This window comes from Pseudomonas luteola NBRC 103146, assembly GCF_002091675.1.
In the GTDB taxonomy this organism is placed as follows: Bacteria; Pseudomonadota; Gammaproteobacteria; order Pseudomonadales; family Pseudomonadaceae; genus Chryseomonas; species Chryseomonas luteola.
This window is the reverse complement of the sequence record NZ_BDAE01000021.1, coordinates 1-57,026: the sequence shown is the minus strand read 5'-3', so window position 1 is coordinate 57,026 and position 57,026 is coordinate 1. Positions and strand designations below refer to the sequence as shown.

The window sequence follows — 57,026 nt, the reverse complement described above, 5'->3', positions numbered from 1 at the left end:
CCATCGACCCCTTTCTTGGTTTAGCCGGTGCATCATGTTCAATGCTCGCTTGAAAAAGGACTTGCAAGTCCAGGCCGAAGAGCTGACAGCGTTACGTCAGATTGTCAATGGAATGAATGACTCCATGGTTGCCTTGACCCTTGATCCTGAGTTCCGTATTCAGAGTGCCAACAGCAAATTTCTTCAGACGCTGGGCTACTCGGCTGACCAGGTGATAGGACGTCCGATGGCAGATATTGTGCCTCCCTATGTGAAGACGTTGCCATGCTTCCACAACTTTCGTGCAGCCGTTGCCAAAGGGCTCCCGGTCAGTGACGAATATCGCTATATCCGCAAGGATGGCGCGCTCGCTTGGCTAAACATCCATTGGCAACCTGTCCGCGACCAAGAGAATAAGCTTTCCTATATCCAGGGCTTTGGCAAGGAAGTGACCAAAACCATCGAGCTTGCCAAAGAGAATGAACATTTCATCAACGCATTGCTGCGCTCTACGGCAGTCATTGAGTTCAACCTTGACGGTACGGTGATCAAGGCTAACGACTTGTTCCTCAGGACGATGGGGTATTCAGAGCCGCAGATAGCAGGTAAGCACCACCGTATTTTCTGCACACAGCAAGAAGCATCCTCTGCAGAGTATGAGGCGTTCTGGGCCAAGCTGAACCGGGGCGAATTTGTTGCCGGCCGCTTCAGGCGCGTCGATAGCCATGGTGTCGAAGTCTGGCTCGAGGCTACGTACAACCCGGTCTATGACTCACATAACCGGCTTTACAAGGTCGTGAAATTCGCAACGGTCGTTACGGATCAGGTACTTCGGGAGGCCGAGGTGCGCGAAGCGGCCGGAATAGCCTTTGATATCTCCAGGCAAACAGACATCATCGCTCAGCGGGGCGCTGCGGTCGTGAATAATGCCGTCGAAACCATGCAGCAGATTTCGGTTGAAATGCAAGCTGCTGCCGAGGGGATCGAAGCGCTGGACCGTCAGTCACTGCTGATCAACTCCATCGTCCAGACGATTGGTGGCATTGCTGCACAAACCAATCTGCTGGCGCTCAATGCCGCAATCGAAGCCGCTCGTGCCGGCGAGCAGGGGCGAGGCTTTGCCGTGGTCGCTGACGAAGTACGGCAACTGGCAGGGCGTACTAGCTCGGCGACTGAAGAAATTGTAGGCGTCGTGCAGCAGAATCAGAAGATGACCGAAACCGCCGTACGTAGCATGGCCAGTAGCCGTGAACAGGCCGCGCGGGGACTGGATCTGGCTGCACAGGCCGGTACGGCGATCGTCGAGATTCAGGATGGGGCAAAACAGGTCGTGGGAGCAGTCAAACGGTTTGCCAGCGAGCTCTAGTCGGTATAAGTCTGGTGTAGGGCCAAGCTGCTTTATCTATAGCAAAAGGCTTACACAAGCGTGGGAAAAGCAGCGCTATTACTCAGTTAAGTCATGTCCTAATCTACACATATTGGATGGAGCGCAGGACGCGCTCAGTCAGGTCAAGGATGATGACCAAGCCAGGATGGCAGCTTGATACGGATATCGAGCACGGTCAGCAAAAACCCGCTTCGGCGGGTTTTTTGTTGCCTACAAAATAGCCTCGCTTTAGCAGAAAAAGTCTGCCGTAAAGAAGAGTATTCCGTCATGCCGTTACGGTGGTTGATGCTGAGCCTCTGTAAGGTACCGCACCTGTATTGCCTGAGCGTTATAAGCAGCATCATGGATTTGATCGCCTGGTTATCCTGTCCTTTGTCTCCCGGTTGGTCATGCCGGCCGGCTCTCCTCGGCTAGAAGGAGGAGAGCCTTTCAGCCTCTAGACGGAAGAGCGGTGTGTTAAAGAAACGTAAGCTGAGCCGACCGGTTGAGTATCGATCAAGGACAGAGAAGAAGGATTGAATTCAAGGATCAGTGAGGGCTCGGCGTCATCGTCATCTATTCCCTATATCCCATTCATTACGCTCCGGACAAACGTGTTTAGGGTAGGTCTTTGAGCAGTGATACATCCCAAGCACATTCAATAAGAAGATAATCGCTCGGCTCGGGATAAGACATGAAAATAACAAACCTGCGTAGTTGTTTTTCGCTTGCAATAGTGGGTGCTGCTTTATTTAACGTTGATCAGGGCTGGGCTGCCCACTCAACTGACCATAAAGATTCAGCAGACAGTCGTGCCGAAGCTGCTGTCAAGGCGATGACCATCGACGAAAAGATATCGCTCTTGCACACCCAGGTGGGCTTTCCGTTTCCAATCGGCAATACGCCCAAGCCAGACGGAGCTGTCGGTTCGGCAGGCTATGCTCCCGGGGTTCCTCGCCTTGGCATCCCTGCGTTACAGGAAAGTGACGCCAGCATGGGTGTGGCCAATCCTTCAAACATTCGCCCAAACGACAATGCCACGGCCTTGCCTTCCAGCATGATGCTGGCTGCTACGTTTGACCCTGATTTGGCTTACCGAGGTGGCAAGGTTATCGGCACCGAGGCACACGCCAAGGGTATCAATGTCATGTTGGCTGGCGGCGTCAATCTGGTTCGGGAACCCCGCAGTGGTCGTAACTTCGAGAACCTGGGAGAGGATCCTCTACTGGCAGGCATCATGGGAGGCTACTCCATCAAAGGGATACAGAGTAAGCACGTTGTCTCGACGATCAAGCACTATGCCTTGAACGCTCAGGAGACGGGCCGCGTGGCGGTGAGCTCCGATATCAAGGAAGGGGCCGCACGTGAGTCCGATCTCCTGGCCTTCGAGCTGGCTATCGAAAAAGGTCAGCCGGGCTCGGTGATGACTTCCTATAACCAATACAACGGCACCTATACCTCGGAAAATGCCTTTCTCATCAATCAGGTCTTGAAGAGTGACTGGAAGTACAAGGGCTGGGTCATGTCCGACTGGGGCGCTACTGCCAGTACTGAGAAAGCAGCGCTTGCAGGACTGGATCAGGAGTCCGGTGAAAATTTGGACCCAGTCACCTACTTTGGCGAGCCTTTGAAGCAGGCCGTGCAGGAAGGACGTGTATCCCAGGAGCGGCTGGATGACATGGCCATGCGCGTGGTGCGCAGCCTGTTTGCTGTGGGCGCGGTTGATCATCCGCCCAAGCTCGCCGACATAAACTTCAAGGCTCATGCCAAGGTGGCCAAGGCGACGGCAGAGCAGGGTATCGTGCTTCTGAAAAATGACCGTAATCAGTTACCGCTCTCACGTACGTTAAGACGTATCGTTGTGATAGGTAGTCATGCGGATGCCGGTGTTTTATCAGGTGGCGGCTCTGCCCAGGTGACACCCATCGGAAGCCTGGTTCTGCCGGCGGGTTCTGATTATGTCAGCCAGGTTTATCATCCCTCATCACCGTTGAAGGCCATCCAGGCCGAAGCGCCACGCGCCCAGGTGGTCTATGACAGCGGAGAGGATATTCAGCGGGCGGCCAGACTGGCCAAAGGTGCAGATGCCGTTATCGTCTTCGCTCAGCAATGGACAACCGAGGGCGTCGATGTTCCTGATTTAAGCCTGCCAGATAATCAGGATGCTTTGATTGAGGCGGTTGCTAAGGCCAACCCAAGAACAACCGTTGTGCTTGAGACAGGCGGACCCGTAAAGATGCCTTGGCTCAACCGAGTGCCAGCAGTACTGGAGGCCTGGTATTCCGGAGCCAAAGGCGGTGAGGCCATTGCGGGTGTCCTGTTTGGTAGTGTCAACCCATCTGGTCGTTTGCCGGTTACCTTTCTCCAGGATGAAAGCCAACTGCCACGGCCTACCATGCGCGACCCTTCAACTACAACCTCCAGTCCCTTTGTAGTACCTGAGGAGTTTTTCTCAGAGAACTACAACATTGAAGGTGCTGACGTGGGCTACAAATGGTATGAGCGAGAGGGCAAGAAGCCGCTATTTCCGTTCGGCTATGGACTGTCCTATACCCAGTTCAAATACAGTAACCTCAATGCCGAAACACGTGGCAGCAAGCTGGTGCTGAGCATGGACATCACCAACCGTGGGCGGGTTAAGGGTATCGATACGCCGCAGTTCTATATCGAAAACCCATCCAGGAAAAACGGATTCACGAGTCGCCTGGTAGGCTGGGATCGCGTTGAGCTCAAGCCAGGGCATACCAAGCGGGTAAAAGTGACGGTTGATCCGCGTCTGGTTGCCCGGTTCGATGAGCGGCTCAACAGCTGGCATATCCATGCAGGGAGTTACAACGTAAGTGCAGGCGCCAATGCAATGGATCGTCCGCACAAGGTGCGAGTACGGCTCGACGAGCGTTATCTGGCACCCTAAGAGGTAAGCGCCGTAGCCTGTGCTGCGGCGCGCCTGCCAGTTACGGGTAGGCCTGACAATGACATCTGGAGGCCTGCCCTGTTATCTCAATTGCTCGCCGTAACCAGCCGGAACCGGCCTTCCGCCTCATGCTCGATACGCACGTCCGCGTAGTGCGCAAGGCCAGGATGGGCGACATCCAGTGGTGTTTTGTGAGTAGCCGTAATGACCACTACATCGGCGCCAGCAGCCTGCGCCGCCGTAATGCCTGCATGAGTATCTTCAAATATCAGACACTCACTGATATCGACCCCAAGGGCTTTGGCGCCTGCCAGGAAGCAATCAGGGGCGGGCTTGCCATGCTCCACGTCCTCAGACGAAATGATGACGGCAGGCAGCGCCATACCCGCCGCGGCAAGGCGTGCCTCAGCCAGACGACGTGAGGCTGAGGTCACTAGTGCCCAGCGGCCTTCCGGCAGGCTGGCAAGAAAGGCTGCCGCTCCCGCAATTTCCCTTACATCCGAGGTGTCGGCTATCTCGGCCTCGGTAATGGCCCGCGTCTCTGCCTCAATGTCCGCGCCGGGTGGCGCAAAACGGCGAACGGTTTCCACGGCGCGTACGCCATGCATGACGGCAATAAGGTTAGCCGGGTCAAGGCCATGACCCAATGCCCACTGTGTCCAGGCACGCTCAGCGGAGGCGATGCTGGTCAGCAGTGTGCCATCCATATCAAAAAGAAAGGCAGAATAGGGTCGCGTGGGCAATGTCATCCGTAGCTCTCGGGATAAGTGAATGAGTGGCGTACCGCATAGTACCGAACCCGTCCCCGGTGCGTCAGTAGATGTGTTCCGCTCTGCATCGCCGGAGCTGGCCTCTGCTGGTGCTACGTTGCATAGTCCGGTTCATGACGATCCAGCATCTGTTTGATACTGGCAAGGTGCAGACGAGCGCTTTCCAGGTCGCCTTCGCGCATCTGCTCGGCGGTCTTACGTATGATCGCAGGGCCACGCGAGCAAAGAGCTTACCTGCCTGTGCTCATTGCGCGTATCTGTACCTTCGCTAACCGCTCCAGGTAATACAGGCCACCCCAGGCTTCGGTGATGGCGCCCGCTATGCAGTCTTCCTCATGACAACCAGAGCAAGGCCATTGAGCGTCTGCCTCTTCGGTGCGATATGGCCCGCCGGTGCTCCAGAGCAGGGTTTGAAAGTGTCATGCTATGAGCCATGCGTTCTTTCCAGATAACGTTTGGCTATTGGAGCAGGGCATAAATATCGGCAATGCTTACTGGCTTGGTAAAGTGGTAGTCGAAGCCGGCCTGCAGGGCCTTTTCCTTATCCTGATCCTGTCCCCATCCCGTGATCGCGATAAGCAGCGTGTGTCTGCCCTCCGGCAATGCCCGAATAGCCTGAGCGACCTGATGCCCCGTCATGCCGGGCATACCTACATCCAGCAGCATCACGTCGGGCTTGAGCGTTTTGAACAGCTCCAGCGCCTGAAAGCCGTTGTAGGCTAATGAGACCTCATGGTCTTCCAGGCGCAGTAGCTCGGCCATGGTTTCCGCTATGTCAGGGTTGTCATCGGCAACTACGATGCGGCGATGGGCCGCTGTCGAGATGGCAGGCGCTGAGAAGACGTCGTGCGGTGCCTCCAGGGTCTCATCATAAGGCAGGCTGAGGGTGAAGCAGGCGCCCTTGCCTGAGCCCTCACTAGCAACAGTAAGCGTGCCGTCATGCAGTTGAGCCAGGGATTGAGCCAGTGCCAATCCAATACCCAATCCGCTATTGGTTTCTTCGCTGGATCTGGGAACCTGTACAAACATCACGAACAGGGAGGCCAGGGCGTCAGGCTCAATGCCAATCCCATTATCCGAAACAGTGATGTGTGCCTTGTTGCCATTAAGGGCTGTGGTAACCGTAATCCGACCTTTCTGGGGCGTATATTTGGCTGCGTTGCTCAACAGGTTGATCAGAATCTGTTCCAGTCGTAACGGGTCCACATTCAGAGCGACAGAGTCTGAAGGGAGCTCGACAGTCAGAGTGTGCCCCTTCGTCTCGAACAAAGGCTTAGTCGTTTCGACGGCGGCACGTATCACAGAGGCTAGCTGCGTGGGCTGCTTACGCAGCTCGATCTTGCCGCGGGTTATCCGGGAAACATCAAGCAGATCGTCCAGTAGCATCCCCATATGGGTCACCTGACGCTTGATGACGTCCTGGCTCCAGCGGCGCTGCTCTTCGCTGATTTGACCTGTTTCCAGCAGGCTGACTGCCTGACGAATAGGCGCCAGCGGGTTTCTCAATTCATGGGCCAATGTCGCCAGGAACTCGTCTTTTTGACGGTCAGCCTCGCGAAGCTGCTGCTCCTGAAGTTTGCGCTCACTGATATCGGCAAACCAGACGGCAATATTGTTCTGGAACGGCGTGGCTACAATATGGAACCAGCCCTCGCAGGTGCTCGTTTGTACCAGCGACTCGAGCGATCTAGGCTCGCCGCTGATCATTGTTTCACGCAGCGCATGATAGATGTCGCCCTGCGCCCAACCAGACAGCACTCCGCTAACGGGCTTGTCTGTAAGCGCCGCTGCACGGGAGCGTAGGGCCGTCGCCCCAGCGTCATTGATATAGACCAGGGTGAAGTCTTCAGCCGATGTTTGTACCTCTGTAGCAGGAGAAAGAATGGCGAAGGGAATAGCTGAAGAGTTAAGCGCTACGTGAAGTTGCTGTTCGGAGCGCCGGGCTTTTTCCTGCTGGCTGGCGCGATCTATAAAGAGGGCAGCCGTCGCTGCGCAGATCTCGACCAGCCGAATCTCCCGTGGTGAAAGCTCATGGGTCTCTCTGAACAGCACCGTTAGCCAGCCCAGTGTGTCCTGACCATCACGCCGTATCGTTACATCGTGATGCGTTCTGAAACCCTCAGCGCGCAGCCGGCTTGAGTGCTCTACCAGGTTGCCCTGCACCTGATCATGGAGACATGACACCGGTAGGGCAGCATTTGATATTCCTTTGCTGACCAGCCGATCGGGCGCTGGTGCTGTACCTTCCAAACCGATGAACCCTCCAGGTGCGTTCAGCAGCTCGCAGACCAAGTTCAGAATCGCACTTAACTGGTCGTACAGCGACGATAACTGCAGCAGGCTTTGACTGAGTGCATAGAGTCCTTCCAAATCTTCGACTTGCTGTGAGAGAGCCGTCTGGGCTTTTTGCAGGCGTGATACTAAAAGGTCACGTTGGTGCTCGCTCTCCTGGCGTGCCGTCGCCGATGTGATCAGCGCCTGGGCCACGTCATCGATCTCCCGAATCTCGGTTTCCGGTAGATGAGGTGCCTGGCCCTGACCCATGGCCAATGCAGCATGCCGCAAGGCGCGCATCGGGTCATTGATGCGGCGCGAGGCGTATCGTGTGGCCAACAGCGCGACAATCAGGGACAACAGAAGGCCTCCACCATAAATGGCAAACGCCTTGAGGGCCCCCTTGGCAATATCGTGTGCGGGAATGCCCGTCGCGACAAACCATCCGCTCTGCTTCAAATGCACATAGGCGGAATATACCCTTATACCTTCTACCGTCTGTGTCAGCCCGCTGCCTTCGTTTGTGTTCTGCTTGACCATTGCCATCAGTGAAGGGGCAGCAGGTTTGCCCAAGGTTTTCTCATGGTCGCGCGTACGCGCAATGCGGCGTCCATTGGCATCGACTACGGTGGCGACCCAATCGCTGGGCAGACGTCGAAGGTTGATAACGTTAAAGATCACCTCAGGCTTGAGCACCGCCGTTAAGACATAAACCAGCTTGCCATTGCGCATGACCGGCATACGCAGCGGGATGGCCAATGTGCCTGAGGGGCCTGCCGCCAACTGGCCGATCGCAGGTTTGAGAGTGCTTACGACCTGCATAAAACTTTCCGGTTCTGCCAACGGGCCGTCTGCGCTCACATGATGGGCGGCAATCCTCCTCAGTACCTGACCATCCGGTGTAGCAATAATGACAGTTTTCCAACCGGGCACCAGCGGGACGACACGGCGGACCAATTCCTGATAGCTGTCGAGGTTGCCATCATCGAGAAAAGGGGACTGCGAAAGGGTTTGTAGCAGGTCCAGCGAGCGGTTAATTTCAACGTCTACTGCCGTTGCTGTCAGGCGCGTGGCCTCGAGGCTCCGCTGCTCGGCTATCGACTTCTGCTCATGAATGATGGCCACCAGACCAAGCCCGGCAATCAGTGCAATTGGCACAATGCCTGCCAATGAAAGCGTCAGAAGACGTCTGCGTAGACGAACCTTGGGGGTGGGCTTGCCGGGTAAAGCCAAGGGTAGATCCTCAACAAAGGTAAAGCCTGCTGCGCACGAGCATTCCAGCCAAGGCTGACTAGAAGAAGCCCTTTTATGATACGACATCTAGCGCAGCGGCCGGTGCTTTTGATCATCCGGCCATATACAAGCTATTCGAAGAGGTAGAAACACACGACTCCTTTTTCTGAAGCACAGGCGGCCATTCTCCACGAAGGGGGGGCGATGGAAACAGGCAGCGGAGCATGCGATAGAAGGGAAAGCTAGTCGAGCAGGAATCTATTACCTAGATGAAAACCATTTGCGGGATGGATGGCCACTGGTAGCTTGCACAGCGTTTCAATCTTCGCAGCCTTGGGCCCCGCCTTATACCTTCTTTAATACCTCTTGGTAATGGACGGCTTGGCTTGATAAGCGCAGTATCAAGGTGGCAAACGGCTATTCCCTTTTACGCGTTTTACCTTTTTACTAGTGTCGGCTGGCTTGATTGGCTCTAGAAAAGCCTTCAGGACATGAGGCCGTCCTGAATTCCATGCTGCCTGCCTCTAGTAACAACCGACTCATATTAAATGGATGTTCTTATGTCTGGCATGCCTGATGATGACGATGACCAACTGAACCGTCGTGTCGAGTGCGAAGAGTGCGGTGAGCTCCGGGCTTGTATTTATTCGCTTCATCCTGAGAGCGACTCGCTTGCCTGGCTCTGTCCTTTTTGCAAGGCCGAGCTCCAAACTCAATAGTTTATGGACAACAAGGCGTATCGCTTGAGCGGGTAGCGTTATGTTATGCCTCTGATTCTGCGTGTTTGAAAGTGTGAAAACCTGAGGCCGCCTGGTTTTTACAGGCGGCGTACCCGCGGATCAGGTGTACGTTTTTCCAGCTGCGGGCAAGCCCAGTCCACGAAGGCGCGCACACGGGGCGAAAGCTGCAGGGCGTGCGGATAGACCAGATGAATGGGCAGGTCCGCAGGTTCGAACGATTCGAGGACTCTGATCAAACGACCCTCAGCAAGCTCATCGGCAACCTGATAATGCATCAGCCGTGTGATGCCCAAACCTTGCAGGCAGGCGAGGGTGGCTGCTCTAACCTGGTTGCAGACCAGCCGAGGTGTGATGGATTCGGCCAGCTCCTTTCCGTTGTGCCGGTAGTACCAGTGCCGGCCTTGTGATGACAACAGGATGCAAGCATGTTCACGCAATGAGCCAGGGTTATCAATGACAGGTGAGGCGTGAAGGTAATCAGGGCTGGCACAGGTAACGAGGCGGGTACCTCCTATTCTTCGTGCGATCATGGTCGAGTCACGAAGATGGCCGATCCGCAGGGCAAGATCGAGGCGCTCATCCAGCAGCGGGAGGATCTCGTCGCTTAACGTTAGTTCGGCGCTTGCTTCTTCATGCTCCTTAAGAAAGTCGTTTAGGACAGGTGCAACGTAGCGTTGTCCGAATTCGACAGGCGCCGTTAGCCGGAGCACACCTCTAACTACGCCATCGCGAGCTTCCAGGCGCTGCTCCATGTCGTCGACATCAGCCAGCATCCGCTGACTCCAGGCAAGATACTCCTCACCCTCGACGGTAAGGGCCATACGGCGCGTACTGCGGTTCAATAGCCGAACCCCCAGATGACGCTCCAGGGCCGCCAGTGAGCGTACAAGCGACGCCACCGATTGGCCGGTTGCCTCTGCCGCTGAACTCAAGCTGCCGTTTTCCACTATCCGAATGAAATTGGCCATCGCCTTGAGCTTGTCCATTGCTGCGCCTTTATCTGTGCAATTACTGCATAAGTCTTCTCAGGTTCACGGCATAGGTGAAACGGATGGATCAGCAGAAACTAGAACGCCTGATGTCAACCGGAGTGCAACCTATGAACCAGCAACCAAGTCCTGCTCGCATTCTCTCATACGACCACATCGGGGTTCGTGTCAGTGATAAAAACCGAGCGATATCGTTTTATCAGGCCCTCGGATTTATGGAGAGCGCACATTTTCCTCGGTATGAGGCCAATGAGATGCTCAGCCCTGATGGGGTTCGTATAAACCTGATCTTTAACGGGACCCGTATACCCCATGCTCACAATGTTTTACTGGATGAACCGATAAAGCTGCCGGGTATGACTCATCCTGCCTTTATTGTAGATGACCTTGAGGCACTCCAGAGGTGGTTGAACGAGCAGGGGATCATGATTACGGAAGGGCCACATCCTATTGGTCCTAGACGCGTCGCGCTGTTTATCCGCGATCCCGATGGCAACGTTCTCGAGTTCAATCAGCTTGTTGAAGGGGATGCATGATGAAACTGTATGATCTGGAGGCTTCCGGAAACTGCTACAAGGTGAGGCTTTTTGCGTCATTGGCCAATATCGAGCTTGAACGTGTGCCAGTGGATTTTCTGAGCGGAGCACACAAGCAGCCGCCGCTGTCGGAGCTGAATCCGTTGGGCCAGTTACCTATCCTGGAAGACGGCAAGCAGGTCGTCAGAGACTCGCAGGCCATTCTGGTCTATCTGGCGGGTGTATATGGTGGTTTGGCATGGTGGCCAGCGCATCCGCAAGGCCAAGCCGAGATCGTTCAGTGGCTCTCGTTTGCTGCCAATGAAGTGCAGCACAGCGTATGTGCTGCACGGCTGGTGCAGAAATTTGGCTACGACCTGGATAAATCGCAGGCGCTTGAGAAAGCGGTGGTAACGCTCTCGCTACTCGACAAGCATCTGGAACACAACGACTGGCTTGCAATGGGCCGCCCAACCATCGCAGATTGCGCGGTCTATCCTTACGTCGTGCTGGCGCCAGAAGGCGATGTGGATCTAGAACCTTATAGTCATGTCGCACGGTGGATGAGGCGGCTGGAAGCGCTGCCCGGCTATTTGCAAAAGCCTTGATCAATCTATGAGCGTGGCACCGATGAGGCAGGAGTTTGCCTTTGAGGATCGGTTAGTCAGGCAGGGGCGCTACACACCGCAATGATGGAGGTGTTGCGCTCCCGAAAAGGAATCACTCCACGTGCGGTATGGTCGGGTTACGCTAAAACGCGCTAAGGTTTGGTTTTCATCTCTACCGTTCTTTGAGCCATGCCCATCATTGATAACGTCGTTGCGTTTACCTTGGCTGCTACCTTACTTACATTGACGCCAGGGCTTGATACTGCCCTGGTGTTACGCACAGCGGCTGTTGAGGGAAGAGCGCAGGCCATCCGGGCGGCACTGGGCATCAATGCGGGGTGTTTGATCTGGGGCGCCGCCGTTGCCTTTGGCCTTGGGGCTTTAATTGCCGTATCCGAGCTGGCTTATGATGTGCTCAAGTATTGTGGCGCTGCCTACCTGTGCTGGCTGGGCTTGAACATGATGGTGCGGCCCCGCAACTCAATGGTCGCCAACGACACTACCCGCGTGCAGAACACGAACTGGTTTCTCAAAGGGATGCTGGGCAACGTATTGAATCCCAAAGTTGGAATTTTCTACGTCTCCTTCCTGCCTCAATTCATTCCTCAGGGACACTCCTTGATCCTCTGGACCTTTGGCCTGGTAAGCATTCACGTAGCAATTGGATTCATCTGGTCCATGGCGTTGATCGGTGCGACTCGCCCATTGGCCCAGATTTTACGTCGTGAAAAAGTGATCCAGTGGATGGACCGACTCACTGGGGGCGTTTTCCTCCTCTTTGCCGCCCGCCTGGCGCTCAGCAAGCGCTGAAAGTCTCTAATTTTAACGATGCAAAGCGGCTTACTAGGTAGCCTTTCTTGAGGCTAGATCTCGTCTATTGTGTTCTAAGCTACTGAAACAAAGCAGAGGCACCTATGATCAGGGTATCGACTTCTTTGATACTGTTTTCTGCATGCTGCGCAATCGAGCGAGTCAGGTTGAATGTATTGGCTTCGGCTTGCTCAAGCGCTTCGTTGTAGCCTGTCCATACCTGCCAACATTCCATAATTGCCAGGGCAGAGACAACGAGCGAAACAAAGACAAGGTCAGGCGTTGCGTCGACAGGCGCTTGGCATTTATCTCAAACCGGCTTTGTTGTGGCATCGTTAAGGTCCAACTGCCGTTCCTCTATCTGATTGGAGTCACAAGCCAATCTCGCACCAGCAGATATAACCGGCAACTCGCCCGCCTGCGGCCAGAATAATCCTTCCGTTACTTCAATCCATACGCATTCATGCCGTTTTGCATTGGTCATCATGACGTTGATCCAATGTCGATTAGCGATTTTTCAAGCGTTTTTCAACTACATGGACAACATGAAGTCACCATGGCATCCGTCATATGTCTGTAATTGATTATTAATTGTTAATATTTATCATTTACATTGATAGGTCACTTTTATAGCATCTTGCCAGTTTTGCCTGTACGCCGTTTTTCATATGTACAAAACGTCCCAGATCGACATCGTTCGGCCTGGTATAGCGGTGCTCGCACTTTTCAAGGACTTCTGAATAATGAAAGCGTTTCCCCTGCGGCCGTTGGTGTTCACCGTTTCGCTGTTGACTACCGGTACAGTACTTGCCGCCCCGATCACAGTTGATCTTGCGTCCCAGCCCTTGGCAAATGCGTTGAGACAACTGGGCCAGGCCAGTGGTCTTCAGGTTTCCTATACTTCGGCAGCAGTGGCCGGCAAGACAGCGCCTGCCGTACGGGGCCAGATGGAGCCTGCAGTGGCACTACAGGCGCTGTTGGCCGGGAGTGATCTGGTAGGCAGTGTTCAGGGTAACGTGCTGACTATCGCCGAGGCAGGATCGGCTGCGGGTGAGGAAGTGGCGCAGCTGGGTATCACTCAGGTAGTAGCGGAGGGCTCAGGCAGTATTACCAGCGATATAGCTGCAACAGAAGGGTCCGGCTCTTACACGACAGGTAGCATGAGTACGTCTACCAAGTTGCCTCTGTCGATACGCGAGACGCCTCAATCGGTAAGTGTAATGACGCGCCAGCGTATCGACGACCAGGCCCTTAATGAACTCAATGACATCGTCAAATACGCACCCGGCATACAACTGCGTAAACTCGGTGGAGACCGCCAGCAGTTTCTCGCGCGTGGATTCACCATCGACAACCTGATGTACGATGGCTTGCCCACCAGCATTAGCACGTTTACGCTCGATACCATCAGCGGCGCTGATCTTGCCATCTATGACCGCGTGGAAGTCGTGCGCGGTGCTACAGGCCTGATGACTGGCGCTGGCAGCCCTTCAGCGACATTGAATCTGGTGCGTAAGCGTCCCACCGCTACTCCGCAAGTCAGTATCACCACCAGCGCTGGCAGCTGGGACCGTTACCGTACCCAGCTGGACGCATCCAACAAGCTGAACGAAAGCGGTACGTTGCGTGGGCGCGTGGTCGCAGCCTACGAAGACAACGGTAGTTTCGTTGATGAGCGAGAAAAGCAGCGGCAGACCTTTTATGGCATCCTCGAAGCCGATCTCAGCGACGCCACCACCTGGACTCTGGGAGCCTCAAAACAGCGCGACGATGCCGTATCGGACTGGGGAAGCCTGCCCGCCGGGCCTAATGGGGAAAATCTGCACCTGTCGCGTTCAACCTTTCTCAGTAATGACTGGGCATATTGGGATCGGGATAACATTACCGCCTTCACCGATGTCACCCACCGTTTCGACAACGGCTGGAGCGCCAGGCTGGCAGCTGCTCGAATCTGGGCGGAATCGAATACCTTCTCCAGTTACCTTAATCCCCCGGTGAGTAATGCCTATACGCAGTCTTCCGGTCAATACCACAGCAAGGACGTACAGACTAACCTGGACGCAACCGTATCCGGCCCATTCACATTGTTTGGACGCGAGCATGAACTGGCATTGGGCGCCAGCCGCCGGCAAGAGCGGTTTGATCAAAAAGGAGGATACTGGCCGACAGCAACGCCGGTTGATATCTACAACTTTGATCCCGGTGTCATTGCTAAGCCCAGCCTGAGCGACCGGCTTCCCTATTCGAGCAAAAATACGGCAACGGAAAAAGCTGTTTACGGTGTCGCCCGGTTTAATCCCATTGATCCGCTGCACGTTATCCTGGGTAGCCGCGTGACGTGGTACGACTACGATAACCGTGCGAGCGATACCGGGGATTACACGGTAACCCGTGAGGTGACGCCCTATGCAGGGGTTATCTATGACCTGAATGACACCTACTCGGTCTATGCCAGCTACACCGAGATTTTCAAGCCGCAGACCGAGCAGGACTTGGGTGGATCCACGCTTGAGCCGATGACGGGGGAAAGCTACGAGATCGGCCTGAAGGGCGAGTACCTTGACGGTAGTCTGAATGCCTCTATCGCGGTGTTCGATATGACCCAGCAGAACCGGGCCTACGCAGTACCAGATCAGCCCACGCTTTGCCGAAACCAGAACCGCACCTGCTATGAAGCGGCAGGGGAGGTGCGCAGTCGTGGTATCGATACCGAGCTGTCAGGTGCCTTGACGCCCAACTGGGACATTTCGGCCTCCTACACCTTGGTGCTCAGCCAATACGTGAAAGATCAAACCTATAATAAGGGTACCTTGTTTGCCCCTGAGCAACCCAAGCACTTGTTCAAAGCGGCTACTACCTATCGCTTGACCGGAGCGCTGAGCGACTGGCGCATTGGTGCAGATGTGCTTGCCCAGAGCAAAACCTATAACCGTGTTGGTACCGGTCGCGCCGTTCAGGATTCATATGCTGTGGTCGGGCTTATGGCGGGCTATCAATTCAATGAACATTGGGATGGTCAGGTAAACCTGAACAATGTGTTTGATGAAAAGTACTGGCAAGGCATACCTAACTCCAGCGGTACAGGTGTCTATGGTGACCCGCGTAACGTCATGTTCAGTTTAAGGTGGAGCTTGTAACGCGTCTCTATGGGCTGGAAAAGAGTTTCCAGCCCATAGGACTGTTTAGCGTTCTTTGGATTGATAGGCCGATTAGGTGATATCGATAACGAACAAACCAGGCGGTGACTAAGCGCGTCTGGTTTGTCAGCTCCATGGGTGCAGCGCTATGGCAAGTCTCGGCCTTGCGTTGATGTAGTGACGAGCCGCGCGCTAAGCGACGGTTTTCAGCATGCCTCCATAAGGGATGCATAGCGCGGTTCTGGACTGAAGATCAGTCGCTTGCCGTGCCGTTATTCCAATGAAATAACGGTACGGCAATTCTGTATCGCAAATAGAGCGTCTCTGACCGTTAGGCGCTGGGCCGAGAAAAGTCATTTAAAAGTACCTTGCCATCCACCTAATCGTTGCGTTGGTAACGTATAACTGTCGCAAGGCAGATCAGCACAGTAGGGCGGTACTCCACAGTGTTACAGCCCAGATCAGAAACGACCCCGCTGGAATCCCTCTCGGTTAGTCGCTATTTAGGGTCACTAGTGTATGATTGATGAAGATGAGATTAGCTAACGTCTCAACTTAAGAGATACGTACATCTAACTGTGGGCACATAACTATCCATTCGGAACGTTACGCTCGGCAGAATGTTTTAGGCAAACTATTCCTCTACAACAACCCCACCCTAGAGCGCTTGGCGTTTCGATGCTGCCACGTGAATGTAGAAGGTGGGCCTTCTAGTAAGTGACAGGATCGATAAATCAGGAATATAGCGCATTGTGCCCACCATAGCCTTGGCCTGCTAGTTAGATATGTTATATGGTTACAAATTGTTTCGCCGAAATGTGTTGTAGTTATGAACCGTCGTCACCTTCTAAACTTCATCCTGGCAGGGCTGACGCTGCCAGCCTTTCCCAACGCCTTTGCCGCTTCAAGCGAGGTACGCTCCGTAAGGGCATCACGTACCGCTGGTCGCTTTCGCCTGGTACTGGATCTCAATGGCCCGAGCCACTATCGCACGTTCACGCTCGACTCACCTCATCGATTGGTCATCGATTTACCTAATACGACGTTAGCCACCAATGTTTCAAAATTGGATGTTACCGGCTCAGCAATCAAAACGATTCGGGGTGGAGCCCATGGTACGACAGGCAGTCGTATCGTCCTCGAATTGAAGCAGCCAGTAAAACTCGACAGCCTGGTGCTTGGCCCGTCCGGCTCCTTTGGTGATCGACTGGTGTTTGACCTTCACCCAATGGGGCCTGCAACCACACAAGTAGCGCATGCGGCATCGACAGCTCGCGCCAAGAAGCGTCCCGGCCGTGATCTGGTGGTTGTCGTAGATGCTGGTCATGGTGGCAAGGACCCTGGATGCATCAGTGCTAAAGGTGCCTATGAAAAGAAGGTCGCCCTGGCGATTGCTCATAATCTAGCCAAGCGGATCAACAAGGAGAAAGGCTACAAGGCCAAGCTGGTACGGACCGAGGATATTTTCGTTCCACTGCGCAAGCGCGTGGACATCGCTCACCAGTATGACGCCGACATGTTTATCTCGGTCCATGCCGATGCAGCACCCAACCGCCGTGCCCGTGGGGCTTCTGTCTTTGCGCTTTCCAGCAGCGGTGCGACGTCTGCTATGGCTCGCTGGATGGCGAAGCGGGAGAACGATGCCGATCTTGTCGGAGCCAATAGCCTGCCTCTGCAAGACAAGGATCCAGACCTCGCCAACGTTATTCTGGACATGTCCATGAGCACTACCATTGCTTCGAGCCTGGATCTGGGACACAGCGTACTAACGAGTCTGGGTACCGTTGCGAAGATACATCAGAAGCAGGTCCAGCAAGCTGGTTTTGCTGTACTCAAGTCACCTGACATCCCGTCGATTCTGGTAGAAACGGGGTTCATGAGCAATGCTCAGGACAGCAAACGATTGCTCAATCCCCGTCACCAGCAAGTAGTCGCTGATCGTATATTTCATGGGGTACACACCTACTTCAGCCAGCGGCCACCGGTAGGGACTTACCTTACAGATCAGAAGACAGCCGCAACGGCATGAGTTGATTTGGACTGACTGGAAATAAGCCAGTCAGTCCAACCAAGTCCCGAGAGTGAAGAACGCTGAGCAAGGAGCGATACCGGACAGGCCACCCTGCTTATTGCTTTATCAGGACCCACACCGCTCATTGTTGATAAAGCGTAGCGGTGTTACCTGCTCCGCTCTGCATGACCGTTGCTGAATTAGCCGGCCCGGTAAATAACTCCGTAGGTCCGCGTTGGGAAATAAAGACTTCATTGGCAGTACCAAACTGGTCGACACGTGCCTGGCTATTGATGCCAGCCTGATCGACAGTGAGCTGATTGGCGTCTCCTTCCTGCGAGAAATACAGGGTGGTAATGGATGTTTCCTGGCTGATGCTTGCCTGGTTGCGAGTGCCGGCAGATCGGCCAATAAGGGTCCCGGCTATTGTGTCTTGGTCGATTGTCAGCTCGTTTCCGTTACCGTCCTGCGCGACGTCTATCACGTTCAGGCCGCCTCCTTGAATGAGGGAAGCGGTGTTGGCATCTCCCTCTTGAGCCAGGCGGGTGGAATAAGCGCCATAACGACTCCCTGTTGACTGATCAACTGTTGCGCTGTTTTCGTTGCCGTTTTGCACAACACTTACATCAGCTTCCATCGGGCCACCACGTTGGGCCAGTGCGATCTGATTGTTATCGCCTTGTTGGGAAAGCGTGGCTGATTTGCCTTTTTCCTGAAGCGCCGTAATGGTATTTCCGTTACCCAAGGTAGTGGCCACCAACGTAGTTACGCCATCGTCGATTTGATCGATCGTGTACACGTTATTGTTGCCTTCCTGAGACAGCGTGGCAGTTTTACCTGGGTTGTAACCCAGTTGATTCAAAGTAAGTACATTCGCATCGCCATTTTGCACTACAGAAGCGTTGTCCCCCTCTCTGTTATTGCTATAACCGCTCTGTTCAAGTGTGATCTGATTATTTTCACCTAGCTGAGTAAGGCTGGCCGATACACCCGTTCGTTGTAATGCATTAATCGTGTTGCCGTTACCCAGAGTATTGGCTGTCAACGTGGCGCGCCCATCGCCTGCTTGCTCGATCGTGTGAATATTATTGTTGCCCTCCTGGTATAAGGTGGCGTCGTAACCAGAGTCACCGCCCTGCTGGTTTACAGTGACAACATTGGTATCGCCAACCTGCAGGATCGAAGCGTCGCTTCCACTCCCGGCGGTAGCTTGATGTACAGCAGCGTTATTGCCATTACCCGTCTGGTCAAGCGTCATTTTATGGCCAGAGGCTTGTTGCAGTACGTCGGCGTCATTGTTATTGCCCGTTTGTATAACGGTTGAGCTCTGGTGGTCTGCTAACAGCTGCTCCTGTGTCGCGTTATTACCGTCGCCACGCTGCTCCAGGGAAACCTCATTGTCGAATCCACTCTGCGTTTGTGTGGCGCGGTTGTTTTCAGCTACGACAAGGCTGCTGAACGAGGCAAGGACGATAAGCGCCAGAGGGGTGAGCTTGAACATGATAACTTTCCTTGTGTATCCATTAGGGCTCAGTCAGTCACAAGACCGAGAAAGGAACCTATAGACCACCTTCAACAGGCTGGCAAAGCCATTGGTCCTGAAGCGCTGACAAGCAGGAGTACTTGCCAGCTGAGCGATGACGTTATGCAAAGTAGGAGAGTGCAGGCCTTGACTTCTGGCCATGGTTGGTCATTACGTTTCATATCAATGAACGTGGCTGTATTACACAGGCATAATGATTGTCAGGCGTCGCTAATCGTATTCGGGAGAAGACATGCGAAACTGGGTGTTAATGACGTTGGCCTTGCTGGTGCACGGAGTCGCCTATGGTGCCGGTGACGCAACGGCAGGGAAAAAGTATTTTACGTCCTGGTGTGGTAACTGTCATAAGGTGGGGACCTATGCCAGGGGCTCGTTCGGCCCCGAACTCAACGCTATTTTCGGACGCAAGGCAGGGGCTACTGAAGACTTCAACTATTCCGAGGCCATGAAAGCGTCAGGAATTGTCTGGAATGAGGAAACCCTCGCTGCCTACTTAAAGGATCCGGACAAGGTCGTACCCGGCACAAAGATGCGTTTCTGGGGAATGAGTAATGAGCAGCAGATTGCCGACCTGCTTGCCTATCTTGCGACCTTCCAGAACAAAGGACAGTAAGCGCTTGCTGCGCCAGAATCATTTCAGGCGTCTGCTTTGAGTGAGTGGCTAGCCTTTACTGTGAGTCTGGCCAGGCCATCGATCAAAACGCCCGCCAATATGCCGATACCGTAAGCAACGATATCCATCCAGGAAAACGTAGTGCCCAAGGCAAGATGGCCTAGCGGATGGTGGCGAATCGCATTGATCCAGGGCGCCTGGTAAAGCTGCGTTGCCTCCACGGCACATGAAATACCAAACGCTGTTACCGCCAGGCATACAGCATTGGCGCGGCGCGCGATCAAAGCCAGACCTGTAAGGATCATGAGCGCCCAAAGCGCATCGCCTGGGTATTTTCCAAGAGCGTCAGGAATGATGATAGGATACTGGCGAGAGGCTAGCCCGAGCGCTATTACAGCACAAAGGGCTAGACCAAGATGGAGTCTGTTACGGTTCCTTTGGGCGCAGTCAGCAGGAGCGCGTAATGAGTTGAGAGTAATTTTATGTAGTCTCGATTACTGGTAGGAATATGCTGTAGCAAACCCATCCTGTGGACGAGCCAGCTAAAGGCTGGTGAATTTTTCTAAATATCTTTTGCGGGACGATTTAAAGCGTCAGGCCACTTTTTATTTCCTATCTCTCTCGTCACATTACGTCCCCTTAGGATCGTCAAGCGCTTGATGCATTAAGTTCGATCCAAAATCGGATGGAACCATCTCCGCAGTCAGGCTTTCCCATTTTTAGACAGCACTTGGACACGTCCGCTGTCTTTATACAAGCCGCCTTCATCTTTTCATCGCGGCGTCACTGACGAGAGGACTATTTTATGCCTACTGATAACCAGTACACCATGCAGAATCCCCTGACCCAATATCCCCAGCCAGAATTTCCGAAGCAGCCGCAAAATCCGCCCGGTCTCGCTCAGGACATGCAGCCACGCCCTGACCACGGTGAAACCAGTTACAAGGGATTTGGACGTCTTGCGGGCCGCAAGGCGCTTATTACCGGCGCGGACTCGGGTATCGGGCGAGCAACGGCGATCGCTTATGCGCGCGAGGGGGCCGACATCGTGCTGAATTATCTGCCTGAAGAAGAGGCGGATGCGAAAGAAGTTGTACAATTGATCGAAGCGGAAGGTCGTAAGGCGGTTTGCGTTCCGGGCGACCTGAAAAGCGAGGCCTTTTGCAATGAGTTGATTGGCAAAGCCAAGGATGCACTGGGTGGCCTGGATATTCTAGTCAACGTGGCAGGTAAGCAGACAGCTGTTGAAGACATCGCCAATTTGACCACTGACCAATTCGATGCCACTTACAAGACCAATGTGTATGCGCTGTTCTGGCTATGCAAGGCGGCAATTCCGCATATGCCGGCCGGTGCCGCTATTATCAACACCACCTCCATTCAGGCCGTGCAACCGTCGGAAACCCTACTGGATTACGCGCCTACTAAAGCGGCGATCACTGCCTTTACCAAGGCGTTGGCCAAACAGGTCATTTCCAAGGGTATCCGCGTCAATGCGGTAGCACCCGGACCCTTCTGGACTCCACTTCAGCCCAGCGGCGGCCAGCCTCAAGAGAAGATTCCGTCGTTTGGCAGCGAGACTGTCTTCAAGCGGCCTGGCCAACCGGCAGAGCTGGCTCCGATCTACGTTATTCTGGCCTCCCAGGAGTCCAGCTATGTGACGGGTGAAGTATACGGCGCAACCGGCGGCATGGCCTGACGGATCGCATCATGCAGACGTTCGAGACGCACCGCATTGAGGGGTACGCGCCCCTGGAAAATTATGCTGCGTTAAGTGATGGCCGCTCGGTCGCTCTGGTAGCGACTGACGGCTCCATCGATTGGTGGTGTCCCCAATATGGACTCACCCCCTCTGTTTGATCGTCTGCTGGATGCTCCCAGCGGTGGTTATTTTTCGATTACCCCTGTCCAACCTTACACAGCCCGACGTGCCTATCTGCAAAGCAGCAATGTACTGGAGACGTTGTTTGAGACCGACTCGGGTCAGGTCCGCCTGACCGAGTCGCTTAACAGTGGATCTGCTGGCCGGTTGCCCTGGTCCGAGCTAGGGCGACGTATTGAGGGCGTACAGGGTGAGGTAACGCTTAGTATCGAGTTAGTGCCTGGTACGCGAGGCCAGACCATCTCACCGTGGATTCGCCAGACACCGAACGGTGAAGTGATGCATATCGATGGTCTGATGGCCATGCTGTGCTACGGCGATGAGGTGGTGATTGATGAATGTACCGACCGGCTGGTGCGTGCACGCGTTACGTTGAAACAAGGGGACCGTACCGTATTGGCGCTGATGGCGGCCGAGAATGAGCCGTTGGCTGTGCCAACACTTGAGGAAGTCGACAAGCGTATTGATCGCAGTGACATGGCGTGGCGGGAATGGGCTGAAGGTCTGCAATACCAGGGGGTGTTCAAGGAAGCAGTCATTCGTTCGGCTCTGGCGCTAAAACTCCTCTTGTATTCGCCAAGTGGCGCTATCGTGGCGGCACCTACGTGTGGGCTGCCTGAAAGATTGGGAGGCGACAAGAATTACGAGTACCGCTATGCATGGGTACGAGATGCGGTGTTTACCATCAAAGCATTCCTGCGCATTGGTGCCATGGCAGAAGCACAGGCTGCGCTGGCGTGGTTGCAGAACGTCATCCGCCGGCACGGCCACCGTCTACACACCTGCTTTACTCTGGAGGGCGATAAGGCACCGGAAGAACGGGTGATCAATGTGCCGGGCTATCGAAAGTCCAGCCCTGTTCGAGTAGGCAACCGAGCAAGTTATCAATGCCAGCTGAGCCTGTATGGCGATCTTTTAGAAACCATCCTCATGTATGTGGAGGGCGGTCATATCCTGGATTTTAATACCGCCGGAATGCTGGTCGAGCTGGCCAATCTCTGCGCTGATCAATGGCGTTGCAAGGACGCCGGGATGTGGGAGCTGGAAGAAGAGCAGCATTACACCATGTCCAAGTTAGGCTGCTGGTTTGCCTTGGATCGAGCAGTCAAGTTGGCAGAAAAGGGTCACATTCCCAATACGATGCAAAAGCGCTGGGAGCGTGAGCGTGACCGTGTCCGTGACTGGATTGATGAACATTGCTGGTCCGAGGCCAAGCAGGCTTACACCTTCTATGCCGGTACTGACAAGCTGGACGCCGGTCTCTTGCTTGCTATTCGCTTCGGCTTTGAGAGCAAGCAGCGGTTGATCACCACGTGTGAAGCAATCCATCGTGAACTGGCGCGCGGCCCGCTGGTGTATCGCTATAGCGGTGCGGAGAAAGAAGAGGGCGCGTTTCTGGCCTGTTCGTTCTGGCTGGTTGAAGCTTATGCTGTGCTGGGTGACAACGAGCGCGCCAAGGCATTGATGGAGGACGTGCTGAAGGTATCAACCAACGGGGTGGGGTTGATGACTGAGATGATGGACCCCCAGACCGGCGAAGCACTGGGCAACTTCCCTCAAGGTTTAAGTCATCTTGCCATGATCCATGCCATTCTGGCCGTTGATGACCCTGCTAAGACCGAGTCCTGAGTAAGAGCGGTTAACAAAACCTCTCTAATGAGCGCAGACAGACGATGCTAGGGATTGGGAATAGCAGAGTTAATAGATATCAAGCCTGCGTTTGCCTGCACAGGCCTGACTAAAAGTCAGGTTTTGTAGCGACTCTAGATATTTTTCTTCCTAAGTGGCCTTATACCCGTTCAAACCTGTAATTAACGTTTTCTTGAAGATCTCGACTTCAAATCGCAAAGCCTGACAATTACCAGATTATTTCTTCTTCTCTGGTGGATAACGGCAGTTTCTACTGGAATTAGACCTTCGCCGCGAGTGGGTGGAAGCGCGGGTAGGCCAGGTCTACCATGGAAGAAGCCAATCTTTAGCTACTGCCTTTGGAGTTCTTATGCACGCGTCATCGCCCGTCGCTCTTGCTGTAGACGACGCCATTGCCCGTGACAGGGAAGCGCTTATTCACCATTTGAAAGGGGTGGTCGGCCCTCAGCACGTATTGACCGACCCCTCTCGCACAAAGCGATTTCGCAGCGGGTATCGCTTTGGTACGGGTGATGCGATTGCCGTCGTTCAGCCAGGTTCGCTTCTGGAACAGTGGGAGGTGGTCAAGGCGTGTGTGAAAGCCAATACGATTATCATCATGCAGGCGGCCAATACAGGGCTTACAGGCGGATCAACGCCCGACGGCAACGATTACGACCGTGACATTGTGCTCATCAATACCATGCGCATGAAGAAGATCCAGCTGATCATGAATGGAGACCAGGTGATCTGTTTTCCTGGGTCCACCCTTGATCAGCTGGAGCGAGAGCTGAAAGTTCACGGCCGGGAGCCTCATTCGGTGATTGGCTCCTCTTGCATCGGTGCGTCCGTGCTGGGTGGTGTCTGTAATAATTCAGGCGGTTCGCTCATCCAGCGCGGCCCGGCGTATACCCAGATGGCGCTTTATGCACGTCTGGATGAGCGTGGTGAGCTTCATCTGGTCAATCACCTTGGTGTTGCGCTAGGCAGTACGCCGGAGGAAATCCTGACGCGGCTGGATAATCACCAGTACAGTGAAGCCGACATCGAACGTGACGCAGGGGCCGGTTCTGACAAGGGCTACACCAGCCATGTGCGGGAGGTAGATGCCGATACCCCGGCGCGCTTCAACGCCGACACGAGCCGCTTGTACGAGGCTTCTGGCAGCGCAGGAAAGCTGGCTGTTTTTGCGGTTCGGCTGGATACCTTTCCCATCGAGAAAGATACCGCGGTTTTCTATATCGGCACTAACGATACCGCCGACCTTACGGAAATCCGGCGGCATATGCTCGCCAACTTTCCGCAATTACCCATTGCCGGTGAGTACATGCATCGGGATGCCTTCGATGTCGCAGAAGCCTACGGTAAAGACACTTTTCTCATCATCGACCGCCTGGGCACCGAACGGCTGCCCAAGTTGTTCTCGCTCAAGAGCCGTTTCGATGAGGTATTCAATCGCTTCAGCTTTCTACCATCGCACTTGGGTGACCGGGTTCTGCAGGCACTGAGCCGGTTGTTCCCAAGCCATCTGCCCAAGCGAATGAAAGCGTATCGGGATCAGTATGAGCATCATTTGATACTCAAGGTCGCGGGCCCTTTGATCGATGAGACGCAGCGTTACCTGGACAGCTTTTTCGGTCAAGCCCGTGGTGCCTATTTCAGGTGTACCGCTGAGGAGGGGCGCAAGGCGTTCCTGCATCGCTTTGCCGCTGCCAGCGCAGCGATACGTTATCGGGACGTTCACCCTAAGGAGGTGGAAGACATCGTGGCGCTGGACATTGCATTGAGACGCAATGACCGGGAGTGGTTCGAAACGCTTCCCGCTGACCTCGATGGCAAGCTTGTCCATAAGCTGTACTACGGTCATTTCTTCTGCCATGTTTTCCATCAGGATTACATCGTCAAGAAAGGTAATGACTGTCTGGCGATTGAGCATCGCATGTGGGACTTACTGGATCAGCGCGGTGCAGAGTATCCGGCAGAACACAACGTGGGCCATCTCTACCATGCCAAGCCGGGCCTAAAAGCGTTCTACCGCAAGCTCGATCCATGCAATAGCTTCAACCCAGGCATCGGACACACCAGCAAGTGCAGCCATTGGGCAGAGCCGGGAGTACAGGCGGGAAGGGTGATTGAGTAACGAAATTAGATGCTGAGTTAAATCAGGCGAAGAGAATAAATGACCGCCTTAGAACGGGTAACCGTGGGGAAACTAAAGCGGTCGAAATAAATGTTACGTATCGAATGTTAAGAAATGATGAATGCGCGATGAAGGAAGCATGACGGCTTACCAGTAGGTCTCCGATCATCAAGAACAAAGACTTAGGCTTGGTATGTCTGTTTTTACTTTAGAAAAGGTAAAAGACCGTAGCCATGTCGCTAGATATCATTTTGATTTTAGTCAATGATAAAGCCGCTGAATGGTCTAAAAAGATAGACAGGCGGCATTTCCGTAATGTGATCTGCAGCACATAATAGCCCGCCTCTTTTCAGGTCTCATGGAGGGTGATGGCGTGGCGGAAAGAGATAAGGCGAGACGGCTCGTAGAGCTGCAGAAGGAAATTCGTCAGTACCAGACAAAGGTAGACCAGGCCCGCCTGCTCGTCCAGAAAACTTTTCTGGATTACTCGGAAGCCTATAATACCTTGAGTTTGCTGGAGGCTCAGCTTGAAGCCGAATGGCAGCATCAGGGCGTTAGTGCCTGACAACTGCGTTTTATTCAGGCTGGGCGATTCTGGTTCGCGTAATCAGTTTTCTAATCGATAATTCAATAGCACCGATTTTCAAATCGCTTCTGCCCTGTATCCTATGGCTGCGTATAACGCTTGAGGAGCAGGGTCGTGAGCAAGACGCGAGTAGGGGTCATCTTTGGCGGTCGCTCTTCGGAGCATGAGGTTTCCTTACAATCCGCCAAAAATATTGTCGACGCCATCGACAAGGCGAAATTCGAGGTCATTCTTATCGGAATCGACAAGGAAGGCCGATGGCATCTCAATGATGCGTCCGATTATCTGCTTCATGCTGAGAACCCCGCGCTCATTGCACTCAATCGGTCCAATCGAGCCTTGGCCCTTGTGCCAGGACAGCGTGAGCAGCAACTGATTGAAACCTCTTCTGCCCTGGCGCTGGGGCAAATTGATGTCATTTTCCCGATTGTGCACGGCCCCTTGGGCGAAGACGGCTCTCTCCAAGGGCTTCTCCGCATGGCCGATCTGCCTTTCGTGGGGTCTGGCGTGCTGGGGTCTGCTGTCTGCATGGATAAGGATGTTACCAAGCGGCTATTGCGCGATGCGGGTTTACCGATTACTCCTTTCCTAACGTTCAGCCGCCTGACCGCTGCCCGCACTTCATTCAGTGAGGTCACCGCAGCGTTAGGGACGCCGGTGTTCGTCAAACCTGCCAATCAAGGTTCGTCCGTAGGTGTCAGCAAGGCAGAAACGGAAGCCGAATACCTTGATGCAATGGCTCAGGCATTTGCCTACGACACCAAAGTGTTGGTGGAGCAGTCCGTCAAGGGGCGTGAAATCGAGTGTGCAGTTCTCGGAAACGATGAGCCGGTCGCCAGTGCGTGCGGAGAAATCGTTGTGCACAGTGGTTTCTACTCATACGACACTAAATATATTGATGACGCAGCGGCTGAGGTCAACGTCCCGGCGGATCTACCATCTGCGATCAGCGAGCGCATACGCTCACTGGCGTTGGACGCATTCAAAGTGCTGGGATGTTCAGGACTGGCAAGGGTCGATGTGTTTCTGACAGCCAGTGGCGAGGTCTTGATCAATGAGGTCAATACCCTCCCGGGCTTTACCAATATCAGCATGTATCCCAAGCTCTGGGAGGCTAGCGGGCTGTCTTATCAGGATTTGATCACTCGGTTGATTGAGCTGGCGCAGGAGCGTCATGCCCAGGAGCGTGCACTTAAGCATTCACGTTAGTCGAGAAGAAGGCTAAGGCAGTCTGCCTTAGCCTTTGTTCAGCCTTACAGTCTTACAGTCTTTTGAGCCGCGGGTTTGGCAAGGATGCCGTCGGCCCGGAACATGGCCTTGATACCCCGCACGGCCTGACGAATACGGTCCTGGTTTTCAATCAACGCGAAACGGACATGGTCATCGCCGTAGTCTCCAAATCCAATCCCGGGTGAGACCGATACCTTGGCATCCGCCAGCAGCTTCTTGGCAAATTCAAGCGAGCCCAGGTGCGCATAGACTTCAGGAATTTTAGCCCAGACATACATCGATGCCTTTGGATTCTCAACCATCCAGCCCGCTTCATGGAGACCTTTCACCAGCACATCTCGACGTTGCTGGTACTGCGTAGCAATGTCACGAACGCATTGCTGATCGCCTTCCAATGCCGCAATCGCAGCTACCTGTAATGGGGTAAATGTCCCGTAATCATGGTAGCTCTTGATACGCGCGAGCGCGTTGACCAACTCGGGGTTGCCTACCATGAAGCCGATTCGCCAGCCGGCCATGTTGTAGCTTTTGGACAGAGTGAAGAACTCGACGGCGATGTCCTTGGCACCCGGTACTTGCATGATGGACGGTGCCTTCCAGCCGTCGAACACGATGTCGGCATAGGCAAGGTCGTGAACGACCAGAACGTTGTATTGCTTGGCCAGGCCGATGACACGCTCGAAAAACTCAAGCTCAACGCATTGAGCTGTGGGATTGGATGGAAACCCCAGGATCATCATCTTTGGCTTGGGAATACTTTCGCGAATAGCCCGCTCAAGCTCGGCAAAAAAATCCATACCCGGTACCAGCGGTACGGAGCGTACCTGGGCACCTGCAATAACAGCACCATAGATATGAATCGGATAGCTGGGGTTGGGTACCAGTACCGTGTCGCCGGCGTCCAGGGTTGCCAGCATAAGATGGGCGAGACCTTCCTTTGACCCAATCGTGACGATGGCTTCGGACTCCGGATCAATTTCGACTGAATAACGATCCTGATACCAGCACGAGATGGCGCGGCGCAGGCGAGGAATGCCTTTGGAGCTGGAGTAGCCGTGAGTGTCTTCACGCTGGGCGACCTGGCACAGCTTTTCCACAATGTGAGGCGGTGTGGCGCCGTCCGGATTACCCATGCTCAGGTCGATGATGTCCTCGCCACGACGGCGAGCGGCCAGCTTGAGTTCAGCGGTAATGTTGAAAACGTAAGGGGGGAGACGATCAATACGCGTGAAGCGACGCATGGAGCTGGAGTCAGCCATGTTTTCCTCGATAGACGTAAGCGCCCGGAACCGTCCGAGCGACGCAGGTCACAGCATGTGACGTGACATGACTGTAGCCGAGAGAAAAGCGAAGCGGCATAGACAGTTTTCTTTTTATTTAATGACCTTCTGTATTACACACCCTTCGAAAGGCCTGTGATCAGCTTGCCCAGGAGCTGATCCAGTTGATGCTGTTCTGCAGCGGTCAGTGCGGCCAATACCTGGCGCTCGTTTTCAACATGTGGCGCCAGCATCTCATCGATCAGCATTCGCCCTTTGTCTGTCAAGGCGACCAGTGTACCGCGGCGGTCAGAGGGGTGTTTGCGCCGTTCTATCAATTCGGCGCGCTCCAGACGATCCAGGCGGTTGGTCATGCCACCTGAAGAGATCATTGCCGCCTCATAAAGCGCCGTTGGCGTCAATGCAAATGGCTCTCCCGAGCGCCGCAGGGTGGCCAATACATCAAACTCCCCGGGATGCAATTCATAGCGGGCAAAGAAGGGATTGATGTAATCCCGCGTAATCAGCTGGGCAAGTTCACCAAATCTCCCCAGGACCTGCATGGGGAAGGGGTCTATATCCGGCCGTTGGGTTTTCCACTGCTGAGCAGCAAGCAGGGCTCGATCAGTCATATTTTATCCTCATATCTTGACGTTAAGATACTTTGCATTAAGGTAATTATAGAGAGGTCAATCCAGACAATCAAAAAGGAGTTGTGCATGACTGCCCCGAACCACACCTATAGAACCTGGCCAGTAGTGTTGGCCCTGATGCTGGTCAGCCTTAACCTAAGGCCCATCCTGGCTGCGATTGGACCATTGCTCGATGAAATCCAGCATACGACTGGGCTTACCAATGCTTCGGCAGGTCTGCTGACGACATTGCCCGTATTCGCAATGGGCGTGGGTGCCTTGTTTGGTTCTCGGCTTCAGGTGCTTTTGGGTGAATATAAAGGGGTTATGGCTGGCGTAACGGCGATTGCGCTGGCAGGTGTATTACGCTGGCTGCTGCCTTCGACAACCGGGCTTGTCCTGACGGCCATGCTTGCAGGGCTGGGCATCGCGTTGGTACAGGCGCTACTGCCCGCTTATATCAAACGTCACTTTCCTACCCGTGTAGGTATGCTGATGGGCCTTTACACCACCGGTATCATGGGTGGGGCCGCGCTTGCTGCAGCGTCAGCGTCGCCGCTAACACAGATCACCGGTAATTGGGAAATCACTTTTGCCCTGTGGTCCGTTCCTGCAGTCCTGGGTGCGCTGGCGTGGAGGCAGACTGCCTCACATGAAACTGCACCAGCCGCCACCGCGCCCGTCCGGCTCCCGTTGGGTGCCGGTAGAGCCTGGTTGCTGATGGCGGCTTTTGGTATCGGTACTGGTGCGTATACATTGGTACTCGCCTGGCTCCCGCCGTTCTATGTTCAGTTGGGGTGGTCTGCAGCTGACAGCGGCTATCTGCTCGGCGCACTGACGCTAACGGAAGTAGCAGCAGGGCTTTCCGTATCAATGTTCATCGGCCGCTTTCCTGATCGGCGTGTTCCGTTATTAGGTATGTTGCTGCTGATATTGGCGGGGTTGGCAGGACTCGTGATCGCGCCCTTGTCAATGGCCATTCCCGCCGCCGTATTGCTCGGTATCGGAATCGGCGCACTGTTTCCGCTCTCCCTGATCGTGACTATGGATCACGTCAGCGATGCCAAAGGCGCTGGCGCGTTGATGGGGTTCGTACAGGGGGGCGGTTACATCATTGCCAGCGGTATGCCCTTCCTGGCGGGGTTGATACGAGAACACTCAACCAATCTTTCCCAGGCATGGCTGCTGATGGCATTCGGTATTGTGGTGCTGATGGCAATCGTGATGCGTTTTAAGCCTGCCGCTCAGTTCGAGTCTCATAGCTGGCGTTTACAGCCTCGCTAGGTGCTACCTTGGCGGTCAGTCTGGTCGAGCACCGACCGCCTTTCCATTTAGGGTAGCTGACTCGCATCCCGGTTTGAGTCGAGCGGCTGCGTGGCAGTGGCAACGAAGCCTTTCTGGACCCTCTGGAGATAAAATCAGATAGGGTTCGTATGTCAGTGTGCAAAATAATGCATACCGCCATCTACCGGAATAACCGCGCCGGTGATGTAGCGTGCCAGTGGTGAGGCGAGAAACGCGACCAATGCAGCAACGTCTTCAGGCTCGCCAAAATAACCGGCCGGAATATGACGCTGAACGGAATCGGCCCTGGCTTCAGCAGAAGGGTGCAGCTGGGTTATGACCTGCCTGCTATGGATTCGACCCGGTGCAATACAGTTGACGGTAATGCCTTGCGTGGCGACCTCACAGGAAAGTCCCTTCGACCAGAGATGTAGAGCACCTTTGGCTGCGCTCGCCGCGTTCAAGCTGCGCGGCTCCATGGACCCGCTGATTGAAATGATCCGACCCCAACGTCTATTCTGCATAGCGGGAAGTACGGCATGAGTCAGCCGCCGGGCTGCAATGAAATTGAGCAGAAAGGCTTGGCGCCACTCCTCTTCGCTTGCCATCAATGCGACAGGACGCGAGGCGCCTGCGGCATTGACCAGAATATCAATGACGCTGCCTTCGATCGCTTCAAGCATACTGTGCAACGCATCTTCGTCAGCCAGGTCCCCTGTAAGAAGCTTTACGGTAGGGGCGCCCAGCATGGACGCCTCACAAGCGACGGCCTGCAACCGCTCCGTATACCTGGCAAGCAGAACGAGATTGACACCCTCGGCAGCCAACAGCTTTGCAATACCAGCCCCTATGCCAGCGCTTGCACCCGTGACCAGCGCCGTCTTGTCATCAAGACAGATATCCATGATTACCACTCCTGGCTAACCAGATCGTGTATGGCGTCCGCAAGCGTGTCGACTTCCGCTTCGCTGATGATCAATGGCGGTAACAGGCGAATAGTATTTTCCCGTGTGACATTGATTAGCAACCGATGCCGGTCAAGCGCCCGTTGCATCAATGATCGGCAGGGCTTATTCAACTGAATGCCCAGCAGGAGACCATGGCCGCGTATTGCCTGAACCTGTGGGAGGTGGCTCAAGCGGTTCTCGAGGCGGTCCTTGAGTTGTGTACCCCGTTGTGCCGCATGCAGGACCAAGCCTTCTTCCTTGATAACATCCAGCACCGCACATCCCACTCGACATACGAGCGGATTTCCACCAAAGGTACTGCCATGGCTTCCTGGTGTGAAAAGATCGGCAGCAATGCCGGCTGCCAGGCAAGCGCCAATAGGCAAGCCATTGGCAAGCGCTTTGGCGAGTGTAACGACGTCGGGTTGGATGCCTTCATGTTGATAGGCGAACCAGGCACCTGTACGACCCATGCCGCTCTGAATTTCATCCAGCATGAGCAACCAGCCGTTGCGCGTGCAATGCGTACGTAACGGGGTAAGGTAACCCACGGGTGGCGCTATCACGCCGGCTTCTCCCTGAATGGGCTCAACCAGCAATGCTACAATCTGGTCACCGTACCGTTGGGTTACGGCGTCAAGTGCGTCCAAGTCACCAAACGGTATCCTGACAAAGTCGTTGATCAACGGCCCGAAGCCGTTGCGAACACTAGGGCTATCGCTGGCGGATATCATGGCGAGCGAGCGTCCATGAAATGCATTTTCCATCACGACCACCTTGGGTGTTAGGACGCCTTTATGCTGAGCATACCGACGGGCAAGTTTAAAAGCGGCCTCGTTGGCCTCCGAGCCCGAATTGCCAAAGAACACGCGCTGCATACCCGTAAGTTGTGTCAGACGCTCGGCCAACTCGTGCTGCCAGGTAATGCTGTAGTGATTGGAGGTGTGCATCAGCAGGTCGGCCTGCTCCTGAATGACTTGGGTAATCCGCGTGTGGGAGTGACCTATATTGGTTACTGCAACACCCGCAACGGCATCTAGATATTCGGTTCCTTGCCGATCCCAAAGTCGCGTTCCCTTGCCCCTTACAAAGCTGACCGTCAGCGGGCTATATGTCTGCATCAAGGGCAGGGATGAGCCTGTAAACGCAGACGTCTGGGCAAATCCGAAGGTAGAGGTTGAAGAGATAGCTGTCATAAAGCCTCCTATTAGAGAAGGCATGAGTATCTTTATGTAGCAATATGAGATAAACGCTATGATTATTCTATCACTTTGAACCCAGGCTTTAAAATGGATCTTTATCAAGCTATGACGGTATTTGTACGTGTAGTCGAAAGTGGCAGCATGACTGCAGCAGGTGAGCAGTGTGGATTGTCCACTACGATGGTCGGCAACCATCTCCGCGCGTTGGAGAAGCGCCTCGGCATGAGTCTTTTGCGCAGGACTACTCGGCGGCAAAGCCTGACAGAGTTCGGGTCGGTCTATTATCAGCGGTGCGTCGAGGTGCTGGGTCTCGTAGCCGATTCGGAGCGTCTGGCTGAGCAGGCGCAGGCTAACCCTCATGGAGTCTTACGTCTCACGGCACCGCCCACGTTTGGCTCGGAATGCCTGATGCCTGCCTTGGCAGACTATCTGGCCCAGTACCCAGAAATCAGGCTCGACGTGGTATTAACGGATCGAGTGGTCGATCTGGTTGAGGAGGGTTTCGATGTCGCCATTCGCCTGGGCACGCTGGATGCGTCACGGCTCATTGCCCGACCACTGATGGACTATGGCCTGACGATATGTGCATCGCCTGAGTATCTACAGCGGCATGGTTACCCAGAGCGGCCGGAAGAGCTTTCCCACCATGAATGCTTGTCCTTCGCCTATCCTGCCGGCACGGAGTGGCGATGGACCGAAAAGCGTTGGTGCTTGAGCGGACCGGAAGGCGAGGTTTCCATCGATATCAGTGGCCGTGTCATAGTCAACAGTGCCCAGGGGCTTCGGCAGGCCGCGCTCAGTGGGATCGGGATCGTTATGCTACCTAACGTCCTGGTGTGGCAAGATCTGCAGCAGGGCAGGTTGGTCAAGCTGCTGGACCATTATCAATTGCCCAGCAGGCCCATGCACCTAGTCTATTCCCAGGACCGTTATCGCTCACCCAAACTCCGCAGTTTTGTTGATTATGCGTTAGAGACATTTAGGTAAGGATGCTGCTCTCCGCTCAAACATAGCTGTTGCTAACTGGCACAACTGTTGCTTTTATCTTGCTGCCCTTAAGTTAACGCCTCGATAACCGATACGTATAAAAGGTGGATCATGTGCTTAATGACTTGTCAACAGCACTGGTCGAGCGAATTGATACTGAACATTCAGATGTAGTTCATCACGATCAATCATGAAAACACGTTATACAGGCACGGCGAACAGATTGCTAAATCCTGCTGCACAGCAGGAGGGTAGCGCTTTTGATCTTACAAAGGATGAATATGCGTTCATCAATCTGATCCTGAGGGAGCACGCGTCCAATGATGGACGTGCAGATGGCCAAGCGGCAGACGCCAATTTAATGACTGATCTTTCAGATACAGAGCTGAGGAGCGAGTTTTCCAATCAGGCCCAGATGCTTGATGCTGCCATGACGCTGATCGATGCTTCCTCTTTTTCCGGTCAGGAAACACTGGAGCAGGCGGCCCTCGAATGCCTCAAGCTGGCACGTGCCCTGGTTGGGCAATTGATGGGCCAGCCTGGAAGCAATGAGGTACCTTCAGTAGGATGATGCGTTTTACTCTCCGTCTCTGTTCATCCAGCTGTTGATTTCTGCGAAAGAAACGGCGCTTTCGGCAAAGCCGAATGTGCCTTCATCGCGAGCTTCCAATGCCGCTGCGATAAATCCACTCCATGCCGCTCGCGCCAATGAGCTACCCAGACTTATCCGTTTGACTCCCGCTTCGGCCAGCTCACTCACGCTATAGTTCGCTCCAGACAGGCCCATCACAACATTGACTGGCTTGGATACGGACTCGCAAACCAGCCGTATGGCTTCCAGATCAGGCAGCCCGGGCGCATACAAGACATCTGCTCCTGCTGCTTCGTAGGCTTGGAGACGCCGCACCGTATCATCGAGGCTTGCACCACCACAGGTATAGGTCTCAGCACGTGCGACCAGCATGAAAGGGTAACCCAGCTCCTTCACGGCTTCAGCTGCAGCCGCGATACGCTCCACCGCATGGTTGAAGTCGTAGAGAGGCGAGCTTGCGTTGCCGGTGGCATCCTCGATCGAGCCGCCTGCCAGTCCTATTTCAGCCGCCCGCTGTATCGTTTCGCTCACTGCTTCTGGCGAGTCACCAAAGCCGTTTTCCAGGTCTGCGCTGACCGGCAGGTCGGTTGCCAGAACGATACTTTCCGCATTGGCCAACACGCAATCACGGGAAAGGCTCCCGCGTGCATCCTGGCGTCCCAGGCTGAAGGCCAATCCTGCGCTGGTCGTTGCCAAGGCCTCGAAGCCAAGCCGGCTCAATATGCGGGCGCTACCGGCATCCCATGGATTGGGCAGGATCAGCGGTTGATCATACGTATGAAGCTTCTTGAAGAGTGCCGCTTTCTCGAAAACATCCATGGCTAGGTCCTTTCAGGCTCAATAGTCAGGTAATTCTTGCAGCTGCTTTGACGACGTGCAGTCAAACCGGGTCCTGCATCTTGACGCAGTCATTGCTGGAGCAGACCGCCGTCTGTCAGCGGAAACAAGGGATGCGATTTCCTGAACTGAATTGAGACGGAGTCGACTAATCTCATCAATGGCCTATGGAAGCGACAGCTGGCACTAAACTCTTTTAAACGTCGTGTTTCAAAGCTCGCGTACAGGGATCCATCGTCAGGATCTCACTTTCAGGGTATTTTTATCAGAGCCGCGCCCAGGCTCAACATTATGGATATGCCGAATGGACGCCTACGCCGTGCTTAATGAAGAGCTTACCCTTTTAGCCAGCAGCGACTCACTGCCACCCTATGACCGTAAGCTTGCCTCATCGATTCTCTATCGCCTGCTGATGGAAGAGTCAGGCGAGATGTCTCAGATCTGTCGGTCCTCCATTCTGACCGTTCTGGCTATGTTGATTCGTGAAGATGTTGAAAAGAACAACAAGCAAGCCATCGCAACGACCAATCAGATTCTTGAGCGTATCAAGCAGTAATAAAAGTCCGCCTCATGCGCCTGAGTTCTAGAGCTCAGGCAGGCATCGACTCGGACAGGCGATAAAGCTGGAGCTGTTAAACGCTCCCTGAAAGCTTACTCACCACCTACCAACCGGTCGAGATCTATGGGGTCTCCCGGCTGGGTATGCAGTTTTCCTCTTAAATCTTCAAACATCTGGTCGTAATCCTCGTGATGCGTAAAGACGCTCGCCTTGGGTAGAGGCACACCATAGCGGCGCAGGCGATGATCAATTTCCGCCAGGAAGTTATAGGCTTCGTCTCGGTGCATGGAAAACTTTTCTTCTACCGCACGTTGGCCCACGTGGCCTGAGAGATGAAAGTGAGCATGCTGGTTTGAGGAAACAGGGTCGACCGTATATTCCAGCAGCAAATGCATGGCAGGAAGGTATCCATTGGCAACCTGATCGACTTCGATGCGGCCGGGCACGAACATGAGCAAACTCCTGAAGAATGATCACTAACGTTTCAACGCTGCTGGTGGGTGATGTAACCGTCAAATCAGCAGCGACAGTATGAATGTCCAGACGCAAACATACGCCAACAGTGCCAGGCTGTACTGAAGCACCATTCTCATAATCGAAGATTCAGCGCCTACCTGATCCACGGCGGCTGCGGCAATGGCGATTGACTGTGGTGAAATCAGCTTGGCCATCACGCCGCCGCTGGTATTGGCGGCGACAAGCAGTGCCTGGCTGGTGCCAATCTGAAGCGCTGTCACTGATTGCAGATGGGCAAACAGCGTGTTGTTGTTGACCACCGAGCCGGTGATAAAAACGCCCAGCCAGCCGATAGCAGGAGAAAGCAGTGGAAAGATGCTTCCGGTTTCTGCCAAGGCAAGCCCGATGGTAGAAGAGGCACCTGAAAAATTGGCGATATAAGCAACACCCATGATGAGGCAGATCATGATCAAGGGACGCCACAGCTCTTTTATGGTCTGTTTCAACTGCTCGCCTGCACCCTGCCATGAAAGCGTAGGAGAAAGCAGTGTGGTTAACAGTACTGAAAGTAGAATGGCTGTTCCCGGCGCGCTGATTAGCGCAACGCTCCAGGTAGCGGGTAAGGTATGAGCTACAGCGGCAATTGGTGGAATTTCTTCGATCTGCTGATGAAGAAACGGGGCATTCAATTTGAGCACGCTGGCCGCTAGCGGGCCCTGCGCTGCAAACAGCGATTTGAATGCGGGCAGGCTCCACAGCAGCACGATTCCGGTCAGAATATAAAAAGGCGACCAGGCTGCCAGAACCTGCATCAGAGACCAACGCTGTGTAGAGCGTGGCGGTGCGTCAGACTCGCGATAGATACGGCTGGGCTGCCAGACCTGCATGAACAGCGCAAGGGCCCCCATGGATACAAGCGGAGCGATGATATCCACCAGCTCCGGTCCTAGCAGATACAGCGTAAGCGTCTGCAGACCACTGAAGAGCACGCCGATCAACAAAAGGACCGGCCAGGTTTCACGGATGCCACGCAACCCATCCAGTACCAGGATCAAGAGCGTCGGAATAAGCAGGGTGGCTGGCTGAACAATGGCGATCATCATCAGCGCCATGTCATCCAGCGGCACAGAGCCTTGTTGCGCGCCAACAATTACCGGGATTCCGATGGCGCCATAGGCGCCAGCCGCAGCATTGGCCAGCAGGCACAGCATGGCAGCCTTGAGCGGCTTGAAACCCAACTCGACCAGAAGCGCCGCGCAGATGGCAATAGGTACACCAAAGCCTGCAGCACCCTCGAGAAAGCCACCAAAGCAGAACGCAATCAAGATGACCTGAATGCGCTGATCTTCAGAAATGGTGGCAATACTGCCACGGATGACATCAAACTTGCCGCTCTTGACTGCCAGTTTGTAAAGCCACACCGCCATCAGCACGATATAGCCAATCGGCCATAAACCGTTGGCGATGCCCAACAGTGCGGCGCTCAGGATTTTGCCAAGGGGCATGCCGAACAGAAACAGAGAGGAGACCACGGCAATGCCCAGGGTCAACAGGGAGGCGGTCAGCCCTTTCAACTTGAGAAGCGTCAGTGCTGCCAGAAAGAACAAGATGGGAACCGCGGCCACCAAAGCCGAGAGATAGGCGTTACCAAGCGGGTCGTATAGTTGTTGCCACATGACGGGGCTCCCTTAGCGGCCGGCCGGATCCCTATTGATCAGCACATTGGAGCATGCTGTCCCGTTCACCAGGCATTCCAGATTACGCAGTGTTACTTCGGAAATCTCGCGTAGCGCTTCGACGGTAAAGAAGCCCTGGTGTCCGGTCACAATTACATTGGGAAAGGTCATCAGCCGCTGGAAGATATCGTCATCAATGATGTCGGATGAGCGATCATGGAAGAAGAGGAAACTTTCCTGCTCATACACATCAATGGCCAGGGCGCCTAACTGACGGCTCTTCAGTGCCTCTATAACAGCGGCCGTGTCCACCAGTCCGCCGCGGGAGGTATTGACGAGCATGGCGCCGGGCTTCATCTCGGCCAAGGTGCGTTCATTGATGATGTGACGGGTTGCGTCCATCAAGGGGCAGTGCAACGTCACGATGTCCGATTGTGCCAGTAGCATGTCGAGGTCAACGAAATCCCCAAGCGTCTTGAATTCAGGCGCAGGCATGGGATCGTATCCCAGCAGGCGACAGCCAAATCCTTTCAGGATGCGGGCCGTTGCCAAACCGATTTTGCCGGTGCCGATAACCCCGACCGTTTTGCCATGCAGCGTAAACCCCAGCAGCCCCTCCAGCATGAAATTGCCTTCGCGGACGCGGTTATAAGCCCGATGCGTATGCCGGTTAAGCGTAAGGATAAGCGCAATGGTGTGCTCGGCCACTGCTTCGGGTGAATAGGCAGGGACACGCGCAACAAAGAGCCCTAGTCGCTCGGCAGCGTCGAGGTCTACATTATTAAAACCTGCACAACGCAGGAGAATCGCATTGACCCCATATTCCTTGAGTGTTTCGAGAACAGGCGCATCGAGTTGATCGTTGACGAAGGTGCAAATGGCGTCGCTGCCCTGCGCGAGCGCAACGGTTTGAAGCGAGAGCGGGACATTTTGATAGGTGAACTCGAAGTTGTGATGGGCGAAATGGTGTCTATTGGCTTCGTCAAGAAACCGCTGATCGTAGGGCTGGGCGCTGAAAACAGTGATTTTCATGCGATCTCCTCAAGTCACAAAAGAACGAAATGGTCGTCCGACGTCCGCTACTGCACGGCCAGTATGGCAATGCCCACATCTGAGACAGATACCCCAAGCCTAGACGAAACCGTCTAGGCTGCTACTTCAACGTGGGGTTCACTGAGCCTGAGCACGAAAATTGCGAATTGTGCAAACATCCTGAGAAAGCTTGTGCTGGTAAGCCGACTTCCATCAGCGCTACGCTTGCACCGTTTCCCTACTGGTTACAGGCGACGTGACGTCTGTAACCAGCAGGTTGTTTTCCTACATAGTCGATTACGAGCCCGCGCCATGAATGTCATCCTGAACCGTCGAACGTTTTTATTGGCTAGCGCTGTGGTGTCTGCGTCTTATTCGCTAGGTACGCTGGCTGGCGCTAATCGGGATGATGCTTCCTTTCAAGATCGGCTGGCTAAGTTGGAGCAGAAGCTGAACGGACGGCTTGGAGTATGCGCCATCGATACCGCAAATGGAGCACAGCTGGGCTATCGCGCCAATGAGCGGTTTGCCATGAACAGCACGTTCAAGGTCATGCTCGCTTCAGCGTTTCTCGCCCGAAGCCAAGACGAACCGGGGCTCCTCGAAGAACGGCTCATGTACACCCGGGCCGATCTGGTCACATACTCTCCCGTGACGGAAAAGCACGTTTCCACTGGGATGACCGTTGCCGAATTGTGCGCCGCAGGCATTCAGTACAGTGATAACACCGCGGCCAATGTGCTCATGAAAAAGCTGGGGGGCCCTGAAGCGGTCACCGCATTTGCCCGTTCGATAGGCGATACGCATTTTCGCCTCGATCGGTGGGAAACCGAACTCAATTCGGCTATTCCGGGAGATCCTCGTGATACGAGTACCCCTCAGGCCATGGCAATGAGCCTGCAACGTCTGGCATTGGGTGACATGCTGGCTGCGGATAAACAGCATCAGTTGCAGGCGTGGTTGAAAGGCAATACCACAGGTGGCAAGCGTATCCGGGCCGGGGTACCGGCTGGCTGGCAGGTAGGCGATAAGACAGGTACGGGTGATTACGGCTCGGCCAACGACGTGGCTATCCTCTGGCCGCCTCGCCGTGCACCCGTTGTGCTGGCTCTCTATTCCGCTCTTGAAAACCAGCAGGCGGAAGCGCGCAATGACGTGCTGGCCGATGCGGCGCGCATTGTGGCTGAATGGGTGACAGGCTGATTCCAGCCCATACGCTACGCTCATGCGCAGCGGGTAGTTAAACTGGTGTACAGGAGATGGTATTTCTCCTTTAACTGCTCTTGGGCTAATGATGCCTAAGAACCCTGTCTAGAAGGGTTCGTAGGCATGTGCCTGTACCTTTCCGCCCACATCAGGAAAGGTCAATCATGTACGTTGCTTTTCCCGCCGTTGTAACCAGTAGCTCTCCTGGCTGCGCGTTGCACTTTTGGCTTGGTGTAACGCTGAATGGAATGTTTCCCTCCTTCCCATTGGAACGCTATTCACGACCGGTCTGGGTTCCGGAGCATCGGTACGCTATTCAGAGAATGTCGCACGTGGAGGTGTGATCAATCTTCTAGGCCGGCTTCGCCTGAACCTAAAAGTACATCTGGCGCACAAGATTGCGTCAAATCTCATGAGGCATATCGTGAAAGCTAAATAACTATGACGCTGCTATCACTTTGATTTCAAACGTAGCGCGTATAGTTCTTTCTGGCCTTCCTGCGCTGCGCTGGAGAGGCCTTTACCTCCGCATTCTGTTTACACAGAGGCGGGAAGGGAGACATCAACTCATGCAAGGAAGCTGCTATGAAGGGTGCGATCTTAAAGCCTCGAGGTTTTGCCGTGGCCGCCATAAAGGTAGTGCTGGCTGCTGGATTGTTATCCGCGTTGTCAACGGCCGAAGCAGGCATCGACCTGGTAAGTCTGAACATGTCGGGTGCAAGTTTTGCAGCCGAGGTGCTGCCGGGCGCTAATGGCGTTAACTACATCTTTCCTACGGAGCAGTATTTCAAGGCGTGGAGCGCAAAGGGCATAAAGACCATTCGTTTCCCCATCCTATGGGAACGTTTGCAGAAAACCACCTACGCATCGTTTGATCCAACTTATGCTGGGCTTGTAACCCAGACGCTGGACTACGCCCACAAATACAATATGCGGGTTATTCTGGACCTGCATAACTTTGCACGGTACAAGAATCAGCTGATTGGCAGTCGAAACGTCCCATTGGACGCGTTTCGTGATGTCACGTATCGAATGGCAATGGCATGGGGAAGTCATCCTGCCTTGTTTGCCTATGACGTGATGAATGAACCCTATGCGACGTCGGGTAAGGTGGCGTCTATCATGCAGGCGGGTATCGATGGTATTCGCCGCATCGATAATACCCATTACATATTGGTGGAAGGTGAAAACTTCTCCAGTGCCTGGCTATGGTCGTCGTCTTCAAGTGCAGGTCTGCTTTCCGTCAAGGATCCGGCCGACAAGATTCTTTATTCAGCGCATACCTACCTGGACGATAACAACTCTGGCACTTACACCAATCCTCGGGATGCGGGGATGAATGATCCTATGGTTGGTGTCAATCGGGTCAGGCCGTTTGTAGAGTGGTTGAAAGCCAACAACAAGAAAGGCTATCTGGGAGAAATCGGTGTTCCGAACAATAATCCTGCCTGGTTACCTGCGCTCGACAATACTCTCAAGTACCTCGCTGAAAATTGTATCCCTGCTTCTGTCTGGGCTGCCGGGCCAGGATGGGGTGACGACTATGTATTGAGTGTGGAGCCTGTTGACGGCAAGGACCGCATCCAATGGCCGATCTTGCGTAAATACGTGGAGACTAGTAATTCGTGTGTGTCTATTGGGCCACAAAAAGCGGCAAGCCCAGCTCCGCCCGTGCCCCAACCCAAGCCTGAGCCGCAACCTCAACCAAAGCCCGTGCCCATTCCACAGCCAGTACCGGCTCCACAACCGCAGCCCGTACCTGGGCCCGCGCCAGTACCTCAGCCTGCACCGGCTCCCCTACCTAAGCCATTCGTTTGTCAGTTTGCACTGACATCATGGCTTCCAATCTGCCAGGTAAAGACAAACACGCACGCCTATTGGTGGCATTGGTAAAGCAGAAGCCCTGGCGAGTAAGGCGCCAGGGCTTGAGCATTAACCTGATCAGCGCTCAGCGTTGGGGCGCTCGATCTTGGCAGGTTCCGTTGACCGGGTTTTCCAGAGTGATACCAGTACGCCACCCGCCAGCAAGCCCAGCGTTACACTCAATGACAAGGCGGCAGGTATTTTGCCAATGATGCCCACCAGGAAGATCTTGCTCCCGATGAATACCAGAACCAACGCCAGCGCATACTTGAGGTAGGCGAAGCGATGAATCAGGGCAGCCAGCGCAAAGTAGAGTGCACGCAAACCCAGGATCGCAAAGATGTTCGAGGTGTAGACAATGAACGGGTCCTGTGTGATCGAGAAGATCGCCGGTACGCTGTCTACCGCAAACACCAGATCAGCACACTCAATCAGAATCAACGCGAGGAACAACGGTGTTGCCCACCAGACTGTGTGACCGGCAGCATTAGGTTTCCTTACAAAGAAGTGCTGCTCGTGCAGCTCATTCGTAACGCGCATCCGTCTGCGCAAGAACTTGACCAGGACGTTATCTTCCAGGTTTGGAGCTTCATCCACCTTGGCGAACAGCATTTTGATGCCGGTGACGACAAGAAATACCCCGAACACATAGAGGATCCAGCTGAACTGATGGATAAGGGCTGCGCCCAGGCCAATCATAAGCGCTCGGAGGACGATTACACCCATGATTCCCCAGAACAGCACCTTGTGCTGATACTGTCGAGGAATGCCAAGAAAGCTGAAGATGATCGCCATGACAAACACATTGTCCATGGAGAGCGACTTTTCGATTAGAAAGCCGGTCAGGTAGTCCATGCTGGCGTCACCGCCTTTCTGGAACCATACCCATACGGCAAACAACAAGCCCATGCTGATATAGCCTGCCGAGAGGAATAGACTTTCCTTGATCCCTATCTCGTGATTGTCACGATGCAGAACCCCAAGATCAAACGTGAGCAGGGTGATGACGACAGCCAGAAATGCAAGCCACAACCATGTGGCCGTACCAAGAAAATCGGCGAACAGAAACGCTTCTAGGGTGTTCATGAGCCCCTCCTTACAGTCGAAGTTGTACCAGCTGTGACTCCGACATGGCGGTAGGAACCGTCAGAGGGGCCCGGCGTCACGCTGATTACGTTAAGTCCTTTCCTGCAGCGTCTCAACTGACAAGTTTGACAAAACGTTGCGACTTTATGAGGGGAACGAGCAAATGCGGGTGAACAGAAAAGGCGGCGTGAAGCCGCCTTTTCCAAGAGCCCCTGACAATGGCCTTATCGCTTGCGAAGATAAACGCGGCTAACGCGTCGCTCGTCAATATCGGTCACGGTGAGACTCCAATCTAGCCATTCCACGCGATCACCTTTGACAGGCAACCGATCCAGCAGGCTCATGACGAGGCCGGCCAGCGTCTGATAGTCCTGAGTAGCCTTGGCCTGAAAGCCCAGGCGCTGCCTGAGAACACCCAGCGGAAGTCCACCACTGACGATAAAACCGTCCTTGTCCTTGCGGATATCAGGCACTTCCATTTCGCTGGCGTCTGGTAGATCACCTGCAATGGCCTCAAGCATATCGGTAATGGTCAGCACACCTACGAAATCACCGAATTCGTTGACTACAAACGCGATGTGCGTCGACGCATGGCGAAGCTGCTCCAACGCATGCAAGGCCCCGCAGGTTTCTGGCAATACGATAGGGACATGAACAGCGCTATCGAATGCTACATCGTGTCCTGCCAACAACTCACGAAGCAGGTCTTTCTTATGAATAAATCCCAGCGGCTCATCAACTTTACCGTCTCGTATGACCGGCAGGCGTGAGTGAGGGGAGTCCATCAGACGCTGGCGATTGTGCTCATCCGTATTGGCAAGGTCGATGTAGTCCACATCGGAGCGTACCGTCATGAGGCTGCGAATCGGCCGTTCGGACAGGTTCAATACACTGCTGATCATGATGCGTTCCTGGCGATGGAAGACGCTTTGATCGCGGTCATCATCCAGCAGGTCGGTGATCTCGTCATCCATCTCGTCCGTTTCAAACCTGCGCCCGCCCAACAGGCGCATGACCGCGTATGCCGTGCGCTCCCTCAAGGGATGGTTTCCGTGCAGCTTCTTACGACGTCGCAGGCGTGCGATCTGGTTGAGCAGCTCGATCAGAATCGAGAAGCCAATCGCGGCATACAGGTAGCCCTTCGGAATATGAAAGCCCAAACCATCGGCGGTCAGGCTCAAACCGATCATCATCAAGAAACCCAGGCACAGCATGATGACGGTAGGATGTGCATTGACGAAGTGGGTCAGAGGCTTGCTCGCAACGATCATTACCCCGATCGAGACGATCACCGCGATCATCATGATGGAGAGATGGTCGACCATGCCGACCGCGGTAATCACGGAATCCAGCGAGAAGACCGCGTCCAGCACCACGATCTGAGCGACGATAGGCCAGAAAGCCGCGTAGGTTTTGCTGTTTCGTGCCTGAACGACATGTCCTTCAAGGCGTTCATGCAATTCCATCGTGGCTTTGAAGAGCAGGAAAATACCGCCAAACAGCATAATGAGGTCGCGCCCGGAAAAGCTCTTGCCAAATACCTCGAACAACGGAGCGGTAAGGGTTACCAGCCACGAAATGCCGGCCAGCAGACCCAGACGCATCAGCATCGCCAGCGACAGGCCGATGATGCGGGCGCGGTCACGTAAGTGAGGCGGCAGTTTGTCTGCCAGAATGGCAATAAACACCAGGTTATCGATGCCTAGGACCAGCTCAAGCACGATCAGCGTGGCAAGCCCCAGCCACGCGGTGGGATCAGCAATCCATTCCATGTGGATCAGGCCTCTATCTGTTGGAAGTTGAATAGCCGAACGTGTACAGCGTCGGTGTGCGCGATGGGATGATCAAGCAGGCACCGTGGCAACGAGAGGGCATTGTGAGGTAAACAGAAAGGGCGTAAGGAAGTGGCAACGTGACGCTGAGCAGGGCCGCTCGATATGGAAGGGAAGCGTCGACTGGGAGGTTCGGAGGACGTGTTCATAACACCTTGGATAGAGTGGAAAGCCTAGAGCTTAACCGGGCGATAGACATTTGCCTAAAGCGAAACTATTACAATTTGCTATGGACCAGCAGGGTGAGAAAGGACGCGCCGAAGCGCGTCCTTCGGTATTACAGGAAGTTGAATGGCAATGTGGAAACGAGGCGGATCTCCTTGAAGCTGCCGTCTACCTGATTCTGGCTAGCCTTGTGACGGGTCAGCATCAGGCGGAACTTGCTGTCCTTGATTCGGCCGGACTGGACCTGGTATGTGCCGACCAGCCCGAGTTCGTGGTGGGTTTCCCCGTCCTGTTGTAGTACTTCGGCATAGTTAGCGTAATTGCCACTGCCGGGATTGTAATGCGTACCGTCGATGTCCCAGCCCTTAACGTACCAGATGCCCGTTGTCAGACCCGGAACACCGAAGTAGCTCCAGTCGGTCTCGTACCGGACCTGGGCGGACTTCTCGTTTGGCCCGTTATAGTCCGAAAACATCGAGTTGCCCAAGTAGATCGCAGCGGTCTCGTGGGCATAGTCGAAGTACTCGTTTGCTTCAATCTGCTGATACACGAACGTCAGGCTGTGAGCCTGATGGCTACCGGTAAGCGCCATGCTCCAGGCAGTATTGTTTATATTGCCAGCCTTCGCATCGCCTTGATCGAGGGTACGATAACCATTGAATGCAGCTTTCCAGCCAAACGTCTTGATATCACCGCCGGTCTTGCTCAATCCCAAGTAATACTGGTTCCAGACGTCTTCAAACTGTGCGCCGTAGAGGCTGATCTCGAACCCGTCCAGCGGCTTGTAGTTACCGCCCAGGTAACTCAAATGATCACCAATGACTTCACGTGTACCGTATTCGGTCGTGAATTTCTCATCGCCTGCACCGGTTCGCGGACTGGCACGGCGGAAGCTGCCGGCTTGAAGCGACAGGTTGTCCCATTCATCGCTGACGATCCCGAAACCGGTAAAACTGGAGGGCAGAGCGCGGTTGTCGTTATAGCTGACCACGGGTGTATCAATCAGAAAGCGACCGACCTTAAGCTCGGTATTGGACACACGCAAACGGACATCAGCCACCCCTAGCTTTGACCATTCATCGTGGCCATGACCGTCACTGTCTGCCAGCGTACGGTTGCCGCCACCACCGATTCGTCCCTTGCCTCGCTCCAGGTTGATGGCATTGAACCCAGCAACATCGATACCGAACCCCACGGTACCTTGCGTATAACCGGAGCTGTATTTGAGCGCTGTGCCCTGAACCCAGGTATTACGAGTATGAGTGAAGTGACGGGAGCCGTTCTTGGGATAGGTGAAACCGAAACGGTCCTGCCCGATCTCCCGAGCAGCAAAGTTCCGCGTGGTCAGCGTTAGCGTATCGTCTTCAAAAAATCCCTTGGCGCCTGCCTGGCCTTTGACCGGCTTCTGTACATTGGGAAGGCTTTGGACTTCATTGATGTAGCTGGGATCATCAGGGGCCGGAGACTGAGCCTGAGCTGCAAGCGAAAGTGCAAGTAGCGAAAGGGTAAAACCAGCGCGGTACAAAGTAGACATCTATTTTCCTTATGATTTTTATAGGAGTTCGAGTGAAACGCCCCATGGTGCTTTTCCTGCTGACAGGCAGAAGGAAAGTGTCCGCGGCGCGGCGCTATACGCTCTGCCAGGACGGTTAACGCAACGCTTACGTATTTGCTCTCCCTCAATCGAGACGTACTAGGCCCATGGCTTAGAAACCCGTCTCGCCGAGTCAATTTGAATAAAATGGGTTTCTGCTTCTATTGCGCTTTGCTCACTTCTCGAATGGCGTATCGAGACAGGGCCAAGGCAACCAAGCAGGCCGTTTAACGGCATGGAGATCCATGGAAACAGTTCCAGGATTTCATGCCCGTCGTAGGGCTCTATGCAGAAGCTGTACCCAAGGAAACATGACTGATTAGTCAGGTTTATGTTTGTCCGTTACACATATATTTATGGCGTAAATGCATAAAATCAGGGCAGTTTCGATATCATTAAGCCTGTATACATTTGGTAACAGTCGCTAAACCATTGTTACGCCTGAGAAAGATATTGGTAATGAAATGCGCACCGACTGTGCACAGGTGTGCTCTGTAATGGTGCATGGTTTTTCAAAAGGGTGCTTGGCTGCCGGTAGTTTGCTTCTGCTAGTTGCAGCCACACTGAGCATTCCCCTGATTATCTATCCAGCACAACGAGCCAAAACGCCGTATCATTGAGGGTGAGTTTCAACCGGATAGAATCCACATGCTGTCTGCTGTTAAACGCTACCTGGCAGGGGCGTTATCGAACTATTTTCCACGTACCACGGAATACCTGCAGAGCAATGGTGATGGCCCGCTGTCTCATCCCAAGCCAAGCAAGCAGGCGGGCTCGTTGCTGACCAATAAACTCAAGTCCATGGTCACCCGTAAGCCCACCCAGAAAGTCAACCCACGCAAAAAACCTGAAACCGGTGCAAAAGGTTCTCCAAAGCGTGGCAAGCCGGCTCCCACGGCTAAAAAAGCTCAAAGCAAGAGTGCGACTGCGACCAAGCGATCGACGAAGCCGAGCGGACGAGCCAAGAAGCCTCTGGAGTCTGAGCCCAAGGCCCATAGAGCTACCACGGAAGGACTCTATGGGCCTGCGTTACTGTCTATAACCGAGCAGCACGTTCAGGCGATGCATGAGCGCGTAGCCGAAGCCGTCAAAGCAGGAGTGATCCGGGCGCCGTCAGACGAGCAGTGGAGTATGATTGTCAGCCGCAGCCCGGCTACGCGCATCTTTGCAGGTGCAGGGTCGGGCAAGTCCACTACGCTGGTGCTGCGCGTAGTCTTCATGCTGTGCCATCTGGATATCAAGCCCGAACAGCTCACAGTCATATCGTTTACTAACGACTCCTGCGCGCAGCTGCGCGAGCAGCTTATCAAGGTATTGTCCTTCTGGAAGTTCTCTTTTTCAGCTGAGCAGGCGCGCAGCTGCGTACGGACCTTTCATTCGGCGATGGGTATGCTCGCCAAGGACGCATTAGGTGCGCCGGTATGGTTTGAGCAGCTGTCCGATCGCAAAGCATCGGCTACCGAGCTGGACAATCCATTGACAGGCGGCCGTCTTCATCCTGTGCAGTTGGACCTGCTCAAACAGGCCTACCAGCGTGCCTATTCAGACGTCCCGGCGTTCAAGAGGAAGGTCGACAAGCTTTTGAATATTGCTAACGAAAGCGATGAAAGCGAAGGAAACAGGCCCGCTCCACTCAAGCCGTTCAAGCTGGAGGGCGAGTTCGTAGCGGTTCCGCTTTTTGAGGCGTTCTACGTCCAGGCGGGCTTTATCGAAAGCCTGGGACTACGGATAGATCGTCTACAAAGCGATAGCGTGCAGTGTTCCGTTCGCGAGCAGATCTTTATCGAGGCCCTGGGGCTCTTCTGGAAAACGTTTGAAGCCTGTCTGAAAGAGAGGGGCCTGCTGACGTTCAACCGTGCGTTTCAGGAGCTTACCGATCGGCTCAATCGAAACGATCGGAGTATCCGTCCGGAAATGCTGATGCCCTTCAGTCATCTGCTGATCGATGAATTTCAGGACATCTCCCCACAGATCGTATTGTGGCTACAAGCCGTCCATGGATATCTGGCCCGTCAGAAGCGGGCAATCAGTCTTATGGCGATAGGGGATGACTGGCAATCCATTTATGGCTGGCGAGGAAGCTCTCCCGAACTCTTCATGAACTTCGACCGTCATTTTCCAAGCCAGGGGCGAAACAGAAAAAGTACCGTTCTGACGCTGGCTACCAACTACCGCTCCGTGGAACCCATTATTCGGGACGCTGAGAGAGTATTGGCTGGCGTAGTATTCAAGCAGGAAAAGACCTGCCAGGCCGCCAGGACTGTCAAGCGAGGTGATCATGGCGTGCAGGCGGTTACACGGTTCGATTTCAAGAGTCGCCTGCAGGAAGTGGTAAAGGAGATCGAGGCTCAGTGCGCCCACGCTGCAAGTCGAAACTCTTCGGAGCGGACTGCGGTGTTGGTGTTGAGCCGACGCAATGAGACGCTCAAGACTCTTCAAAGCCATCTCGACAAGGCGCTACCGGTTCGCTGCTATACCATTCACCGCGCGAAGGGATTACAGGCTGAAGTGGCCATTGTTGTCGATGATGGAGCCGGTACCTTACCGCATCCGCTGCGCAACGCATTGTATGCAGCGTCTGGTTTTTTTCAGAACACCTATGATCAGGCGATGGCCGATGAGTCATCAAGGCTCTCTTATGTCGCGATCACACGAGGAGTTAGTCGTGTACTCTGGTATACGACCAAATCGAGAGGGCCATGTTGATAGCGGCTAAGCCCTTGAAAAGGAATCTGTTTCTCCGATTATCGATTTGGCTGATGATGACTAGTGCTACAAAACATTTCTAGCCTGTTCCTGCGCTGCTTATGGTGAGCCTGTCTCTTCCTTGAAGAGCCCACCAGATAAAGAGGGTAGCGCCATGACTCATCAATTGTTTCGTAATCCAGCCAATGCCTTGCATATCCACACCAGTTTTGCCGAAAAAGCGGCTTTTCTGCTGGGTACGCAAAAACAGGTACAGCTTAAAAAGGCGACTGGCAACATTGATCCAGTCCGTTGAAACGGGTGCCATCCCTCGTGCTTGATGCGAGCTGTTGCGTAAGCACAAGGGATGACACATTAACCTGACAGCGATTAGCGCTTTTGATAAAGATCCAAAAAAGCAGTGGAGCCTTGTCTCAAATGTCTAGACAGGCGAACGGGGCCCGACTGCTCATGCTGGCGCTCCTGGGCCAACATTGTTCCGGCTTGTAGATCGCAGCCGTGAATCATGAGCTGGAGCAGGGAGTGGGCTGGCGACTGTTTGATAAGTATGTTCATGGGCAGGGACCATGTAAGGTTTCGTCCATAGTTACGCTCATGTAGAGCGTCTGGTACTGATTTACATCAAGACTTGTGCGTGCTGTATACATACCGCTCTTTTCATTTCAGCCTTATTTCACCGCCAGCGATCATGGCCTTGGTTACGTAGGTAACCGACGTGCTGTACTACAGACTGCCGTTTGAGCGGAGCGCGGTAGCCTGGACCATGTTAGTCACTTCCGTAGGCCCCACTTGAACGTACCTCCAAGCTAAGCACTCCTTTGCGTCATATGCGAAACCCGGCGACGTATGGATAATCGGCGCTGCCGATATCCATAACTGGGGCAGGCTGAGAAACACCTTCTACCTGGGTGACATCACGTGCCGTGACTTATGGTGTCCTGCAACACGCAGGTCTGCTTCATTTTCTTGATATGTATCAAGCCTTGGCTTTACAGGCGTATGACGATAGTGGCATCAGGTAGGGGAGAGCCCCAAGGAGCCGCGGCATGAATCGCTATCAACGCCTCCTTCTTGTGGTGGACAACAGCTGTCAGCGGACTGCTGCCTTTAAGCGTGCCCAGGCGCTGGCGCAAACCAGCCGAGCGGCATTTGACCTGGTCATGTTTGATTATGTCGAGGCGATTGCAGCCCATTTTTGCGGTGACCGACTATCTGCAGTCGTGATGAGGTGGGTGTGTTGGTAGTTGGTCGTATGGAGCACCATCCCTCGCCCTGGCTGGGAAGTTTTGCCGAGCCACTGCTGGCTGCGCCTCCATGCAGTATTCTGGCCCCTGGGCCGTTCTTCGGTCGATTCCTAGTTCACGCTGTAAGTATCTGTACTCGATTACACTTGGCTAACCGAGTGCAGATCCAAACGCTTACGAGCGGGTACTACTGGCTGCAAGGAAAAGGAGAAACTATTTCTGGCCCTTGATTTCCATACTGCCGTATTTGTTCTGCTGATAGATCGTGTAAGGCAATACCAACGTATCCAACACACCAGAAAGCGCCATATCTACCGCAATCAGTGGAACAGCATGTTTTTCCTGAGGTGGGGGATAGATAACGGGCGGAGCGTTGAGTGAGCAGAAATCGTACGCCACGCCGCTATAGACCCGGCTTATGGACTCGCAATAGGTTTTCTGCTGCCTGAGCTTGTAGCTAGTAGTCGCATCGTCTTGGAACACCGTATTGAGGGTTCCACACCCAGTCAGGCTCAGCGCCAGGACGCCAATGGCAATCGTGTCAAGCTTCATGCCTATCGTTCCTTCTATATCAACGTGGCTTGAGCCACTGATCAAGCCAGACAAAAGCGGCTTCCTGTTGCTCCTGCACAAACACATGGCCAAGTTCGGGCCACAGCTGTGTGGTGAGATTCAGCTCGGCCTGTTGAGAACGCCAGATGCGGTGCACCTTGGCGTAAGCCGCTTCGACCGATTCTGAAGGGAACAGCGTGTCCTTTCCACCGTTGAAAAGCAACAACGGACGGGGTGCAGCAATTCCGGCAACGTCTGGAATATCGAGCCGGGCCGGTATGCCTGGATGCAGCATGTAGTACGATGACTGGCCGCGTAATGTGTTATTCCCTGGCGTCATCAGGCCTCGGTAAGTCCCAAACCAGGAAATGGCAGCAGTTGCCGCAACCTTGTCTGAAAGGGCTGCTAACTGCCAGGCGCGAAAGGCCCCCATGGAGAACCCGACAAAGCCGATGCGACGTGCGTCGACTAGGGGGAGCGTTGCCAGAAAATCGACCGAGCGCATGTCTTCATAGGCCATTGTTCCGGCAAGGGAACGTCCCAGATTGAAGAAATTGCTGGCAAGCGCCTGTTGCTGTTCGTATGTCACCGGGCCGCGCTCACCCCAACCAAGGGCATCGACCGAAAGCACAACGTAGCCCCGCTTGGCCAGCTCATCGCCAGGAAAGCGGCCAGAGAAATATTTGTCGGCCCACTGCTGCGCGGAAGCAGATACTGTTTGATCACCCCATGGTTTGACCATCTTCTCTTTGCCAATATCAAAGCGCGCCCCATGGTCATGCAGCATTAGCACCGCGGGATGAGGGCCGGGCGTATCAGGCAAGAGAAGCAGAGCGTTGACACGACTTTCATCCGTCAGCGTGAACCTGATCTTCTGAGCGCTGTAGCCTGAACGCTGCTGCTGATCAATAACCTGAGCGTTGAAGGCACGCTTTGAATCTGGCGTTAGCAACGCCTCGCGCAGTAGCGTTTGGGCATGGGTACGCCATTTTGAAAAGTGCTTGTAATGACCTGACAGCCAGCTATCTGGATAGGTCATCTTCTGTTTGAGCAGCAGGTAATTGCCGGGAAGTGCGTCGGCCGTAATGGGAGCGGAAGCTGACTGGGCCTGGGCATTTGCCGTTGCGGCAAGGCTGATCCCGCAAAGCACGAGAGATTTCAGAATATTCAAGGTGCGACTCCGGCTGTTGTTGTTATTGAGGCGAGAGTATAGACAGCAGTATGACAACTTAAAAATGGATGGGCCATCTGGCAATCCGGATCTCAGCTGTTCAGGCCGATATCCAATAGGATGAGGCAGGCCGTTACGTTTGCTATCGAGGTGGAATTCTTTCGATAGGGGGCAGGTCTCACACGCATCTCACCTTGACACGGGAACCATAATCCTTGCAGACCCTCCGTCTCACACCCACGGTGGCCACGTTCCCTGTATCATTCCACTCCATTTCCAGTGGACTGGATAGCGGTTTACGCTATGGCCGGTACGCTCTTGGACTTACAGCCCTATTGATGCTGGCAGGATGTGGAACACATTCTCCGCAGCAGGTATCTGCGCCCAGCCCAACTGAAGTACAAGCCAGGATTGTCAGGCTCATGCCTGGTAGTGTGTCTGAGCGCCAGGGCTGGGCCAGGGATATTTATACGGCATTCGATGCGCAAAAAATTCCTCCAACGACCGAAAACATCTGTTCCGTATTGGCGGTGACTGAGCAGGAGTCCACGTTTCAGGCAAACCCTCGAGTGCCAGGCATGGGCTCGATTGCGAAAAAGGAAATCGATCGCCGCGCCGGCAAGTTGCATATACCGGCCTTTCTGGTCCGTACCGCATTAAGCCTACGGTCACCCAACGGCAAAACCTATAACGAGCGACTTGCTGCGGCGCATACCGAAAAAGAGCTGAGCGATATCTTTGATGACTTCATTGGCATGGTTCCGCTGGGCAAGACACTCTTTGGCAGCTTCAACCCTGTTGAAACTGGCGGGCCGATGCAGGTCAGCGTAGCGTTCGCTGAGCGCCAATCCAGAGGTTATCCCTATACGATTGACGGATCGATCCGTAACGAGGTCTTTACCCGACGCGGCGGTGTCTATTTCGGGACGGCACACCTGCTTGGCTATCCGGTCAGCTACACCCAACAGATCTACCGATTTGCCGATTACAATGCCGGTTGGTATTCGAGCCGTAATGCTGCGTTTCAGCGGGCAGTGAGCAGTCTGACAGGCGTTTCTCTTGCGCTGGACGGCGATCTGATCCGCTATGGCTCACTGGAGCCGAGTGCAACCGAACTGGCCGTCCGTAAGCTGGGCAAACGACTGGACATGAGTGAACTGGCCATACGACGTGCGCTTGAAAAAGGAGAAACACTCGATTTCGAGGAATCCAAATTGTACACCCGCGTTTTCGAGTTGGCTGAGAAGAAAGCGGGTAAATCGCTACCTCGGGCCATATTGCCAGGCATTACGCTCGAAAGCCCCAAGATTACCCGCAAACTAACCACCGCCTGGTTTGCCAAGCGTGTCGAGGAGCGCTACCAGCGCTGTCTGGCGCGTGCGAAGTAACGTGCAGCACGCCTTGGTTTACCGAGGCGTGCTGTCGTAGCGCAGTTGGGCCTGATCGATCGCCTCCATATTCGCCTCTGCCCACAACCGAAGTGGCTTGAGCGTCTCGGCGAGGGTAACGCCCAGCTCGGTGATACGGTATTCCACGGTGACCGGAACGGTGGGAAATGCTGTACGCAAGACCAGACCGTCCCGCTCGAGCGTTTTCAACGTCTGCGATAACATCTTCTGGGAAAGCCCGCCGATTCGGCGCAATAGCTCATTGAACCGTAGGGGGCTTTCCAGCAGAAGATCGAGTATCAGCACCGTCCACTTATCTGCAATTCGATCCAGTATCCGTCGGGTTGGACAGTCAGCGCTAAATGTGTCGGGTGCCAGAGCCGCTTGATTCATTGGCAGTCACCTCAAAGTAACCAAGTGAGAAAAAAGTGCGTTCTTGTCGGAACGTACCGCGTCAATTAACGTGGTTTCCGAAAGTTACTAACTAACGGAAGGGGACTATACATGAAGGTTGCATTAATTGGCGCGTCAGGAAATGCCGGCTCGTGCATTCAGGATGAGTTGGTGAAGCGAGGGCATCAAGTGACTGCAATTGCCAGAAATGCCTCTCGTATAAAAAAGGCAGCAGGCGTACTACCGGTAGCGGTCGATGCGAATAACGAAGCTGAATTGACGGGGGTCCTAAAGGGTCATGACGCCGTTATCAGTGCCGTCATGTTTACCAGCAGCAACCCGGAAATTCTTATCTCAGCGGTAAAAAAGGCTGGGATCAGACGTTATCTGGTAGTGGGTGGCGCGGGAAGCCTTGAGGTGGCACCCGGAGTCAGAGTAATCTATACGCCTGATTTCCCAGCGGAATACAAGCCAGAGGCTTCGGCGGGTGCGCTCTTTCTCGAGCGGTTACAAAGGGAGCCAGCGCTTGACTGGACATTTCTTTCGCCCTCGGCCGAATTCGTACATGGGCCACGCACTGGGGCGTTTCGACTGGGTGAAGACAGCCTGCTGGTAGATCAGAAGGGACGGAGCCACATTTCATTCGAAGATTATGCAATCGCCATGGTTGACGAATTGGAGCAAGGCAGGCATCTCCGCAACCGGTTTACCGTTGGGTACTAAAACGAGGACAGAATCGTTACCGTTCGCTTGCTCGTAAGCGGTTGCGCTTATAGATCCCGTGCAACGGCAGAACTTTTGCGACGGAGCTCATGGATGGCATCTTCAATGATGGTGTTCATGAGTTCCTGATTCGCGGCATGACGATTAAGCAGGCTCCGCTCAACCTTGGCAGGTGTTCGCGGGTCGATGAGCGTAATGACAAATACATCGCCGCGACTCTCAAGTGTGTACTTGACGGGCGGATCGAGCGAGGCAAGGCGGTATTTCAAGGCGTTCACTGTCATAAAACCATTCTGTCGATGTTTTCACTTCGACAGGTACAGCACCGCCGATGTTCCTGCCATTCGGCTCGAAAGGCGATGCTAGAGCGCTTGCTTGCTAGCGATTTACTGGCATGGTGAGGGTGAATACCGTCCCGCTGTCTCGGTTGGAATCTACCTTCATATGGCCACCATGGGAGCGGGCGATTTCATTGACGATGTACAGCCCGATACCCAGCCCCTGTTGCAGGTTGGTTTGAAGCGTCGTTCGGCTGGCTCGCCAATACGGTTGGAACAGGCCGGACAGGATGTTTTCAGAAAGAGGCTCGCCATCGTTGTGAACGGATAGCGTCAGTAAACCATTCTCCACCTCTGCACGGATCAGAATAGGGCTTTGCGGATTGCCGTGCTGAATGGCGTTGGCTGTCAGGTTCGACAGAAGCTGCACCAGGCGGTCGCAATCGCAATAAACCGTCCCCAATGTATTTACCGCACTTTCAATGCAGCGATCAGGGTAGGTTGCCTGTGGCTCATTGACGACCTGCCGAAGGTGCAGTTCCAGGTTGCCGCGCTCCTCCTTGGCTAGCGGGATGCCGTTACCCAGCTGTCCTCTAGAGAAATCAAAGATGTCTTCCACCATTCGTAGGGCTCGCTGGGCAGAAGAGTGGATCAGTTCGACCAGCGAGCGCTCCTGATCCTCGCGCGGTGTTTTCAGCAGCCGCTGTGCACCCGCACAAATGGAGAACAGTGGATTGCGTAGATCATGGCCAACCAAGGCAAGAAAATGCTCTCGGGATTTGGCCGTCAGCTTTTCATCAAGCAGCTTGCTTTCGGTTTCGATAAGGTTTTCCTGGGTTTCTATTTCCAGCGAAAGCAGATGAGTAAACGAACTCATCATTGCCAAAGTTTTCGTCTCGTCCAGATTCGCGGGCTCTGGATCCAATGCGCACAACGTACCGAAGAAACTGCCATCGCGTCGGAAGATGGGAACCGAGATATAACTTTCAAAACCGTACTGCTTGGGGGTTGGGTGGCTGCAGTAGCGCGTATCTGCACTGGCGTGATTGATTAGGATCGAGTCCTGGCTTGCATGGACTTCGCGGCACAGTGTTGTGGTGACATCCAGAGGATCGCCTACCTTGAGCCCAAAGCCGATCAGGTCCAATACGGCACAGGTTGTCCAGGAATCTTCAGTTACCCGTGCAATTGCGACAAAACTAAGAAGGGTGCTTTCAGATATGACCTTGAGAATAACGCCAACAGCACTGATTCTAGCGATGATGGAAAGATCATTCTCGAGTGTACGCATCATGAGTTATACCTTGAAGCGAGGCGTACTTCACGGCTGCCCCTGACGATAGATCAGGGTAGTGAACGCGCTTATCGTATCGTTGACAACCTTTGGACGTATACAGTTTACACAGGTGAGACTCCTGGCCAGGGAGACGACTTTCAAAGTCGCTTGCCATTGCCGTCTTTTACCCTCGGATGGCTCAAGAGCCGCCTGCATGACACATCCCTGGCTTAGGCGTGCCCGGAGGCTTACACAGTGGGACGCTGTTGAGCGTGAAGCGCTACCGTATTAGCAGGATAGTGTTCTATAACGACCGTACCTGTAGCAGGATGGCTGCTGGCTGGAAATGGAAAAAGCGCACGCCCATACAGGTCACGGCAGCAAGCAATGCCTCTCTAACGACATAACCTCGGGCATAGAGAGGCCTCCAGAACACAGCCGTGTTCAGATTTCACCTTCCCAATAGTCCAAGTTGGCCTCGGTCCTCTGTAGAGCGCGAAACGCCTTGATTCCCTTGGCACTGGCAGTCGCAAGGTACTTACCCGAATCTGGATACTCTACGACTTCGGGCGACTCTTTCGTGCTGATTGACAGGTATTTCAACTCAGCGTGAGACGTATTGATGATCTGATGTGGATAGTCAGGGCCGGCAGGAATAAAAAGCACATCGCCGGCCTGTATCGGCACATACTCGCCTGCCACCCGCAGCGTACCCGTGCCTTCCAGAATGAGAAATGCCTCTTCCTGAGCATGGTGAAAGTGATAGGGACATGAGCGCTTGCCTGGCGGAACGATATCCAGCGAAAAACCAAGCTTTTGTGCAGCCGTTCCCTCAGAAAGGCTGCCGCTCTGACTTTCAAACAAAGGGCCGTAGGTTTCATGCGTCAGCGACGCATTGTTCAGGTTGCGAATAAGTGTTTGAGCCAGCACGGCTGCCTTGCTGGCGGGAATTGTTGTCATGGCTGCGAGATCCGTGGGGCGTCTGGTTATGCAGCATAGACAATCATAGAGCGATGACGGATTCCATTTTTGCTCCCTTGTGCAAGCGATACCATGAAGTGCGATCGCTAACCGCGTCAGCGATCAATGGTGCCGATCGTCTAGGAAGCAGTAATGT

Annotated in this window: 50 protein-coding genes, 1 pseudogene and 1 riboswitch; of the genes and pseudogenes, 27 read left to right on the top strand and 24 right to left on the bottom strand. The window is 54.2% G+C overall.

Annotated features, from left to right (window positions below):
- Positions 1-34 precede the first annotated feature (34 nt).
- The 3 genes and pseudogenes from PLU01S_RS26695 to PLU01S_RS19505 form a co-directional block, all read left to right on the top strand.
- A pseudogene (locus tag PLU01S_RS26695) lies at positions 35-796 on the top strand (PAS domain-containing protein); the annotation flags it as partial.
- Positions 776-1,345: a methyl-accepting chemotaxis protein gene (locus tag PLU01S_RS26690; protein WP_376748357.1), complete on the top strand. Its 570-nt coding sequence runs from the start codon at positions 776-778 to the stop codon at positions 1,343-1,345. The pseudogene PLU01S_RS26695 and the gene PLU01S_RS26690, both read left to right, overlap by 21 nt.
- Positions 1,346-2,039: 694 nt before the next feature.
- Complete coding sequence (locus tag PLU01S_RS19505) at positions 2,040-4,259, top strand: beta-glucosidase (protein WP_233432234.1); 2,220 nt, start codon at positions 2,040-2,042, stop codon at positions 4,257-4,259.
- An 86-nt stretch (positions 4,260-4,345) separates the two neighbouring features.
- Here the strand turns inward: PLU01S_RS19505 and PLU01S_RS19500 are convergent, their stop codons facing one another.
- Positions 4,346-5,008 carry an HAD-IA family hydrolase gene (locus tag PLU01S_RS19500; RefSeq protein WP_074829289.1) on the bottom strand — a complete coding sequence of 221 codons (663 nt, stop codon included), beginning with the start codon at positions 5,006-5,008 and terminating at the stop codon, positions 4,346-4,348.
- 22 nt (positions 5,009-5,030) lie between these two features.
- On the opposite strand from PLU01S_RS19500, the gene PLU01S_RS26350 reads away from it, so the two are divergent.
- Positions 5,031-5,165: a hypothetical protein gene (locus PLU01S_RS26350; RefSeq protein WP_267888709.1), complete on the top strand. Its 135-nt coding sequence runs from the start codon at positions 5,031-5,033 to the stop codon at positions 5,163-5,165.
- 323 nt (positions 5,166-5,488) lie between these two features.
- Here PLU01S_RS26350 and PLU01S_RS19495 read toward each other — a convergent pair whose 3' ends face one another.
- Together PLU01S_RS19495 and PLU01S_RS19490 are read right to left on the bottom strand one after the other, a co-directional pair.
- Complete coding sequence (locus tag PLU01S_RS19495) at positions 5,489-8,536, bottom strand: ATP-binding protein (protein WP_074829294.1); 3,048 nt, start codon at positions 8,534-8,536, stop codon at positions 5,489-5,491.
- 817 nt (positions 8,537-9,353) lie between these two features.
- The gene (locus PLU01S_RS19490; protein ID WP_019364121.1) at positions 9,354-10,262 is read right to left on the bottom strand and encodes a LysR family transcriptional regulator; all 909 of its coding nucleotides are present in this window, start codon (positions 10,260-10,262) and stop codon (positions 9,354-9,356) included.
- Between the two features lie 113 nt (positions 10,263-10,375).
- Between PLU01S_RS19490 and PLU01S_RS19485 the strand changes: the two genes are divergently transcribed.
- The 3 genes from PLU01S_RS19485 to PLU01S_RS19475 all read left to right on the top strand — a co-directional run bounded on the left by PLU01S_RS19485 (position 10,376) and on the right by PLU01S_RS19475 (position 12,198).
- Entirely contained in the window at positions 10,376-10,801 is a 426-nt protein-coding gene (locus PLU01S_RS19485; RefSeq protein ID WP_074829407.1) for a VOC family protein, read from the top strand.
- Positions 10,801-11,388: a glutathione S-transferase family protein gene (locus PLU01S_RS19480; protein ID WP_019364123.1), complete on the top strand. Its 588-nt coding sequence runs from the start codon at positions 10,801-10,803 to the stop codon at positions 11,386-11,388. The genes PLU01S_RS19485 and PLU01S_RS19480 overlap by 1 nt, the downstream gene beginning before the upstream one ends.
- A 189-nt stretch (positions 11,389-11,577) precedes the next feature.
- The gene (locus PLU01S_RS19475) at positions 11,578-12,198 is read left to right on the top strand and encodes a LysE family translocator (RefSeq protein ID WP_074829297.1); all 621 of its coding nucleotides are present in this window, start codon (positions 11,578-11,580) and stop codon (positions 12,196-12,198) included.
- A gap of 79 nt (positions 12,199-12,277) precedes the next feature.
- Here the strand turns inward: PLU01S_RS19475 and PLU01S_RS25810 are convergent, their stop codons facing one another.
- Together PLU01S_RS25810 and PLU01S_RS25805 are read right to left on the bottom strand one after the other, a co-directional pair.
- Positions 12,278-12,433, bottom strand: coding sequence for a hypothetical protein (locus PLU01S_RS25810; protein WP_159435118.1), 156 nt, complete (start codon positions 12,431-12,433; stop codon positions 12,278-12,280).
- 75 nt (positions 12,434-12,508) lie between these two features.
- Positions 12,509-12,685 carry a hypothetical protein gene (locus PLU01S_RS25805; protein WP_159435119.1) on the bottom strand — a complete coding sequence of 59 codons (177 nt, stop codon included), beginning with the start codon at positions 12,683-12,685 and terminating at the stop codon, positions 12,509-12,511.
- Between the two features lie 256 nt (positions 12,686-12,941).
- Between PLU01S_RS25805 and PLU01S_RS19470 the strand changes: the two genes are divergently transcribed.
- Together PLU01S_RS19470 and PLU01S_RS19465 are read left to right on the top strand one after the other, a co-directional pair.
- Positions 12,942-15,335: a TonB-dependent siderophore receptor gene (locus tag PLU01S_RS19470; RefSeq protein WP_074829302.1), complete on the top strand. Its 2,394-nt coding sequence runs from the start codon at positions 12,942-12,944 to the stop codon at positions 15,333-15,335.
- Positions 15,336-16,164: 829 nt separating this feature from the next.
- Entirely contained in the window at positions 16,165-17,364 is a 1,200-nt protein-coding gene (locus tag PLU01S_RS19465; RefSeq protein WP_074829305.1) for an N-acetylmuramoyl-L-alanine amidase, read from the top strand.
- Positions 17,365-17,488: 124 nt separating this feature from the next.
- Here the strand turns inward: PLU01S_RS19465 and PLU01S_RS19460 are convergent, their stop codons facing one another.
- Positions 17,489-18,847 (bottom strand): hypothetical protein, encoded by a 1,359-nt coding sequence (locus PLU01S_RS19460; protein WP_074829308.1) that lies wholly within the window; start codon positions 18,845-18,847, stop codon positions 17,489-17,491.
- A 274-nt stretch (positions 18,848-19,121) separates the two neighbouring features.
- Between PLU01S_RS19460 and PLU01S_RS19455 the strand changes: the two genes are divergently transcribed.
- Positions 19,122-19,502, top strand: a complete 381-nt coding sequence (locus PLU01S_RS19455) for a c-type cytochrome (protein WP_074829311.1) — start codon at positions 19,122-19,124, stop codon at positions 19,500-19,502.
- A gap of 23 nt (positions 19,503-19,525) precedes the next feature.
- Here PLU01S_RS19455 and PLU01S_RS26015 read toward each other — a convergent pair whose 3' ends face one another.
- Complete coding sequence (locus PLU01S_RS26015) at positions 19,526-19,855, bottom strand: ribosomal maturation YjgA family protein (protein ID WP_267888710.1); 330 nt, start codon at positions 19,853-19,855, stop codon at positions 19,526-19,528.
- Between the two features lie 452 nt (positions 19,856-20,307).
- Here PLU01S_RS26015 and PLU01S_RS19445 point away from each other — a divergent pair, with 452 nt between their 5' ends.
- From PLU01S_RS19445 to ddlA, 6 genes are all read left to right on the top strand, one after another.
- Positions 20,308-21,201: an SDR family oxidoreductase gene (locus tag PLU01S_RS19445; protein ID WP_074829320.1), complete on the top strand. Its 894-nt coding sequence runs from the start codon at positions 20,308-20,310 to the stop codon at positions 21,199-21,201.
- Positions 21,202-21,212: 11 nt separating this feature from the next.
- The gene (locus PLU01S_RS26220) at positions 21,213-21,362 is read left to right on the top strand and encodes a hypothetical protein (RefSeq protein ID WP_233432235.1); all 150 of its coding nucleotides are present in this window, start codon (positions 21,213-21,215) and stop codon (positions 21,360-21,362) included.
- Positions 21,340-23,013, top strand: a complete 1,674-nt coding sequence (locus PLU01S_RS19440; RefSeq protein WP_233432236.1) for a glycoside hydrolase family 15 protein — start codon at positions 21,340-21,342, stop codon at positions 23,011-23,013. The genes PLU01S_RS26220 and PLU01S_RS19440 overlap by 23 nt, the downstream gene beginning before the upstream one ends.
- Positions 23,014-23,383: 370 nt before the next feature.
- Positions 23,384-25,153, top strand: a complete 1,770-nt coding sequence (gene dld / locus PLU01S_RS19435) for a D-lactate dehydrogenase (protein ID WP_083397983.1) — start codon at positions 23,384-23,386, stop codon at positions 25,151-25,153.
- Positions 25,154-25,526: 373 nt separating this feature from the next.
- A complete protein-coding gene (locus PLU01S_RS19430) occupies positions 25,527-25,718 on the top strand; it encodes a hypothetical protein (protein WP_139208918.1) in 192 nt (63 codons plus the stop codon).
- A 135-nt stretch (positions 25,719-25,853) separates the two neighbouring features.
- Positions 25,854-26,948: a D-alanine--D-alanine ligase gene (gene ddlA, locus PLU01S_RS19425; protein ID WP_074829326.1), complete on the top strand. Its 1,095-nt coding sequence runs from the start codon at positions 25,854-25,856 to the stop codon at positions 26,946-26,948.
- A gap of 44 nt (positions 26,949-26,992) precedes the next feature.
- Here ddlA and alaC read toward each other — a convergent pair whose 3' ends face one another.
- The gene (gene alaC / locus PLU01S_RS19420; RefSeq protein WP_074829328.1) at positions 26,993-28,228 is read right to left on the bottom strand and encodes an alanine transaminase; all 1,236 of its coding nucleotides are present in this window, start codon (positions 28,226-28,228) and stop codon (positions 26,993-26,995) included.
- 134 nt (positions 28,229-28,362) lie between these two features.
- Positions 28,363-28,860: a MarR family winged helix-turn-helix transcriptional regulator gene (locus tag PLU01S_RS19415; protein WP_074829331.1), complete on the bottom strand. Its 498-nt coding sequence runs from the start codon at positions 28,858-28,860 to the stop codon at positions 28,363-28,365.
- 87 nt (positions 28,861-28,947) lie between these two features.
- Here PLU01S_RS19415 and PLU01S_RS19410 point away from each other — a divergent pair, with 87 nt between their 5' ends.
- Positions 28,948-30,144 (top strand): MFS transporter, encoded by a 1,197-nt coding sequence (locus tag PLU01S_RS19410; RefSeq protein ID WP_074829333.1) that lies wholly within the window; start codon positions 28,948-28,950, stop codon positions 30,142-30,144.
- 152 nt (positions 30,145-30,296) lie between these two features.
- Here the strand turns inward: PLU01S_RS19410 and PLU01S_RS19405 are convergent, their stop codons facing one another.
- Together PLU01S_RS19405 and PLU01S_RS19400 are read right to left on the bottom strand one after the other, a co-directional pair.
- Complete coding sequence (locus tag PLU01S_RS19405) at positions 30,297-31,049, bottom strand: SDR family NAD(P)-dependent oxidoreductase (RefSeq protein ID WP_074829334.1); 753 nt, start codon at positions 31,047-31,049, stop codon at positions 30,297-30,299.
- Positions 31,050-31,051: 2 nt separating this feature from the next.
- Positions 31,052-32,212, bottom strand: coding sequence for an aspartate aminotransferase family protein (locus PLU01S_RS19400; protein ID WP_376748356.1), 1,161 nt, complete (start codon positions 32,210-32,212; stop codon positions 31,052-31,054).
- A gap of 168 nt (positions 32,213-32,380) precedes the next feature.
- Between PLU01S_RS19400 and PLU01S_RS19395 the strand changes: the two genes are divergently transcribed.
- Positions 32,381-33,280 carry a LysR family transcriptional regulator gene (locus PLU01S_RS19395; protein WP_074829341.1) on the top strand — a complete coding sequence of 300 codons (900 nt, stop codon included), beginning with the start codon at positions 32,381-32,383 and terminating at the stop codon, positions 33,278-33,280.
- A gap of 190 nt (positions 33,281-33,470) precedes the next feature.
- Positions 33,471-33,851 (top strand): hypothetical protein, encoded by a 381-nt coding sequence (locus PLU01S_RS19390; RefSeq protein ID WP_074829344.1) that lies wholly within the window; start codon positions 33,471-33,473, stop codon positions 33,849-33,851.
- A gap of 6 nt (positions 33,852-33,857) precedes the next feature.
- Here the strand turns inward: PLU01S_RS19390 and PLU01S_RS19385 are convergent, their stop codons facing one another.
- Positions 33,858-34,691, bottom strand: a complete 834-nt coding sequence (locus PLU01S_RS19385) for an isocitrate lyase/PEP mutase family protein (protein WP_074829348.1) — start codon at positions 34,689-34,691, stop codon at positions 33,858-33,860.
- Positions 34,692-35,013: 322 nt separating this feature from the next.
- Between PLU01S_RS19385 and PLU01S_RS19380 the strand changes: the two genes are divergently transcribed.
- Entirely contained in the window at positions 35,014-35,265 is a 252-nt protein-coding gene (locus tag PLU01S_RS19380; protein ID WP_010798611.1) for a hypothetical protein, read from the top strand.
- A gap of 95 nt (positions 35,266-35,360) precedes the next feature.
- Here the strand turns inward: PLU01S_RS19380 and PLU01S_RS19375 are convergent, their stop codons facing one another.
- The 3 genes from PLU01S_RS19375 to PLU01S_RS19365 are packed head-to-tail and all read right to left on the bottom strand — an operon-like array spanning position 35,361 to position 38,432.
- Positions 35,361-35,720, bottom strand: a complete 360-nt coding sequence (locus tag PLU01S_RS19375) for a DUF5064 family protein (protein ID WP_010798610.1) — start codon at positions 35,718-35,720, stop codon at positions 35,361-35,363.
- A gap of 60 nt (positions 35,721-35,780) precedes the next feature.
- Positions 35,781-37,400: an L-lactate permease gene (locus PLU01S_RS19370; RefSeq protein WP_074829351.1), complete on the bottom strand. Its 1,620-nt coding sequence runs from the start codon at positions 37,398-37,400 to the stop codon at positions 35,781-35,783.
- A gap of 12 nt (positions 37,401-37,412) precedes the next feature.
- Complete coding sequence (locus PLU01S_RS19365) at positions 37,413-38,432, bottom strand: 2-hydroxyacid dehydrogenase (RefSeq protein WP_074829354.1); 1,020 nt, start codon at positions 38,430-38,432, stop codon at positions 37,413-37,415.
- Positions 38,433-38,744: 312 nt separating this feature from the next.
- Here PLU01S_RS19365 and PLU01S_RS19360 point away from each other — a divergent pair, with 312 nt between their 5' ends.
- Both PLU01S_RS19360 and PLU01S_RS19355 read left to right on the top strand, forming a co-directional pair.
- Positions 38,745-39,635 (top strand): class A beta-lactamase LUT-3, encoded by an 891-nt coding sequence (locus PLU01S_RS19360; RefSeq protein WP_063860829.1) that lies wholly within the window; start codon positions 38,745-38,747, stop codon positions 39,633-39,635.
- Between the two features lie 43 nt (positions 39,636-39,678).
- A riboswitch (Fluoride riboswitch) is annotated at positions 39,679-39,740 on the top strand.
- 483 nt (positions 39,741-40,223) lie between these two features.
- The gene (locus tag PLU01S_RS19355; RefSeq protein ID WP_074829357.1) at positions 40,224-41,531 is read left to right on the top strand and encodes a glycoside hydrolase family 5 protein; all 1,308 of its coding nucleotides are present in this window, start codon (positions 40,224-40,226) and stop codon (positions 41,529-41,531) included.
- A 48-nt stretch (positions 41,532-41,579) separates the two neighbouring features.
- On the opposite strand, the gene PLU01S_RS19350 is transcribed toward PLU01S_RS19355, so the two are convergent.
- From PLU01S_RS19350 to PLU01S_RS19340, 3 genes are all read right to left on the bottom strand, one after another.
- Complete coding sequence (locus PLU01S_RS19350; RefSeq protein ID WP_074829360.1) at positions 41,580-42,587, bottom strand: TerC family protein; 1,008 nt, start codon at positions 42,585-42,587, stop codon at positions 41,580-41,582.
- A gap of 224 nt (positions 42,588-42,811) precedes the next feature.
- Positions 42,812-44,359, bottom strand: coding sequence for a TerC family protein (locus tag PLU01S_RS19345; protein WP_074829363.1), 1,548 nt, complete (start codon positions 44,357-44,359; stop codon positions 42,812-42,814).
- A 337-nt stretch (positions 44,360-44,696) separates the two neighbouring features.
- Positions 44,697-46,118: an OprD family outer membrane porin gene (locus PLU01S_RS19340; RefSeq protein WP_074829366.1), complete on the bottom strand. Its 1,422-nt coding sequence runs from the start codon at positions 46,116-46,118 to the stop codon at positions 44,697-44,699.
- Between the two features lie 708 nt (positions 46,119-46,826).
- On the opposite strand from PLU01S_RS19340, the gene PLU01S_RS19335 reads away from it, so the two are divergent.
- From PLU01S_RS19335 to PLU01S_RS19325, 3 genes are all read left to right on the top strand, one after another.
- Positions 46,827-48,884 carry a UvrD-helicase domain-containing protein gene (locus PLU01S_RS19335; RefSeq protein ID WP_074829370.1) on the top strand — a complete coding sequence of 686 codons (2,058 nt, stop codon included), beginning with the start codon at positions 46,827-46,829 and terminating at the stop codon, positions 48,882-48,884.
- A 154-nt stretch (positions 48,885-49,038) separates the two neighbouring features.
- On the top strand, positions 49,039-49,179 hold the full coding sequence (locus tag PLU01S_RS25800) for a hypothetical protein (RefSeq protein WP_019364986.1): 141 nt from the start codon (positions 49,039-49,041) through the stop codon (positions 49,177-49,179).
- 751 nt (positions 49,180-49,930) lie between these two features.
- Complete coding sequence (locus tag PLU01S_RS19325; protein ID WP_074829377.1) at positions 49,931-50,128, top strand: hypothetical protein; 198 nt, start codon at positions 49,931-49,933, stop codon at positions 50,126-50,128.
- Positions 50,129-50,341: 213 nt separating this feature from the next.
- Here PLU01S_RS19325 and PLU01S_RS19320 read toward each other — a convergent pair whose 3' ends face one another.
- Entirely contained in the window at positions 50,342-50,680 is a 339-nt protein-coding gene (locus PLU01S_RS19320) for a YceK/YidQ family lipoprotein (RefSeq protein ID WP_010798598.1), read from the bottom strand.
- A gap of 19 nt (positions 50,681-50,699) precedes the next feature.
- A complete protein-coding gene (locus tag PLU01S_RS19315) occupies positions 50,700-51,851 on the bottom strand; it encodes a dienelactone hydrolase family protein (RefSeq protein WP_074829385.1) in 1,152 nt (383 codons plus the stop codon).
- A gap of 338 nt (positions 51,852-52,189) precedes the next feature.
- Here PLU01S_RS19315 and PLU01S_RS19310 point away from each other — a divergent pair, with 338 nt between their 5' ends.
- Positions 52,190-53,239, top strand: a complete 1,050-nt coding sequence (locus PLU01S_RS19310) for a DUF1615 domain-containing protein (RefSeq protein WP_074829387.1) — start codon at positions 52,190-52,192, stop codon at positions 53,237-53,239.
- An 18-nt stretch (positions 53,240-53,257) separates the two neighbouring features.
- On the opposite strand, the gene PLU01S_RS19305 is transcribed toward PLU01S_RS19310, so the two are convergent.
- On the bottom strand, positions 53,258-53,632 hold the full coding sequence (locus tag PLU01S_RS19305; protein ID WP_010798595.1) for a winged helix-turn-helix transcriptional regulator: 375 nt from the start codon (positions 53,630-53,632) through the stop codon (positions 53,258-53,260).
- Positions 53,633-53,743: 111 nt separating this feature from the next.
- Between PLU01S_RS19305 and PLU01S_RS19300 the strand changes: the two genes are divergently transcribed.
- On the top strand, positions 53,744-54,355 hold the full coding sequence (locus tag PLU01S_RS19300) for an NAD(P)-dependent oxidoreductase (RefSeq protein ID WP_074829389.1): 612 nt from the start codon (positions 53,744-53,746) through the stop codon (positions 54,353-54,355).
- A 47-nt stretch (positions 54,356-54,402) separates the two neighbouring features.
- Here the strand turns inward: PLU01S_RS19300 and PLU01S_RS19295 are convergent, their stop codons facing one another.
- The 3 genes from PLU01S_RS19295 to PLU01S_RS19285 all read right to left on the bottom strand — a co-directional run bounded on the left by PLU01S_RS19295 (position 54,403) and on the right by PLU01S_RS19285 (position 56,869).
- Positions 54,403-54,639 (bottom strand): hypothetical protein, encoded by a 237-nt coding sequence (locus tag PLU01S_RS19295; protein WP_010798593.1) that lies wholly within the window; start codon positions 54,637-54,639, stop codon positions 54,403-54,405.
- Positions 54,640-54,733: 94 nt separating this feature from the next.
- Positions 54,734-55,927: a GAF domain-containing sensor histidine kinase gene (locus PLU01S_RS19290; RefSeq protein ID WP_074829391.1), complete on the bottom strand. Its 1,194-nt coding sequence runs from the start codon at positions 55,925-55,927 to the stop codon at positions 54,734-54,736.
- Positions 55,928-56,353: 426 nt separating this feature from the next.
- On the bottom strand, positions 56,354-56,869 hold the full coding sequence (locus PLU01S_RS19285) for a cupin domain-containing protein (protein ID WP_074829394.1): 516 nt from the start codon (positions 56,867-56,869) through the stop codon (positions 56,354-56,356).
- Positions 56,870-57,026: the final 157 nt, after the last annotated feature.

What these genes read in the sequence shown, in the direction of transcription:
- PLU01S_RS19505 (WP_233432234.1), top strand. Translation starts at nt 2,040, where the DNA reads ATGAAAATAACAAACCTGCGTAGTTGTTTTTCGCTTGCAATAGTGGGT.
- PLU01S_RS19500 (WP_074829289.1), bottom strand. Translation starts at nt 5,008, where the DNA reads ATGACATTGCCCACGCGACCCTATTCTGCCTTTCTTTTTGATATGGAT.
- PLU01S_RS26350 (WP_267888709.1), top strand. Translation starts at nt 5,031, where the DNA reads ATGAGTGGCGTACCGCATAGTACCGAACCCGTCCCCGGTGCGTCAGTA.
- PLU01S_RS19490 (WP_019364121.1), bottom strand. Translation starts at nt 10,262, where the DNA reads ATGGACAAGCTCAAGGCGATGGCCAATTTCATTCGGATAGTGGAAAAC.
- PLU01S_RS19485 (WP_074829407.1), top strand. Translation starts at nt 10,376, where the DNA reads ATGAACCAGCAACCAAGTCCTGCTCGCATTCTCTCATACGACCACATC.
- PLU01S_RS19480 (WP_019364123.1), top strand. Translation starts at nt 10,801, where the DNA reads ATGAAACTGTATGATCTGGAGGCTTCCGGAAACTGCTACAAGGTGAGG.
- PLU01S_RS19475 (WP_074829297.1), top strand. Translation starts at nt 11,578, where the DNA reads ATGCCCATCATTGATAACGTCGTTGCGTTTACCTTGGCTGCTACCTTA.
- PLU01S_RS25810 (WP_159435118.1), bottom strand. Translation starts at nt 12,433, where the DNA reads ATGGAATGTTGGCAGGTATGGACAGGCTACAACGAAGCGCTTGAGCAA.
- PLU01S_RS25805 (WP_159435119.1), bottom strand. Translation starts at nt 12,685, where the DNA reads ATGATGACCAATGCAAAACGGCATGAATGCGTATGGATTGAAGTAACG.
- PLU01S_RS19470 (WP_074829302.1), top strand. Translation starts at nt 12,942, where the DNA reads ATGAAAGCGTTTCCCCTGCGGCCGTTGGTGTTCACCGTTTCGCTGTTG.
- PLU01S_RS19465 (WP_074829305.1), top strand. Translation starts at nt 16,165, where the DNA reads ATGAACCGTCGTCACCTTCTAAACTTCATCCTGGCAGGGCTGACGCTG.
- PLU01S_RS19460 (WP_074829308.1), bottom strand. Translation starts at nt 18,847, where the DNA reads ATGTTCAAGCTCACCCCTCTGGCGCTTATCGTCCTTGCCTCGTTCAGC.
- PLU01S_RS19455 (WP_074829311.1), top strand. Translation starts at nt 19,122, where the DNA reads ATGCGAAACTGGGTGTTAATGACGTTGGCCTTGCTGGTGCACGGAGTC.
- PLU01S_RS19445 (WP_074829320.1), top strand. Translation starts at nt 20,308, where the DNA reads ATGCCTACTGATAACCAGTACACCATGCAGAATCCCCTGACCCAATAT.
- PLU01S_RS26220 (WP_233432235.1), top strand. Translation starts at nt 21,213, where the DNA reads ATGCAGACGTTCGAGACGCACCGCATTGAGGGGTACGCGCCCCTGGAA.
- PLU01S_RS19440 (WP_233432236.1), top strand. Translation starts at nt 21,340, where the DNA reads ATGGACTCACCCCCTCTGTTTGATCGTCTGCTGGATGCTCCCAGCGGT.
- dld (WP_083397983.1), top strand. Translation starts at nt 23,384, where the DNA reads ATGCACGCGTCATCGCCCGTCGCTCTTGCTGTAGACGACGCCATTGCC.
- alaC (WP_074829328.1), bottom strand. Translation starts at nt 28,228, where the DNA reads ATGGCTGACTCCAGCTCCATGCGTCGCTTCACGCGTATTGATCGTCTC.
- PLU01S_RS19415 (WP_074829331.1), bottom strand. Translation starts at nt 28,860, where the DNA reads ATGACTGATCGAGCCCTGCTTGCTGCTCAGCAGTGGAAAACCCAACGG.
- PLU01S_RS19410 (WP_074829333.1), top strand. Translation starts at nt 28,948, where the DNA reads ATGACTGCCCCGAACCACACCTATAGAACCTGGCCAGTAGTGTTGGCC.
- PLU01S_RS19405 (WP_074829334.1), bottom strand. Translation starts at nt 31,049, where the DNA reads ATGGATATCTGTCTTGATGACAAGACGGCGCTGGTCACGGGTGCAAGC.
- PLU01S_RS19400 (WP_376748356.1), bottom strand. Translation starts at nt 32,212, where the DNA reads ATGCAGACATATAGCCCGCTGACGGTCAGCTTTGTAAGGGGCAAGGGA.
- PLU01S_RS19395 (WP_074829341.1), top strand. Translation starts at nt 32,381, where the DNA reads ATGGATCTTTATCAAGCTATGACGGTATTTGTACGTGTAGTCGAAAGT.
- PLU01S_RS19390 (WP_074829344.1), top strand. Translation starts at nt 33,471, where the DNA reads ATGAAAACACGTTATACAGGCACGGCGAACAGATTGCTAAATCCTGCT.
- PLU01S_RS19385 (WP_074829348.1), bottom strand. Translation starts at nt 34,691, where the DNA reads ATGGATGTTTTCGAGAAAGCGGCACTCTTCAAGAAGCTTCATACGTAT.
- PLU01S_RS19380 (WP_010798611.1), top strand. Translation starts at nt 35,014, where the DNA reads ATGGACGCCTACGCCGTGCTTAATGAAGAGCTTACCCTTTTAGCCAGC.
- PLU01S_RS19375 (WP_010798610.1), bottom strand. Translation starts at nt 35,720, where the DNA reads ATGTTCGTGCCCGGCCGCATCGAAGTCGATCAGGTTGCCAATGGATAC.
- PLU01S_RS19370 (WP_074829351.1), bottom strand. Translation starts at nt 37,400, where the DNA reads ATGTGGCAACAACTATACGACCCGCTTGGTAACGCCTATCTCTCGGCT.
- PLU01S_RS19365 (WP_074829354.1), bottom strand. Translation starts at nt 38,432, where the DNA reads ATGAAAATCACTGTTTTCAGCGCCCAGCCCTACGATCAGCGGTTTCTT.
- PLU01S_RS19360 (WP_063860829.1), top strand. Translation starts at nt 38,745, where the DNA reads ATGAATGTCATCCTGAACCGTCGAACGTTTTTATTGGCTAGCGCTGTG.
- PLU01S_RS19355 (WP_074829357.1), top strand. Translation starts at nt 40,224, where the DNA reads ATGAAGGGTGCGATCTTAAAGCCTCGAGGTTTTGCCGTGGCCGCCATA.
- PLU01S_RS19350 (WP_074829360.1), bottom strand. Translation starts at nt 42,587, where the DNA reads ATGAACACCCTAGAAGCGTTTCTGTTCGCCGATTTTCTTGGTACGGCC.
- PLU01S_RS19345 (WP_074829363.1), bottom strand. Translation starts at nt 44,359, where the DNA reads ATGGAATGGATTGCTGATCCCACCGCGTGGCTGGGGCTTGCCACGCTG.
- PLU01S_RS19340 (WP_074829366.1), bottom strand. Translation starts at nt 46,118, where the DNA reads ATGTCTACTTTGTACCGCGCTGGTTTTACCCTTTCGCTACTTGCACTT.
- PLU01S_RS19335 (WP_074829370.1), top strand. Translation starts at nt 46,827, where the DNA reads ATGCTGTCTGCTGTTAAACGCTACCTGGCAGGGGCGTTATCGAACTAT.
- PLU01S_RS25800 (WP_019364986.1), top strand. Translation starts at nt 49,039, where the DNA reads ATGACTCATCAATTGTTTCGTAATCCAGCCAATGCCTTGCATATCCAC.
- PLU01S_RS19325 (WP_074829377.1), top strand. Translation starts at nt 49,931, where the DNA reads ATGAATCGCTATCAACGCCTCCTTCTTGTGGTGGACAACAGCTGTCAG.
- PLU01S_RS19320 (WP_010798598.1), bottom strand. Translation starts at nt 50,680, where the DNA reads ATGAAGCTTGACACGATTGCCATTGGCGTCCTGGCGCTGAGCCTGACT.
- PLU01S_RS19310 (WP_074829387.1), top strand. Translation starts at nt 52,190, where the DNA reads ATGCTGGCAGGATGTGGAACACATTCTCCGCAGCAGGTATCTGCGCCC.
- PLU01S_RS19305 (WP_010798595.1), bottom strand. Translation starts at nt 53,632, where the DNA reads ATGAATCAAGCGGCTCTGGCACCCGACACATTTAGCGCTGACTGTCCA.
- PLU01S_RS19300 (WP_074829389.1), top strand. Translation starts at nt 53,744, where the DNA reads ATGAAGGTTGCATTAATTGGCGCGTCAGGAAATGCCGGCTCGTGCATT.
- PLU01S_RS19295 (WP_010798593.1), bottom strand. Translation starts at nt 54,639, where the DNA reads ATGACAGTGAACGCCTTGAAATACCGCCTTGCCTCGCTCGATCCGCCC.
- PLU01S_RS19290 (WP_074829391.1), bottom strand. Translation starts at nt 55,927, where the DNA reads ATGATGCGTACACTCGAGAATGATCTTTCCATCATCGCTAGAATCAGT.
- PLU01S_RS19285 (WP_074829394.1), bottom strand. Translation starts at nt 56,869, where the DNA reads ATGACAACAATTCCCGCCAGCAAGGCAGCCGTGCTGGCTCAAACACTT.